We start from the raw sequence: 57,142 nt of genomic DNA on the forward strand, positions 1-57,142 counted from the left end.
GGTGCCTCTCATGAATTTACCTGCCGCGCACGCGGCGGTTTCCGGATGGCACGATACGCTTGGCCAATCGGCCGATCGACGAGGAGACGAGTGCGGTCTCAAGCACTCCGTAGAGCGCGAGTACCATCAATGCCTTGATCGCTTCGTTGGTCATTCGGTGCCCTGCGTCAAATGATCTAGATCGGATGCTTCTCTGGTCGGGTCAGTACGGTCAGCGTGTGGTCGGGATGAGGCTTGTAGACGGTCCGGGTCGCCGTCGCTTGGGCACTAACTTCCGGACGAGCCAGGCGCGCAGTCAGCGTGATCGCCATCATGGCGATGCTGCCGACGAGCACCAGGACGACCACCTTCAGATGGGTCGTCTTATCGACGGTGTAGATCGAGTGATTCACTGCAGGCTCCATCGTCAACGAGCCGAATTCGTGCTGCTGATGAACCTTTAACGCATCCGTCGGAAGGCCGAAATTCGGGCGGTTCACCTAAGGAAATATCCGTAAGGCCGCATGGAAGAGGGCGCCGGGGCTCGCGGCTGCCCGGCGTTGGCGTCGAGCGTGACACTCGGCATCGTGTCAGCCTTGCATTGGTCGTGCCCGGGCATCGCGCCGGTCGCCGCGGTCAGGAGACTGTTTGTGACCGCTCAGTAGGAGACCTCACTCGGGATCACGCAGGTTTTAAACGGGTGGGTTGGTTTCAAGGCGGTCTATCGCTTGCGAATGCCGCCGCGCGAGATTTACCTTTGTGATCCAGGACGCTAGCCGGCAACCCATGGGCGTGTATGATGCCTAGCGGCATCCGGTCTGGCGCCAGTTGGGCCGTGCTTGCTGTTTGGCAACGAGCCGGCCTCGACAGCGATGATCACGCAGACCCGCGACCTGAAAGGCGAACGTCATCGACTGACGGTGCTTTTCTCCGACCTCGTCGGGTCCACCGCGCTGGGCCGGGATATCGAATCGGAACACCTCTCCGAACTGTTGGGCCAGCTCAGGGACATCTGGCATCGCGCCGTGGCCAAGCATGGCGGCCGGGTTATCAGGACCCAGGGAGATGGTGTCCTCGCCGTGTTCGGCTATCCCAGGTCGGGTGAGGACGACGGTCGTCGTGCAGCCGAAGCCGCCATCGATATTCACCGGTGGGTCGGGCTGTTGCGCCACGATAGCGTGCCGCCGGCCCTGATGCCGCTTCGCATGCATTCGGGCATCCACGCCGGCACCTTGCTCTTGATGGAGGGGGATATCGAGTCCGGCCGATATGACCTGGTCGGCGATGTCGTGAACACGGCGGCGCATCTGTCGCGTCGGGCTGCGCCGGGCGAGATCCTCGCCAGTCTTGATTCCCTCGGGCCGCATGCGAATTTTTTCGAGCTCGGCGGCCCGATTCAGGTGCCTGATGCGGGGCCGGAGATGCCCCAGGCGCGCGCGGTGCTGCGACGAAGCATGGTGACCCGGCGGTTTGACGCAACGTCCCGGCGCGGCTTGACGCCCTTCGTTGGGCGCGACGAAGTATTCGATTTTCTGACCGGCTTTCTCAGCGAACCACACCCGGCCTCGCGACGTTGTGCGGTCGTCGTCGGCGGTCCTGGGCTTGGCAAGACGCGGCTGCTGGAGGAGGTGCTGCGAGACTGCGATACCGACCAGTTCAAGCTGCTGCGGGGCAGTTGCGAGAGCTATGTCGGTGCCGAGGTGCTGCAACCGTTTCTGCAGATGCTGCGCGCCTCATTGGGGATACGACCGGAAGCATCGATCGCCGATGCAGACGAGACCGCCCGGGACGCCCTGCAGCCATGGCTCGCCCAACTCGGTCCACGCGCGGAGACGATCATCGCACTGGCCTCGACCGGGGCTGATGCGCGCGGCGGACAGATGACCGTCGATGGCGTGGTCGGTGACCTGCTCGGGTTCTTTACCGTCTTGTCCGCGCAGGGACCATTGGTGCTGGTGATCGACGATTGGCAATGGTCCGACGACGCGAGCCGGCAGTTGCTGGAGAAACTCCTGCAATTGCCCAATGGACCGCGCTTCATCCTCGCCACCCGGCCGCGCGACGACGGCACCGAGTGGATTTCCGGCGCGCCGCACCTGCTGCTGAGGCCGTTTGCGGGAGGAGAAACCGACATCGCCGTACGACGCTGGGTGCCGCAAGCCGACCCCTTCCTCGTGGCCCGGGTTCACGCCTATGCCGGCGGGGTGCCACTGTTCATCGAAGAGCTGTGCCATTCCATCGCTGCCAACGACAATGATTCGTTCGAAATGCGCAGCAAGCAAGGCGGATGGATCGCCACCCTGGTCGCTTCGCGCCTGGCGCGCCTGCCGCCCGATCAGGTGAAGGTGGTCCGCGCCGCCGCGGTGATCGGAAACACGGTACCGAAAAGTCGGCTCATTGCGGCTTGCGGCAGCGAGCCCGACCCGGCGACGTTGCGGGGATTGGCCGATGCGGATTTTCTCTTCGCCGATCCGGCCGGGGACGCCCTTCGCTTCAAGCACGGCATCACGCGGGACGCTGTCTACGACACCATCACCCTGCACGAGCGTCAGGCCTTGCACCAGCGCATTGAAGCCAGTTTGCTGGCACGGTCCGAGCAGGCCGACCGCGAAGACACGCTGGAAGCCCTGGCCTACCATTCGCGCGGCGCAGGCCATTGGGAAAACGCGGCCCATTATGCCGAACGCGCCGGCGACAAGGCCATGGCGGCCTTCGCCTTGGACCTTGCCGGGTCCCAGTACAAGGCTGCTATGGATGCGCTGGATCGCGTGCCGGATCGCTCGCGCGAGCAATCCCTGCGCTGGTGCTTGCTGGCGAATAAACTCGGCATGGCCAACATCTTCGATCCGCTGTCGTTGACCGACGATACCAGCGTGTTCGAACAGGCGGTCGCCATCGCGTCATCGCTCGGTGACACCGGCGCGACGGCCAGCGCCTATCAGTGGCTTGGCTACATGTGTTACGGCTTTGGCCGCTTTCGCGAGGGTGTGACACACACACGAACGGGACTGGAATGGGCACGCAGGCTCGGCGACCCCCGCCTGATCGCCCGGACCGAAGCCGTGCTGGGCCAGATTCTCGCTGCAAGTTGTCAGTACGACCAAGCCACCGCCTTGATCGACGCTGCCATCTCGACGACGCGCAGCCGCCGCCATGGCGCCATCGCCGTCGGCTCGGCCTATTCGCTGTCGTGCAAGGGCAGCATCCTGGCCGATCGGGGCGATTTCGAGGGTGCCCACGAGTGCTTCAACGAAGCGATGAGCCTGGTCGAAGGGTCGACCCATCCGGTCGTCAGCTCGGTGCGCAATTGGGTCTCGGTCGCGTTGGTCTGGCAAGGCCGCTGGCAGGAGGCGGAGCAACTGGCCGTGGAGGGCGCCCGCGCCGCCGAGACCATGCGCAGCCTTTTGATGCTGACGGCGTGCCGCGCTGCGTCCGGCTTTGCCCGCTGGTCCATGACCGGCGATGCCGATGGCTTGCAGCAGCTGCGAAACGCCGCGCAATGGATGGAGCGACGCAACTTCCACTTCTACACCTCGGTTCAATATAGCTGGCTGGTTGAGGCGGCGGCGGCCGAAGGCGACGTCGAGACAGCACGGCGGTACGCAGCCCATGTGCTGGGCCGCGCGCGCGAGGGCGAGCGGCTGGGCGAGGCGATGGCCTGCCGCGCGCTTGCGAAGCTCGCGGCGCGACGCGGGGATTTTGGACGTAGCCGGCGCTGGTTGCTGCGCGCCGAAACCTCCGCAGGCTGGCGCGGCTCGCTGCGCGATGCCGCTCTGAATCTGGCTGCGCACGCCGAGCTTCTCGCCCTGCAAGGGCAGGGCGAGGCGGCGCGGAAGACTGCAACCGAGGCTGCCGAAAAGCTCCGCGCGCTTGGCATGCGCTGGCACGCGGACCAGACGATCCGCGCCTTGGCTGGCGCGCCTTAAGCGTCCTGCATCTCGGGTTCAGCCCTGCTGCTGGGGCGGCACCCTTCCAGTCATGCTCACAGACAGTGGAATGGGGCCGGGGCGCAACGGCAGCGTCGTTTCCACCAGCGCGCTGAAGAAACCGAGCATCACCGCCAGTGCCGGATCTGCTCCGGGACAGGAATGCGTTGGGTGACCTGCGACCCTGCGGTTGCCGCCGAAGGCGTGATAGATGTCCTGACGGCCTTCGACGAGGTTCTGCTGGGTGGCGGAGACCGCGCCGGCGACGACGATGTCCCCGGGCCTGACCTCGACCTGGTGCCCGTCCTTTCCTCGCATGTGCGTGACGATCGCGGTGCGCCAGATCAATTCGGGCACGGCGCGCAGCTGCATGGCCGGGATGAAGTCGTCTCTCAGCCGGTTGAGAGCATCGGTATAGTCGGCCGCCACGGTGCCGGCGTAGCGCGCACGCAAGGCCCACAAATTTCCTTCGCGCAGCCATTCATTCAATATCCTGCGCATGTTGCCGTCGGTGGTCGGAATGAAGCCCATCATGGCGCCCGCGATCGTGCGCGCCACGAACGGGACGTCGCCCGCAGCGCGCGGGGAATCGAGGACGGCTCGGGTCACGGGAGCCGTGATCGTCGACTTGAACTTGTCGAGAAAATCGATCATGGCGCTGCGTACGGCGGTGCCATGCGCGGCACCGACCGCTTCAACTTCCTTGTTCGGATGGGGCTGGAAGATGTAGCGCGATGGCGACAGGAAATGGCCGGGATAGAAGGGGGGATCGCCCGCCTTCCAGTCCCAGCGGTAGCCGCCGCGACGGAAGTAGCCGCCATTCTCGCTCAAGCCGAACCACTCCTCGCAGAAGGCGCCCAGCAGCGGATTCACGAGTTCGTGCCCCTCGACGGTCAGGTCCCAGCTCGATGCGCCGTCGGCAGCGGCATAGCCAATCGTCTGCTTGACCATGAAGCCAAGCACCTGCTGCGTGACCTTGCGCGCCATCTCGAATGCGCTCCGCTGGTCGAGGGCCATGATCGCGGCGTTGCAGATCTCGGATTCCTGCTCATAGGCATGATCTTCCTGTCCGGCGTCGCGGCCGAGATACAGAATGCCGAATGACCGCTGCATGCGGGGCAGGTAGCCGGTGATCGTCAGCTTGGTGCCTGAATCGGCAAAGACTTGCTGCACCTCCTCGCGGTCGGCCACGAGGACCCCGAACGGCGTGCGGAGGACGCCGCCGTGGCGCTCGCGGATTGCAGCCCAGATCGATGCGTTGACAAAATGCGAGGCCGAGTCCGGATCTTCCAGCGCCGTTTTCCACGCCGCCATCGCCGCGGCTTCGCCGAGCTGGCTCTCGATCTCACGCAGCCGTGCGATCGCTTTTTCGCCGTCGTCCACGCTCCACGTCACCAGCGGCTTGCGGCCTTGGGCCGCCGCCCATTCCTGCAGGCTGGCGAGCGCCTTCTTCGATGGCGCGAACAGATAGGTTCCCCATTCCAGGCGGACGAACGGGCGAGGCTCGTCGTGGAGTCGATCGGACCCGTCGAGCGGCATATGAACCGTCTTGCCGCCATGCTCGAAACGGAAATGTCGGAGCCGGCCCGGCTCGGCGAGGCCTAGGAACGGATCGCTCTCCCCGGAAAAGGCGCCCGAGCTGTTGCCTCCGACGAGCCAACTCTGCACCACCTCGAACTGCTCGCCGAGGCTGGCGTTGTAGGCCATGAAGACGAGCCCGCGTTCCTGCTGTAGCGCATCCTTGGCGGCTTGCGGGTCATCGCGCTTGATGGGCGGTCCGTAGGACATGCCGCGCCTGACGATGCGGGGCGGCCGGGCGCCGGCATCCGCCGGTGTGATCGTCACCCGCGGATTGGCACGGCGTATATGGGCGTGATAGGGGCACGATTGGGCCTGCGTGTCGCCATCATAATTGAAGTCATTGCCCTGCGGCTCGGTTGGCGGATTCGGGATGAGGGGCTGGCCAGCCTTTTGATGGCCGGTAGGCCAGCGTCCCATCATCTTGGCGAGAAGCATCTCGCGCGTCAGGGGCGGGGCGGAGCCACCGGCAACGGCCTCTGTTGCCTGGCGCGCGTCGCGAAGGACCTGTTCGAGCTGTTCCACGTCCTGCCGCAGCTTGCGTACCGCCAGGAAGCTGCCGTCGCGAAGGAACGCATGAATGCGATTGGTTTCGTCGCCGAACGGGGCCTTCTCGTCGGCCAGGTTCGGGTAGCCACACAGGATTTCGCCGAGATGCACCTGGTTGGAATAACGCGAGCCGGCATCGCTTTGCCGCAGCACAGGGTTCGAAGTGCCGTCGGTGAAACCGAAATGGTCCTGCACGTTGCCCGCCGCATCGCGCTGGCGCTGCATCCACTGGATCGAGAGCGGCTTGACGCCGGGATCCACGTCGACCAGACGCTTCATCTCGGCCATCAGCGCTGCTCTGGTCTCCGCCATCGGCGTCGCCGTGGACAAGTGGCGCAGCTGGAGCACCGCATGGACGGCGCTCATGTTGATGCGCGGCGCCGGGTCATCCTCGCGCAGGTCCGGCGCCTCAATGCCGAGCGCCCAGTTGCTTGCCGGCAGGCGCCATCGCTGGGGATGATTCCAGCGCACGTCGCCGAGCAAACCGGCGCGTCGTTCCATGCCCTGCACGAATTCCTCGGGCAATGAGCGGACCTCATCATCGGACAGTCCGGCGTGACGCAGTCCCTCGACCGTGAAGGCGATATTGGCGACGATCTGCCCCGGGGTCGGAGCATCCGCTTCGGAGGTCACCTGAAGCACGTTCAGAAACGCCGCCAATGCGGCCGGGGTCGCGAGCTGCAACAGCAGCAGGCAACCGTGATCGGAATCGGGGTAGGCGGTCAGGATCCCGCCCTGCACGTTGCCCCGATCCTGCAACGGCGGCTCGGCCGGCAGCGCGAGGGGAAGGTTGCGCCGCGGCGCCGCGACGTTGGGCGGGGTCATCAGCCAGCGCACGGCCTCTTCATAACGCAGGAGGGCGCGCTTGATGCCGTCGCCGTAGGTGGCGCTGTCGTTCAGCATCAGCACCAGTTCCGGCAGCAGCTCATGCGCAGCGCGGTGCAGGGTCTGCCCATCGTGCGTGCCGGGCGGATAGAAATCGGCCAGATGGTACAGCGCGGCCAGCGCGCGTATGCCGTGATAGAAAGCGGGCCGACCGGCAGCCGCAATCGTGAGCGGCTTGCTGAAGCCGGCATTGGTGGGATCGGCGCCGATCGCTCCGTCGACCTCGAATATGGAGCGCCGCGCAATATCTTCGGGGGAGGGAATTCTGATCCGGGTGACGATCTGGTCTGCATCAGTGCCCGATACGCGCCGATAGACGCGCTCCTCCATCCGCAGAAACCGCGTGTCGTCCACGGTCAGGTCGGGCGTGGCGTAGAGGAAGTAGGCCTCCGACTGCCTGCTCTTCAGCCAAATGCCCCAGTCCTCATAGGTGTTCTCATAACCGAGCACATAGCCCTCGGTGTTGCAGAAGATAAGGTCGAGCAGCCGCGCGGCCTTCTGCCAGATGACGCGGACATAGGCTTCCCAGGAGCCGTCGAATGTCGCGGTCAGGAGCACATAGTCGACGGCGTCCACTGCGTCGTCCTCCGGCTCGAGCACTGCGACTCCCACCGAGTGGATGCGCCCGACACGATCCACTGAATCGGACAGGACGCGGGCGAGTTCGTATTCAAACGCGCTTGCCCGGCCGCCATTCAGCGCGCGCAGGACATATTTGGCGCGTGTCTTGTACGTCGTCGCGTCAAGGGACGGCACGAACCCCTTCTTGATCGGAGCCAGCACCCTGAAGTCCGAAGTGCCGCTCATGCTGCCCGTCTTGATCGTCAAATCGCGCCGCATGTCCTGTGCCTCCCCTGGTGGCTGGCGGCCGAACTGTCGTCGCGGCCCCGCCAAAATACACCTAATGCATACTTATTATGTCTGCACATCTAAAGGTTGCATGAAATCGGCAGGCTCGGCCATAAGAATCTTGCCCCCTGCCTTCGGTCGCGAAGGCCGCAGCTCCTCAACCCAAAGTCGCTACTCCAACTTTGCTGTTCCGGCGCCAACGATTCTATGAACTGGCCCACACTTTCGAACTTTTCATTCGAGGTGCGGAGAGCCCCCGGTCGCACGAGCCCGTCGAAGGGGCTTCCACTCGGGAGGGCGCCTAACCGGGCCTTAGCTTCCAACAGCTTCCGGAGAGCTTTGCTGGCGCTCGGTCGCGCGCGCCGACACCGGCTCGTGCTGCCAGGGCCAGCGGCCCTCGATCGTCGAGCGTCAGAGTCCAGCTCAGGAAGGTGCGGATCACAACGAGGCCGGCGAGCAGGCCGAGGCTCAAGAAGGTCGGCTCGATAGCGATCGATCCTCGGATCGTCCTGCGTACCATTGATCGAGATCAACGAGCCGCGACCGGTCAGAGGTTTTTGATGGAGCGTGTGAAGGCGGCCCGTCACGCGGGAACTGCGCCGGATTGCATTGACCCACATCAAGACCATCGACGTCCGCCGGCTTAGCATTGTGCACGCGGAGGATGTTGGCGATGAAAGCCTGTCCCTGCCCAATGCGAAGAATTTGCCGGAGCAATGAAACTACCAGATGGAATTTGCGCCACCGTCCTAGTCCTTACTTCGCCGAAGCCTGGTGGTTGATCATCGAGGCAATCTGGATCCCGAGACCGACGCCGGCTCGCCAAAAAGCGTCGTGACCGGCCAAGTCTCGCCAAGGGAGTGATCATGGAAGATCAAGCAGAAACGACAGAGCGGCCACGATCCGCCCTGCCGGAGGTCTCGAGCACGCAACAGGATCGTTATCACGAACTGTTCAAGCACTGCGCGGAGCTCGAACCTGTTCACGCCGCGGTTGCTGATCCCTGCGATCGCGCCTCGCTTGAGGCGGCCATCCGCGCGTCGGAAACCCGGCTGATCAATCCGATTCTGGTCGGTCCCGAAAAGAGCATTCGTTCGGTCGCCGAGGCGGCCTCATTGGATCTAACGGCATGCGAAATCGTCGATTGCCCGCCCGGGGCTGCGGCAGCAGCCGCAGCGGTGGCGCTTGCAAGAGAAGGCAAGGCGGAAGTCATCATCAAGGGGAGCTTGCGGGCAAACGAATTGTTGCATGAAGCTGTCATGGCCGGGACAGGTCTTCGGACCGAGCGGCGCATGAGTCATGCCTTCGTCATGGACATACCAAGTTACGCGAGTCCACTCATCATCACCGATGCCGGCATCAACATATTTCCGAGTTTGGCCGAGAAACGCGACATCTGCCAAAACGCGATAGATCTGGCGAACGTCCTTCGTTTCGATGAACCGAGGCTTGCGATACTCTCGGCGGTCGAACACGTCACCAAGAAGATCCCGTCGACCGTGGAAGCGGCTGCGCTGTGCAAGATGGCGGATCGGGGACAGATTTCCGGCGCCCTGGTCGACGGCCCGCTTGCGTTTGACACCGCGGTGAGCGCCGAGGCTGCCCAGCAGGAGCATATCTCATCGCCAGTGGCCGGCAGAGCGAACATTCTGCTCGTGCCCGATATCGAATCCGGAAACATGTTGGTCAAACAGCTGATGTTCATGTCGGGAGCCGTTGGCGCGGCAATAGTGCTGGGAGCCCGCGTTCCGATCGTCTTGACAAGCAGTTCGGACAAGCTGCGGACGCGCCTCGCTTCAGCAACCGTTGCCTTGCTGCTGGCCCATGCCAAACGTCGGTCGATGCGTGTCCTGCCAGCGGCGGGATAGCTCTTGACCGGCATTGCGGGGCCTGGCGCCGGGGAGTGATCAGACGGTCTGTCGGCTCCTCAGCCGCTAAAAATCACGCGGCGGAAGCGGTACAGGGCAACACTAAAAAGGACACAGCCGATCGCGGCTATGGCAACGATCTCCGGCCAGACAGCGTAAGCATCTGCGCCCCGGTAAAGCACGTCCTGCGCAAAAATCACGAAATGTGGTGTCGGGCTGATGACCAGCATCAGGTATTTCAGCCAGACTGGCATGCTCTCCAGAGGCGTCGTGCTGCCGGAAAGCAGCATCATGACCAGCAGCACCGGGATCGAGAGCAGGCCGAACTGGGCCATCGTCGAGGCGATGGTGCCGAGCGCAATCCCGAGTGCGGCGACGGTGAATACGTAGACGCACGCGCCGCCCAGGAATAGCAGACGCGATCCGGCGACCGGCACTTGCAGCCACCACTCGACGACAAGTGCGAGTGATATGGTCGTCGAAAGCACGATGACGACGCCGTTCGCGAGGATCTTGGACAGCATGATCTCGGTCGGAACGACGGGCATGACGAGCAGATGTTCGACCGTGCCTTGCTCGCGTTCGCGGATCAGGGCGGCCCCGGTCAGCATCACCGTGATCATGGTCAGGTTGCTGACTATACCCATCACAGACGTGAACCAGCTCGACGTCAAGTTCGGATTGAACTTGACCTGGGTGACCAGCTTGAGCGGGGGCATGGCCAGCCCCTCGCGCCCGGAAATGAAATCCAGCACGTAGTTCGTGATCACGTTCTGGATATAGGTCATGCCGTTGAAGGCTTGGGCGGCGGCCGTGGCATCGACGTTGATCTGCACCGTGGGTTGCCGACCCTCCAGAATATCCTGCTGAAATCGAGGAGGAATCTCGATCGCGAAGATGACGCGTTGCGAGTTCATGGCAGGGTCGATTTCGGAAGGCTGCAGCTGCAGCACCCGCTTGAAGGTGGGGGGTGTCAGGCCATCGCCGATGCGGCGTGAAAGATCGGAGCGATCCTCATCGACGATTCCAACCGCAAGGTTGGTCGCCTCGGTCGAGGCGCCGGTTGCGGCAGCGTGGATGGCAATGGTGAAGGACCAGACAACGAGCGCCAACATGATCGGGTCGGAGCGGAAGCTGCGCAGCTCCTTGATCGTCAAGCGGAAGATGTTGGTCAAGTGCAGCCGGAGCTTGGCAAGCCGTTCTCCGTGGAGGCGCTCGGTCGGCGTCCCCGACTGCAGCGTCGACCGTTCTCGCGAGTCTGCTCGGCCGCGCACCATCGACATCTCAGGTCTCCTGCTTCCGGAGGAAGAAATGAGCGGCTGCGAAGAATCCGGCCGCGAACACCGCAAGGATGAGCGCGTTGAACCCGAGATCGGAATAGGTCAGCCCTTTTGTGAAGGTGCCGACGCTGATCGGCTGGAACCAGGCCGCGGGAAAAGCCAGGCCGATGGCCCTGCCGGCGCCGGTGAGCGACGACACCGGCACCAGCAGGCCCGAAAAATTCGTCACCGGGATGATGGACAGGACCGTGGTTGCAAACACGGCAGCGACCTGGGTTTTCGTGAAGGTCGAGACCAGTTGCCCGAAACCGCAAGTCGATAAGACGTAGAGCAGGGCTCCTAACGTGAGTGCTCCCAAAGACCCCTTGACCGGTACGCCAAAAACAACGAGGGCCATCAGGACCAGGATGACGAACGTCAGCATTCCGACCACGACATAGGGGAACTGCTTGCCGAGGAGAAATTCAAACTTGCTGATGGGCGTCGATCGAAAATTGGCGATCGATCCGGTCTCCACCTCGCGCACCACGCCGATGGTTGCCATGATGGCGGGAATGAGAACGAGCATGATCACGATGACGCTCGGAACCATGGAAAAAGCACTCTTGAAGGCCTGGTTGTAGCGGAAGCGGTTCTCGATTTTCACGCTGCCCAGGCGGATGTTGCTTGGCGGATTGGGACCGAAGCGTTCCGTCACGAGGTCCTGCGCGTAGCGCATCAGCAGGCCGGTCACGTAGCCTTTGGTCGTCTCGCCCCGGAATGGCATGGCGCCGTCGATCCAGAATGCCGCCTCCGGTGGATGAAGGTCGGCGAGATCGCGGCCGAACCCGGCCGGAATTTCGACCGCGACCGCCAGTTCACCGCTCCGCATGCGTCGCTCCAACTCCGCCGTCGAGCCGATCGGGGGACGCTCGGAAAAGTAATGCGACCCGGAGAAGCTTTCGAGCAGTCTGCGGCTTTCAGGAGTCTGGTCCTGATCGAAAGCTGCATATTTCAGGTTCTCGACGTCGAACGTGATGCCATACCCCATCGCCAGCATGAGAATGACGGGGCCGACGAACGCGAATGCCAGCCGGATGGGATCGCGCAACAGCTCCATGGTTTCGCGCCGCGCATAGGCCCACATCCGTCCAGGATCGAAGCGTCTCGTCGAGCGGGTCCCGCCGACCGGGGGCGATGCCAATGGCATGGGAGCCGCGGCAGCTTCCGCGGGTGCTCGCACCGGCGACGGTTTGGATGTCTTGTCCTTGGCGGCTCCGCCAGCCTCCTCCAGATAGGAAATGAACGCGTCTTCCAGAGAAGCGCTGTTTCGGCTCGCGACCAGTTCCTTTGGTGCCCCGACCGCGAGCACCCGTCCCTGATGCATCAGCGAGATCCGGTCGCAGCGCTCCGCTTCGTTCATGAAGTGCGTCGAGAGGAAAATGGTGACGCCGTCCTTGCGCGACAGATCGATCAGGGTGCGCCAGAAAGCGTCCCTGGCGACCGGATCGACGCCCGACGTGGGCTCGTCGAGAATCAGCATGAGCGGCCGATGCAGCACGGCAACGGCAAGCTGCAGCCGCTGCTTGACTCCAAGAGGCAGGCTTTCCGGCTTGGCGCCATCCACATCCTTCAGATCATATTTGTCCAGCAGCTCGCCGATCCTGGCTTCGATCTCGTCCGCTGGCAGATGATAGAGGTGGGCGTGCAGTTCGAGATTCTGCCGCACGGTCAACTCACCGTAAAGCGAGAAGGCCTGCGACATGTAACCGACGTTCTGCCGCGCTTCCATGTCATCGGCCGCCATCGGTTTCCCGAACAGCTTGGCCGAACCCTCGGTCACGGGCAGAAGCCCCGTCATCATTTTCATCGTGGTGGTTTTTCCGCAGCCGTTGGAGCCGAGGAATCCGAAAATCTCGCCGCGCCCGATGCTGACGCTCACATGATCCACGGCGACGAAATCGCCGAACCGGCGCGTAAGCCCTTGGGTCTCGATCGCCGCCGTGTTGTCGTCGCTCTCGGTGCGCGGCGGTACGATGACCTCCTGATGTTGGCCACGCTTTTCCGGCGGGAGCAGGGCAATGAAGGCTTCGTCGAGGCTGCTCTTGCTTGCCTTGGCGAGGATCTCCTTCGGGGCACCCTGGGCGATCACCTTGCCGTCATCCATGGCAGCGAGCCAGTCGAATCGACTGGCTTCGTCCATGTAGGCCGTTGCGACGATCACGCTCATTTGCGGACGACGGGCGCGGATTGAATCGATCAGCTCCCAGAATTGAACCCAGCGCGAAGGACTCAGATCCAACCAATCGACAGGTTACCCGGGGTCCATATCCGTAATTCGCATAAGGTATATTATGGAATATATTTATCTCGAATTAGATCAAATGTTTAGGCCGAATTGCTGCCACGCCGCCTTCGCTCCAGCGTCGATTTCAGCCTCGGTTCTCCACACTTGACGGCTACTGTGCATGGGGTTGTTTTCGCGTTTTGGATCGCGGCTGCCCCACATCGAAAGCCGATATTGCCGTGACCCTGTCCGGCTGCAATAAGCGAGCTCCACGAGATCGCAGATGACTGCCGACCAGACGTCCGTATAGGTTTGCGTCTCACAACAAGAACAAACTTCCGAGGAAGCAGACCCATGGTCCTTTCAACGCGTTTTTCCCGCCGCACGCTTCTCAAGGCCACCGCCGCGACCGCCGTTTTTGGCGGGGTCAGCGCGCCCTATGTGGCCCGTGCCCAGGCCGCCGCGTTCTCCTACAAATACGCCAACAACCTGCCTGACTCGCACCCGCTGAACGTCCGCGCCAAGGAGATGGCCGCGGCGATCAAGAGCGAGACCGGCGGCAAGTTCGACCTCCAGATCTTTCCGAACAACCAGCTCGGCTCCGACACCGACATGCTGAGCCAGATCCGCTCCGGCGGCGTCGAGTTCTTCACGCTGTCGGGCCTGATCCTGTCGACCCTGGTGCCGGCCGCGTCCATCAATGGCATCGGCTTCGCATTCCCGGACTACGACACGGTCTGGAAGGCCATGGATGGCGAGCTCGGCGCCTTTGTCCGCGGCGAGATCAAGAAGGCCGGCCTCGAGGTCATGGACAAGATCTGGGACAACGGCTTCCGCCAGACCACGTCGTCGACCAAGCCGATCGCCGGACCCGATGACTTCAAGGGCTTCAAGATCCGCGTGCCGGTGTCGCCGCTGTGGACCTCGATGTTCAAGGCGTTCGACGCCGCGCCCGCCTCGATCAATTTCGCCGAGGTCTATTCCGCGCTCCAGACCAAGATCGTCGAGGGCCAGGAGAACCCGCTGGCGATCATCTCGACCGCCAAGCTCTACGAGGTGCAGAAATACTGCTCGCTGACCAACCACATGTGGGACGGATTCTGGTTCCTGGCCAACCGCAGGGCCTGGGCCGCGCTGCCTGACGACATCAAGACCATCGTCGCCAAGAATATCAACGCGGCCGCCCTCAAGGAGCGCGAAGACACCGCCAAGCTGAACGCCAATCTCCAGCAGGAGCTGGCGGGCAAGGGCCTGGCCTTCAACCAGCCCACGGTCGCGCCATTCCGCGACAAGCTGCGCTCCGCCGGCTTCTATGCCGAATGGAAGGGCAAATATGGCGAGCAGGCCTGGGAGCTGCTGGAAAAGGCCGTCGGCAAGCTGTCGTAACGCGTTGGGGCCGTCATGGCTCAGGTCGAGGCTCAGGTGACCGAAATGGTGGGCGAGGTGGCTGGTCAGCCCCCTCGCCGATCTCAGTTGCTGGCTTCGCTGGAGCGCATCCTCGGCCTCGCCGTCGAGATCCCCGCGGCGATCCTGGTCGTCGCCGAGATCGTGATCCTGTTCGCCGGCGTGGTCGCGCGCTACGGCTTGCACCGGCCGCTGATCTGGTCGGACGAGCTTGCCTCGATCCTGTTCCTGTGGCTGGCCATGCTTGGCGCGGCAGTGGCGTTCCGCCGCTCCGAGCATATGCGCATGACCGCGATCGTCGCCAGCGCCACGCCTGCGATGCGGGCCTGGCTCGATCTGGTGGCGGTCTCTGCCGCGCTGGCGTTCCTGGCGATGATCGTCTGGCCGGCCTACGACTACGCCTACGAAGAGAGCTTCATTACGACGCCAGCGCTGCAGATTTCGAACATGTGGCGCGCCGTCGCGCTGCCGGTCGGGCTCTGCCTGATGGCGGCATTCGCGCTGCTGCGTCTTTTGCGGGCGGCCGACTACCTGAAGGTGCTGACGGCCGCAATGTCGGTCGCGCTCGTGGTCGGGCTGTTCTGGCTGGCACAGCCCTACCTGCGGCCGCTCGGCAATCTCAACCTCGTGATCTTCTTCGTCGGCGTCGCCGGCTTCTGCGTCTTCGCCGGCGTTCCCATTGCGTTCGGCTTTGGCCTAGCCATCTTCGGCTATCTGGCGCTAACCACGCACACGCCGGTCATGGTGCTGGTCGGACGGATGGACGAGGGCATGAGCCACCTCATCCTGCTGTCCGTGCCGCTGTTCGTGTTCCTGGGGCTCCTGATCGAGATGACGGGCATGGCCCGGGCCATGGTGGCGTTCCTGGCGAGCCTGCTCGGCCATGTCCGCGGTGGCCTGCACTACGTGCTGGTCGGCGCCATGTACCTGGTGTCCGGCATATCAGGCGCCAAGGCCGCCGACATGGCTGCGGTCGCGCCCGTGCTGTTCCCGGAGATGAAGCAGCGTGGCGCCAAGCCCGGCGATCTCGTCGCACTGCTCGCGGCGACCGGCGCCCAGACTGAAACCATTCCGCCGAGCCTGGTGCTGATCACGATCGGCTCGGTCACCGGCGTCTCGATCGCCGCCCTCTTCACCGGCGGCCTGCTGCCAGGCGTCGTGCTCGCGGTCACGCTCTGCATGCTGGTGTGGTGGCGCTACCGCCGTGAGGACATGAGCCATGTCCGCCGCGCAACCGCGTCCGAGATCGGCAAGACCTTCGTCATCGCCCTGCCCGCGCTCGCGCTGCCCTTCGTGATCCGCTACGCCGTCGTCGAAGGCATTGCGACAGCCACCGAGGTCTCGACCATCGGCATCGTCTATGGCGCCCTTGTCGGTCTCGTCATCTACCGCCGCTTCGACTGGCAGCGGCTGTTTCCGATGCTGGTCGAGACGGCGGCGCTGTCGGGCGCGATCCTGCTGATCATCGGCACGGCCACCGGCATGGCCTGGGGCCTGACGCAATCAGGCTTCTCGCGCTCGCTGGCATCCGCCATGACCGGATTGCCAGGGGGAGCTGCGAGCTTCATCGCCGTATCGATCCTGGCCTTCACCATTCTCGGCAGCGTGCTGGAGGGCATCCCGGCGATCGTGCTGTTCGGGCCGCTGCTGTTTCCGATCGCCCGCGCCGTTGGCGTGCACGAGGTGCACTACGCCATGATCATCATTCTTGCGATGGGTATCGGGCTATTCGCGCCGCCGTTCGGCGTCGGTTATTATGCTGCCTGTGCCATCGGACGCGTTGAGCCTGCCGAGGGCATCAGGCCGATCTGGGGTTATCTGCTGGCGCTGCTGGTGGGATTGATCGTCGTCGCGGTGTTCCCCTGGATCTCGATCGGATTCCTGTAACGCATGGCATCGAGGAGGGTGTCGATGAGTGAGCGGCAGAACCAGTACGATATCGGCCTCGACAAGACCCCCGCCAATTATGTGCCGCTGTCGCCGCTGAGCTTCCTCGCGCGCAGCGCCGGCGTCTATCCCGATCACATCAGCACGGTCTATGAGGGCCGCAGCTTCACTTGGAGGCAGACGCATGAGCGCTGCAAGCGCTTTGCCTCCTATCTTGCCAGCAAAGGCATCGGCGTCGGCGACACCGTCGCTGCGATGCTGCCGAACACTCCGGCAATGAACGAGGCGCATTTCGCAATTCCCATGACCGGCGCTGTGCTCAACGCTCTCAACATCCGCCTCGATCCGCCCTCCATCGCCTTCCAGCTCGACCATGGGGCCGCCAAGATCATCCTGGTCGATCCTGAATTTTCAGGCGTCATCACCGATGCGCTGGCGCAGATGACCGGGCCAAAGCCGTTCGTGATCGACGTCGACGATGCCGCGTTCAAGGGTGGCAAGCGCATCGGCGAGATCGAATATGAAGCCGCCGTCGCGCAAGGCGACCCGAACTTCACGGCAATCCTGCCAAGCGACGAATGGGACGCGATCGCGCTGAGCTACACCTCGGGCACCACCGGCAATCCCAAGGGCGTCGTCACCCATCATCGCGGCGCGTATCTCAACGCCGTCAGCAACATCCTCGCCGGCAATCTCGGCCAGCATCCGGTCTATCTCTGGACCCTGCCGATGTTCCACTGCAACGGCTGGTGCTTCCCCTGGACGATCGCGGCCTCGGCCGGCATCAATGTCTGCTTGCGCAAGGTCGAGCCGACCAAGATTTTCGAGCTGATCAGGCAGCACGGCGTCACCCACATGTGCGGCGCGCCGATCGTGTACAACACGCTGATCAATGCGCCCGATGCGCCACGGGGCAACGCGGCACGCCGCGTCGTCGGCCTCATCGCCGGCGCAGCGCCGCCGGTCGCGGTGTTGGAAGGCGCCGAAAACATCGGCATCAAGCTCACCCATGTGTATGGCCTGACCGAGGTCTACGGCCCCGCCTCGGTCTGCGCCGAGCAGCCGGGCTGGGACGAGCTTGCGCCTGCCGAGCGCGCCCGCATGAAGCGCCGCCAGGGCGTTCCCTACCCGCTCGAGGAAAGCGTCACCGTGATCGATCCGCAGACCATGCAGGAGGTCCCGCGCGACGGCGAGACCATCGGCGAGGTCATGTTCCGCGGCAATATCGTGATGAAGGGCTACCTCAAGAACGAGAAGGCGACCAAGGAAGCCTTCGAGGGCGGCTGGTTTCACACCGGCGACCTCGGCGTGCTCGACGAGCACGGCTATGTCATCATCAAGGATCGCTCCAAGGACATCATCATCTCCGGCGGCGAGAACATCTCTTCCGTCGAGGTCGAGGATATCCTCTACAAGCATCCGGCCGTGCTGTTCGCCGCGGTGGTGGCAAAGCCCGATCCGAAATGGGGCGAAGTGCCCTGCGCCTTCGTCGAGCTGAAGGACGGCGCAAGCGCAAGCGAGGCCGACATCATCGCCTTCTGCCGCACGCATATGAGTGGCTTCAAGACGCCGAAGGCCGTCGTGTTCGGACCGATCCCGAAGACGTCGACCGGCAAGATCCAGAAATTCCTGCTGCGCAACGAAGTTGGGTCGGCGAAGGCGATCTCGACCTAATTGGCGTCGGGTTCGCAGGCTGTCGAGCGTATAGTGCGCGGCCATACCCGCAAAGCTGCGGTGCGCTACGCCTGGTAGGTCAATGTGTCTCCAGCTGCAGGCCGTCATAGGCCGGCACCACGCCTGCGGGCAGAGTCTGCCGGATCACCTCATAATCGACGTCCGCCGTCATGTTGGTGATCACGGCGCGCTTCGGCTTGAAGCGCTCGATCCACGACAAAGCGTCGTTGATGCTGAAATGGCTGACGTGGCTGGTGTAGCGCAGGCCGTCGACGATCCAGAGGTCGAGATTTTCCAGCGCGCCCCAGCTCTCGCGTGGGATGTCATTGAGGTCCGGCGTGTAAGCGGCATCGCCGATACGATAGCCGAGCGCAGGAATGTTCCCGTGCTGGACCAGGAAGGCCGTCATCGTCACGGCGCCGCCCTTCCCAAGAATAGTCTGGCTCTCGCCCGCCTCGATCGAATGCCGTGTCAGGATCGGCGGGTAGTCGCTGCCCTCCGGCGAAATGAAGCAATAGGAGAACCGCGCCATGATGTCCTTGGCGGTCGACTGGTTGAAATAGGTCGGGATGCGGCGGCGCATGTGCATGACGACCGAGCGCAGATCGTCCATGCCATGGGTCTGGTCGGCGTGCTCGTGGGTCAGGAACACCGCGTCGATGTGGTCGACGTTGGTCGAGAGCAGTTGCTCGCGCAGGTCCGGCGAGGTGTCGATCACGATCCGCGTCGTGCCATGCTCGGACTTCCGCTCGACCAGCAGTGAGCAGCGGCGGCGGCGATTCTTCGGATTGGTCGGATCGCATGCGCCCCAGCCGAGGGCGGGACGCGGAACACCGGCGGAGGAGCCGCAGCCCAGGATCGTCAGCGTCAGCGTCATGCGGCTCAGAACCTCAAGCTTTCACCTTGGAGAACAGGCGGAAGAAATTGTCGGTGGTCTGGCGAGAAATCTCGTCCAACGACACCCCGCGCGTTTCGGCCAGAACCTTGGCGACCTCGACCACATAGGCCGGCTCGTTGCGCTTGCCCCGGAACTTGCCCGGCGCAAGGTAGGGCGAGTCTGTTTCAACCAGAATACGGTCAGCAGGCAGTTCGGCCGCAAGCGCGCGCAGCGTATCCGACTTCTTGAAGGTCAAGATGCCCGTGAAGCCGATATAGAGCCCGAGCGACACCGCCTTCAGTGCCAGCTCACGCCCGCCGGTGAAACAATGCAGCACGGCGCGAAACGATCCCTTGGCCGCCTCCTCTTCCAGGATGCGGGCGCAGTCCTCGTCCGCCTCGCGGGTATGGATCACCAGCGGCAGGCGCGTGGCGCGCGCGGCGGCGATATGGGCACGAAAGCCCCTCGCCTGCGCCTCGGGCGAGCCGTCGTCGTAGAAATAGTCGAGCCCGGCTTCGCCGAGCGCGACCACCTTGGGATGCCGTGTCAGCTCAATCAGCTCGTCCGGCGAGATGCCGTCTTCCTCATCCGCGTTGTGCGGATGGGTGCCGACCGAGCAATAGACGTCGTCATAACGCTCGGCGATGGCGAGAAGCTGATCGAGCTTTCGCACCCGTGTCGAGATCGTGACCATGCGGCCGATCCCAGCCGCGCGGGCACGCGACACGATGCCGTCGATATCCTCCGCAAAGTCCGGGAAATCCAGGTGGCAGTGACTGTCGACCAGCATCATGCGCCTCAGGCCGCCGGCTCGATGTAGCGCGGGAACGCCGGCGTCGGCGCTGGCAGCGTGGTGCCGGGCGCGATCCGCTTCTCGCCGCCGAGCATCGCGAAATTGCGCTCAGCCGCCGGGATACCGAGGCTGTCGAGCAGCAACCCTGATGCGGTCGGCATCGCCGGCTGGGCCAGGATCGCGATCTGACGCACGACTTCCGCGGTGACGTAGAGCACCGTCTTCTGCCGGACAGGATCGGTCTTGGCGAGTGCCCACGGTGCCTCACCCGCGAAATAGCGGTTGGCTTCCGCGACCACAGCCCACACGGCGTTGAGCCAGTGATGGATCTGCTGTGTCGCCATGGCTTCGCGCGATGCGGCAATCATGCCATCGGCCATCGCCAGGATCGCCTTATCGTTGTCGCTGAACGCGCCGGGCTCCGGCAGCACGCCGCCGAGCTGTTTGGCGATCATCGACAGCGAGCGCTGCGCGAGGTTGCCGAGATCGTTGGCGAGGTCGGCATTGATGCGCGCGACGATGGCCTCGTGGTTGTAATTGCCATCCTGGCCATAGGAGACCTCGCGCAGGAAGAAATAGCGCATCTGGTCGACGCCGTACTGGTCGGCGAGATTGAACGGGTCGACGACGTTGCCGACCGACTTCGACATCTTCTCACCCCTGTTGAACAGGAAGCCATGGGCATAGACCCGCTTCGGCAGCGCAAGGCCGGCCGACATCAGGAAAGCCGGCCAGTACACGGCGTGGAAGCGGATGATGTCCTTGCCGATGATATGCACGTCGGCCGGCCAGTAGCGCCAGTTCTTATCGCTTTCGTCAGGGAAGCCTACGCCAGTGATGTAGTTGGTCAGCGCGTCGACCCAGACATACATCACATGCTCTTCGTTGCCGGGCACCTTCACGCCCCAGTCGAAGGTGGTGCGCGAGATCGAGAGATCGCGCAGGCCACCCTTGACGAAACTCACCACCTCGTTGCGGCGCGCATCCGGGCCGATGAATTCGGGATGGTCCGCGTAAAGCTTCAGCAGCTTGTCCTGATAGGCCGACAGGCGGAAGAAATAGCTCTTCTCCTCGACCCATTCGACCGGCGTGCCTTGCGGCCCGAGGCGTACGCCATCGTCGTTCAGGCGTGTCTCGTCCTCGGCGTAATAGGCCTCATCACGCACCGAGTACCAGCCCGAATAGATGTCGGCGTAGATGTCGCCATTCGCTTCCATGCGACGCCAGATCTCCTGGCTCGAGCGATGATGCTGCTCTTCGGTGGTGCGAATGAAGCGGTCGAACGAGACGTTCAGACGCTGGTCCATCTCCTTGAAGCGGTTGGCATTGCGGGTCGCGAGTGCGGACGGGGACAGGCCCTCGTTCTGCGCGGTCTGAACCATCTTCTGGCCATGCTCGTCCGTGCCGGTCAGGAAGAACACGTCCTTGCCGTCGAGCCGGGCGAAGCGCGCCAGCACGTCGGCCGAGATCGCCTCATAGGCGTGACCGATATGCGGGCTGCCGTTGGGATAGGCGATGGCGGTCGAGATGTAGAAGACATTGTCGCGGGCGGGCGCAGCAGCGACCACATCCGCTTTCGCTGCGGTCACCGGCTTCGGCGCCTTGGGTTTCGACACTTTGGGCTTCACCGCCTTCGGCGGCTTAGCGACGGGTGCCGGCGCGGCGATCACGGCGGGCTCAGCCACCTCCGCCTTCTTGACCGCGTTCTTCGCAGGAGCCTTTGCTGGCTTCTTCACCGCTTTCTTGGCGATGACCGGCGCCTTGGCAGCTTTCTTGCTGGCCTTCTTTGCCGTCTTTGCAGCGCTCTTCTTCACGCCCTTCTTGGCGACGGCCTTCTTGGTCTTCTTGACCTTCTTGGCAGCCTTACGCGCCAGCGCCTTCACGGCCTTTTTGGCGGCCTTCTTTGCAGCCTTCTTGCTGCTCTTGCCCTTGGCGGCTTTCTTAGCGCGTGTTGCCACGACAAATTCCTTTACCGGCTTCTCGAATTTTGGAAACGAACTGCGTTAGGTTGTTATTCTGAGCATGCTCCTCTCGGAAAACCGCTACACACTTTTCCGGATCATGCTCTAGCGCGTTGCGTCCGCCAGCCAGCCGAACACCGAGAAAACCAAGGGCTTTCGCTCCAGATTGTAGGTTTCGGTGTCGCGCGCGGCGCGGACGATCTTTTCCCATACCTCGCTCAAGCGCGCAAGGCGCGGCAGGTTCTGGTTGGCATTGGCTTCGTCTGCATGCAGGCGCTCCGCGATCCAGCGATCGATGCCGTCGACGAAGGCGGCAAGGGCCACGCGGTCGCTGGTGCCGAGGGATTCACCAAGCGTGTGCAATTCACGCGGATCGACCTCCGGCAACCGTGCCAAGAGCGCGGCGGTGCGCTGCTGGAGCTTCAGCGCATCGCCGCCGAGCAGCGTCAGCGCGCGCGAGACACTGCCCTCGGAGGCCTCCGCTGCCTCGCGCAGTGCCAAATCAGTCGGCGGGATGTCGGCGGCCGCAGCTGCTGCGGCAATGACCTCGTCGGTCGTCAGTGATCGCAGACGCAGCTTGCGGCAACGCGACTGGATGGTGGCGAGCACGCGCGCCGGAGCGTGGCTCACCAAAAGGAACAGCGATCGCTGCGGCGGCTCCTCAAGGATCTTGAGCAGCGCGTTTGCCGCATTGGGATTGAGCTCGTCGACGGTGTCGACGACGCAGACGCGCCAACCTTCTGCTGCAGCCGTCGAGCCGAAGAATGCGATCGTCTCGCGAGTCTCGTCGACCGTGATGACCGTGCGCATCACACCACGGTCATTGGCGGTGCGCTCCAGCGTCAGCAGGCCGCCATGCGAGCCGGCTGCGACCTGTCGCGCCACGGCATCATCAGGATCAATGAAGAGATCTTCGGCGGTCTGCACGGCCGTCGCCAGGGGTTGGCCATGGGCGAGCACGAAGCGCGCCATACGATAGGCCAGCGTTGCCTTGCCGATTCCTTGCGGCCCGCCAATCAGCCAGGCATGCGGGATACGCCCGCTGCGATAGGCGGTCAGCAGCGCCGCCTCGGCCTCGCGATGGCCGAACAGAAGGCTGGTCTCGCGGGGATGCGGGATAACACTCTCGCGCTCGGCCTGACGCGGGCTCATGCCGAGATCACCGAAGCCGGCGTCGGCAGGAGGCGTTCGCGCAGCGCGGCCCAGACGCGACCAGCGACCGTATCAGGGTCGGAATTGGCATCGATCAGCACGCAGCGCGCGGGATCGTCGACGGAGATCTTGCGATAGGCCTCGCGCAGGCCCTGGTGGAAAGCGAGCTTCTCGCCTTCGAACCTGTCAGGCGTGCTGCTGCCGCGCCGCGCCGCCGCGCGCGCCAGGCCAATCTCGACCGGCAGATCGAGGATGAAGGTGAGATCAGGCTTGAGATCGCCGATTGTGACCCGCTGCATGGCGTTGATCAGTCCGGCGGGTACGCTGCCGAGGCTGCCCTGATAGGCTCGTGTCGAGTCGGCGAAGCGGTCGCACAGCACCCAGACGCCTTGTTTGAGCGCAGGCTCGATCACGGTGTGGACATGGTCGTCGCGCGCGGCCGCGAATAGCAGCGTCTCGGCTTCGGGCCCGAGCAGCTTGCCCATCCCCGACAGCACCAGATGGCGCATGATCTCGGCGCCGGGCGAGCCGCCGGGCTCGCGCGTGACCAGGATCCGCAGTCTGGCCGCACTGAGACGCCCGGCCAGCTTCTTGATCTGGGTCGACTTGCCCGTCCCCTCACCGCCTTCAAAGGTGATGAAGCGTCCGCGCCCGGACGGCCGCTGTCCCGTGCTCTCACTCATGGTCAGAGCTTCTCGGCGCCTGCGCGGAACATGCCGATCACGAGCTCGCTGGCGCCGTCGATCGCGCGCCGCATGGTCGAGCCGGTGCCGATCGATTCCGCCGCGTAGACCGGCGTTTCCACCGCGATATTGCCGCTGCGCCAGACCTTGACCACGCCGACCTGCTGGCCTTCCCGAACCGGCGCGCGCACGGGACCGCTATAGACGACGCGCGCGATCAGCTTGTCGCCGCCGCTCTTGTGCACCATCACCTTCACCGGCACTTTCGCAACCAGCTTCACAGAGCGACTCTCGCCCCCGAAGACCTTTGCGTAGCCGACCGGTTCGTCGGCCGCGATCAGGGTGCGGGTCTCGAAGTTGCGGAAGCCCCATTCCAGCATCTTCTTGGCTTCGGTGGCGCGATCCTCGGGGTCTTCGAGCCCGTTGACCACGACGATCAACCGCGTGCCGTTCTGCACCGCCGAGCCGACCATGCCATAGCCGCCTTCCTTGGTGTAACCGGTTTTCAGGCCGTCGGCGCCTTCCATCGAATTGAGCAAGGGATTGCGGTTCGGTTGGCGGATTTTGTTCCAGGTGAACTCCTTCTCGCCGAACAGTTTGTAGAACTCCGGGAAGTCCAGGATGATGTGACGCGCGAGCATGCCGAGTTCGCGCACCGTCATCTTGTTGCCGGGGTCGGGCAGACCGTTGGAATTGGCGAAGGTCGACTTGGTCATGCCGAGCTCGCGGGCGCGCTTGGTCATGAAGTCGGAGGCAAAGATCTTCTCGTTGCCCGCGATGCCTTCGGCGAGAGCGATGCAGGCATCGTTGCCACTCTGGATGATCGCGCCGTGCAGGAGGTCGTCGACCGAGACCTTGCTGTTGATGGCTGCGAACATGGTTGAGCCGCCCGAGGGAGCCCCGCCCCTGCGCCAGGCATTCTCGCTGATCCGGTATTCGTCGGTCAGCTTGATTTCGCCCTTCTTGATCGCGTTGAACACGACCTCCGCGGTCACGAGCTTCATCATGCTGGAGGGCGCGCGCAGCTCGTCGGCGTTCTTCTCGAACAGCACGCTACCGCTGGAGGCCTCGATCAGGATCGCCGTGGGGGCATCGCCGTCAAAGCCGGCATCTTCGGTTTTCTTGGCGCCCTGGACGCTCTGGTTGGCGGCATAGAGCACCCCGCCCCAGCCGAGGCTCACGGCAAGCGCCGCCGCGACCAGCCCGCGTGCCAGCGCTCCGGCGGTGAACCGGGGATGGCGGAGCGGGATCAGATGAAATGCCATGGCGAAGCCCTGAGAGCGGCGTTCTAACAAACGGAACCGGTGCGAACAACACGAGGATCGGGTGCTTGCTCCGAGATTGCACGATTCTCGTCGCATCCCTATCGTGGCACCTCATGTTTCCCGACCAAACCCCTGAAACAAGGCGGAAAAGCGATGTCCACGACTCGTGTGATCAAGGCCAATGGGATCGACCTCTTCATCCGCGAAGCCGCCGGCCAGGGACCGCTGGTTGTGCTGTGCCATGGCTGGCCGGAACTGTCCTATTCGTGGCGACATCAGATCCCGGCACTGGCGGCCGCCGGCTTTCACGTCGTGGCCCCCGACATGCGCGGCTTTGGCCAGAGCGCGGCGCCGCTGGACGTATCCGCCTATTCGATCTTTGATCTGGTGGGCGATGTCGTCGGCCTGGTCCAGGCGCTCGGCAAGGCCAGGGCGATGGTGGTCGGCCACGACTGGGGCGCGCCGGTCGCCTGGCATGCGGCCCTGTTCCGTCCGGATATCTTCACGGCCGTCGCAGGCCTGAGCGTGCCGCCGCCGTTCCGCGGACGCGGCAGGCCGCTCGAGCTGCTACGCCAGGGAGGCATCACCAACTTCTACTGGCAGTATTTCCAGTCGCCCGGTGTCGCCGAGGGCGAGTTCGAGCAGGACGTCGCCCGCACCATGCGGATCGTGCTCGGCGGCCGCGGTCTTGCCGACCCCAATGCCGCGATGTTCGTGCAGGAGGGCAAGGGCTTTCTCGGCCATGCGACCGCCGACGAGCCGCTACCGGCGTGGCTGAGCGAGGACGATCTTGCTCATTTCACCGAAAATTTCCGCAAGTCCGGCTTCCGCGGCGGGCTGAACTGGTATCGCAACATCGACCGCAATTGGGAGCTGACCGCGCCCTGGCAGGACGCGCAGATCCGCCAACCCTCGCTCTTCATCGCCGGCGCGCAGGATGCCGTCATCACCGGACTGATCGGTGCCAAGCGCGTCAACGAGCTGGAGCGCGTGCTACCCAATCTCACGCGAAAGATCATCATCGACGGCGCGGGCCATTGGGTGCAGCAGGAGCGGCCCGACGAGGTCAACGCCGCGCTGGTCAGATTCCTGCGCGAAGCGTCGTCACCCTCGGCGGCGCGCGATTAGTACAGGCCGCGGCCGGTCAGGATGCTGCGGGCCTCGGCTGCGCCGTCATCTGAGGCGGAAGGACCGCTGTCGGAGGCATAGCGGCCGTCCTGATCATAGGACACCTGGCGGACATTCTGGAGCGCCCGGCCCCGGCTGCGGCTCGAGGCCGACATCTCCGAGGTTGCGTTGATCGAGGCGACGTCCGCTGCGCTATTGCCAAGGCTATAGGGCCGCCCTTCCGGCATCGGGACTTCGCCCCTGATAGCACCGCGGTTCGACGAAGGCAGCTCGGGCACGAATGGCCGCGCCGAGGCGACCCGGACCATCGAGGGCGACGGCGCCGGCACGCCGGTGCGCAAGGTCGCCATCAGCTGGCGGTCATCCGAGCCTTCCAGCGGCGCCCGGCCGACATATTCGACGCGGACCCTGGCGACGCCATTGCCTTTGAATTCAAGCAGTTCGGCGGCTTTGTTCGAGACGTCGATGAGACGGTTGCCGTGATAGGGACCGCGGTCATTGACGCGCACGACCAGCGACTTGCCGTTGGAGAGATTGGTCACCCGCGCATAGGACGGCATCGGCAGGGTCGGATGGGCTGCCGTCAGCGAGCCCATGTCGAAGACTTCGCCGTTGGCGGTCAGACGGCCGTGGAAATCGTCGCCGTACCAGGACGCCGTGCCCTCGGCCCGGTAGTTGACGTCCTCCTCCGGCACGTACGTCCGGCCGGCGACGACGTAGGGCTTACCGACGCGATAGGTGCCGCCGCCTTTGGGCACGGGCTCGCCCCAGGCTACGACTCGCGGGCTCGACGACACGCCGTATTTGGGATCGACCCGGCTGGCGAACTTGTTGGACGAGGCGCAGTTGGCAAGCGCCAGGCAGGTGGCGACCGCCGCAACACATCGCGCGGCCCGCATCACCGAATCTGACCGTCGGATCCCCATTCGCCCCAAATACCATTTCGCCGGAGACGAACCCAACCCGCTTTCCTGCGGGGGTGCCCTGCGGACGTCAAACTCCGAGCGGCCCACCACCGTCCGGAGACGGTAACGATAACGCAACCCGAACACGGCGGAAATGGGGAGCGCACAACCTACGCACCGGGATGGTAAACAGGACGTTCGCAATTCTCCGTTCATCTACGGGGCGCGAGGACCGTGGCACCGGCTCGTCTGTGCCAGTCCCGCACAAGCTGTTGCGCCAAAAGCTCACTCCACCCCCGATATCGCTGGCTTCACCGGAATTCTTTTGACTGTGCAAGGCTGCCCGCGTTTTCTCGCGTGCAGGGGCGGGATTGGAATTTAACGATGATCGAGACGGTTTCGGCACTGATGGGTCTGGTAAGCGCAGGGATCTTCCTGGCCCATGCGTTTGAAGGCTACCGCACGAGGGCCTGAAGGCACTCGCGCGCGCGACATTGCACCACTTCTTCACAGCGGCACGTTCGGACAATTTTAATCAATTCGATCGAGCATCGAGGACGAGAGCAGCAGGTGTCCCATGCGCAAACATGACCTCGTATCCGATGGCTTTCTGGCATTGACCGCAGGCGGTCTGGTCCTGCTCTGCTCGAGCCTCGTGGCGCTGGCCTTCGGCTAATCCTGCAACCACCCTGCGGCATTTTCGGATTGCTGGGCCATGGCAGCGCAGCAGGCGCTGTGACCCGCTCCCATTTAGTTGATTGAATTTTCGTGTTCGGCGCCTCGACCAATTTCAAGAGGCCACCGCCAGCTAAGGTGACGAACATGCTCGCCGAGAAATTCATCCTGGTTCTGGAATCGCTGATCCGCGGCGGTCGGACCTATCCCGACGGAAGCCCCCGGGTCATCAGCACCTCTGCGCACGTCCCGGTGACGCTGCCAAAGCAGAAATAGCTGCGCTCCGCCACGCGCTCGCCCCGCTAGCGCAAGCCCAACGGAGAGCTGCGATAGAGGCTGTCGCGGGCTTCATTCGCGCAGACGAAGCTGCCGTCGAACCCCTGGCCATACAGCCTCTGTCCCTTGCGGTAGTAGACGCCCTTCTTGAAATCCAGCCACACCACCTTGTCGCCGGGGCAATGGCGCCGGGCCTGGTCCTCATAGCGAAACGGCGTCAACGGCGTCGCCGAGACGCCCGTAGCGCCCACGCCGAAGATGATCGCACTCGAAAGCGCGACATGACCTACGACCTTGCCAAAGCGGCTGCGCAGCACTGCCCACCTCCCCGTTTTCCACCTCTACGATAGCATGAGACGACGCGAGCTCCAGGAGCCGACCCGGGGGACCGTCTTTCTCCGGCCATCGGGGCGAGGTACATGGGAGCAGCGTCACCTCGATCATCGGACATTGCATGTCGGTAGAGCCCGAAACCACCACCGGTCCCCGCCCGCCCTCGCCGCGCCTCGGCCTGTTGCCGATGATCATCTTCGGGTCGCGCTGGCTGCAGCTGCCGCTCTATCTCGGGCTGATCGTGGCGCAATGCGTCTACATCGTACTGTTCCTGAAGGAGCTCTGGCACCTTTCCTCGCACGCGCTCGATCTCACCGAGCAGGAGATCATGATGAGCGTGCTGGCGCTAATCGACGTCGTGATGATCTCAAACCTGCTGGTGATGGTGATCGTCGGCGGCTACGAGACCTTCGTCTCCCGGCTCGACCTCCAGGGCCATCCCGACGAGCCGGAGTGGCTCGGCCACGTCAACGCCAGCGTGCTCAAGATCAAGCTCGCGATGGCGATTATCGGCATCTCCTCGATCGCGTTGCTGCGCACCTTCATCGAGGCCGGCAATCTCGGATCAAACCGCGCCAGCCTCACCGAGAACGGCGTGATGTGGCAGGTGCTGATTCACATCACTTTCGTCGCGTCGGCGATCGGCATCGCCTTCGTGGACAGGTTCAGCGATACGACCACGCGCAAACACCAGGAGTGAGGTGCTGGTCGACGTCAAGCCTGGCGCGAGGCGACTTCGAGCTGCCCGAGCGCCTGGTGCAGGCACTCCTGCATCTTCTGCGCAATCTGCTCGCGTGAAATGCCCTTCTCGGCGAGGTCGCTCGAGACCTTGTTGATGGTCTCGTCCATGGTCTGATTCGCCAGACCGTCGGTCACCAGCTTCGTCGCGTAAGCGGCGGCGGCATCGCCGCTGAGTCCGAGCTCGCCTGCGGCCCACAGCCCGAGCAGCTTGTTCGACCGGGCCGCAGCCTTGAACATGAGCTCCTCGTCATGGGCGAATTTGGCCTCAAAGCCCTGCTCGCGCTTGTCGAACGTGGTCATGGTCAGCTCCATTTGCGCTGTCACTGGGTGGGATCTGGATCGGGGAGCGAACGTCTCCGTGGTTCTGGTCATCTGAGGATCAATTGAATCTTCCGGCCGAAGGCGTTCGCCGTCAAGCGTCGCTTGCACCGGCAGGCAGCGTCAGGCCCGACCGGCCCGGCTGGCTAGACGATTTGCCGCATGGCCTCGGGGAGATCGAGAGCCGACGCGTGAACAGAGAGCTTCGGGAATTTCGACGGCTTGAGCGCCTGCGCCTTGCGTCCTTCGAGCCGGCGCTGAACCGGCGGCGCACAGCGGCCGCGGACTGTCAGGCCTTTGCTGCAGCCGCCTCGCGCGCCAGCCGCTCGGCCTTCAGCCGCTCGCGGTTGGCGTGAAACGCCTTCTGCGCCTCCTCATGGTCGCGCATGGCCTTCTCGGCCTCGATCCGGCGAGCCGCATCGCGGGCCTGGCGCTGTTCCGGTGTCAGGGGTTTGCGTCGGAAGGAAAGGTCTTCAGTCATGGCGAGGCAACGCGGCGCTGCGGAATAGGTTCCCATCGGACGCTGACCCGGTGCCGTTCCGAGCGAGCTCGTTTGCCAAAATGTCGAAAACAACCCCATGCACAGTAGCTCGCGCGGCTCTGCGGCGGGGCCTTTGGTCGGATCCACCGGGGTCCCTTCCGGGCCGAAGTCGGCGCAGCTGCCTGCTTGGTGGAACGCTGGAATCTATGCCGGCAACAGGCCCGCGGCGCGATAGCTCTCGATCACGCTGTCGAACAGGGCGATGTCCGCGCGGCTGCGCGCCATCAGCTGCGCGCCGGCGACGGCCGCGAAGATGGCGCGGGCGCGCGCCTGGCCCTGCTTCGGGCTGACAACCTTTGCGGCGGACAGGACCTTGGCCAGCCACGCCACGTTGACGTCGGCGAAAGCCTGCACCTCGGTCTTCACCGCATCCGGCAGGTCGTCATATTCGGCGGCCATGAAGCTGCACATGCAGATGCGGTTGTCCCGCGTCAGCGCGGTGCGAAACACTTGCGGATAACGGCTCAGGCTTTGCCTGGGATCACCGCTTTCGGCCAGCATCGCCTCGAGCTCTGCCGCGGTGTCCTCCCAATAACGCCGCGCCACTGCAGCACCGAGCTCAGCCTTGCTGGGAAAGTGGTGATAGATGCTGGCGGCCTTGATGCCGACCTCCGCGGCAAGGTCGCGAAAGTTCAGGCCGCCATAGCCATGGGCCTGCGCGGTGCGCCTGGCCGCCGCCAGGATCGCCTCTTTGGCATTCGCACTCATGGGTCCCTTCATCACCGATCCGTCAGCCTGCCAACTGACAGATAGGCATTGACCAGGTAAAGCACAAAGCTTAACGTCTACCTACCAAGTGACAGGTAGGTAACGAGGACACGCCGATGAAGATCTACGACTTTCCGACCGGCCCCTATCCCGCCCGCGTCCGCATCGCGCTGGCCGAGAAAAAGCTGCAGTCCCGCGTCGAATTCGTGCTCGTCAATCTGCGCAAGGGTGAGCACAAGCGGCCCGACTTCATCGCCAGCAAGAACTATTCGGGCACCCTGCCCGTGCTCGAGCTCGACGACGGCACGCTGATCGCCGAGTGCACGGCCATCACCGAATATCTGGACGCGCTCGACGGCGCGCCCACCCTCACCGGCACGACGCCGCGCGAAAAGGGCGTGATCCACATGATGAGCAAGCGCGCGGAGCTGGAGCTGCTCGACGCCATCAGCGTCTACTTCCATCACGCCACGCCCGGGCTCGGACCTCAGGTCGAGATCTACCAGAACAGGGAATGGGGCCTGCGCCAGCGCGACAGGGCGATCAAGGGGATGCACTATTTCGATTCGGTGTTGCGGCAGCAGCCCTTCGTTGCCGGCGAGGCCTTCTCGATGGCCGACATCACCGTGATCGGCGGGTTGATCTTCGCGAAGCTCGTCCAGCTGCCGGTGCCCGGCGAATGCGAGGCACTGTCCGCCTGGTACACAAGGATGCAGGCGCGGCCGAGCGTCCGGGATCAGCTGGCGCTGGTGCCGCCGCCGCGGGACGCCGCGGCTTAGACCTGGCACGCTGGCTCTGCGCGTGAGGACGCTATTTTGAGTTCAAGGTGGTGACCGGCCGCCAAACGGTCGGCTTATTCTCCAGGAGCTCGCTGCAACGCGCGAGCATTGCCTTCGCCGGAATATCTTGCGGCTGATCCAACAGCACCGTCTCGAAATCAACGATGGCGCCCTCGAGATCGCCGCTTCGATATTTGGCAAGACCGTGCTCGTAGCGCGCGATCCACGTTGGGGCCTGGCGCTCTGCGTCAGCCCTCCCTGCGAGGCCGATCAATTCATGGACAACGATCCCCTCTTCGCGGCCATAGACTGCGATGCTGTCGATCTCGCGTGTGATGATGGCACCACGGGCAAGGCGCTCGGTTGCCTCGCCGATCAAAATTTGCGTGCCATAGCTCTTGTTGGCGCTTTCCAGGCGGCTTGCCACGTTCACGGCGTCGCCAATCACGGTGTAGTTCAGCCGCAGCTCGGAGCCGATATTGCCGACCAGCATGCGGCCGGAATTGATGCCGATGCGGATCTGCAGGGGATGGCCGAGATCGTCGGTGAGGCCGGACTCCGCGATGGCGCGGCGGATGCCGAGCGCGGCGCGGCAGCAGCGCTCCGCATGATCGGCTTNCTTGTGGCTGCGGCGCGCCCCAGAACGCCATCACGGCATCACCGATGAACTTGTCGATCGTCCCGCCATTGGCGACGACGACTTCCGAGGCAAGGTCGAGATAGCGCGACAGCAAGGGCACGACGCGGTCGCCCATACGCTCCGAAAGGCCGGTAAAGCCGGCCACGTCCACGAACATCACGCTCAATTCCTGGATCGCGCCACCGGGCTTTGCCTCGACGCCCTGGCGCAACAGCGCCCGGACGAGATCGGCCGGGATGAATTTACGGAACGCCGAAAGGCCGGCGGCCATCTCCGCGATCGCGCCCGACAAGCTTGCAATCTCCTTCAGTCGCGAGGGATGACGGCGCACCAACTCCAGCGCAAAGGTTTCGACATGGCGGATCTCGCCGACGACGCGGGAGAGCGGGGCTGCGATCACCGTGCGGGCGAGCAAGGCGGACGCGAGAGCCGCAAGCACTGCGCCGACAGCGAGGCCGAGGATCAGGCGCCGTAACGTCGTCTCGACCGGACCGAGAAACTCGGCCTCCGGAATGATGGTTGCGAGCCGCCAGCCGGGAAACGGCAGCGGCGTGAGTGCGAATTCATAGGCGGCACCGTCTGAGGTGAGCCGGCTACGCCAGCTTTCCTTGCCGCCGCCGGCCTGGGCCAGCGCCTTCTGCGCCAGCGGCAGCAACTTCTGGTCACCGTGTGCGGGATGCAATTCATCGGCGTCCTTGTCGGGCGCGGCGACCAGTTCGCCGCTGCCATCGAAGATGAAAGCTGTTCCGGTGCGCCCGACCTCGAGCTGGGCAAGGAAGCGCGCCAGGCGGGTGTATTCGATCATGATGGCCAGCACGCCCTGGCGCTCCTGATAGACGTCGATCGGACCTGCAAAGGCGATCGACGGACGCTCCCCGATCGGATGGTCCGTGACCTTGAACCATGCGGGCTCTTCGGCCTTCAGTCCGGTCTTGAACCAGGTGCGATCGGCAACATGGAAATCGGTCGGCTCGAAACGGCGGTTGGCAAATTCGATATCGCCGGGCACGACATCGTATTCGTCGATGCGGCGCTGGCCGGCATGATCGGTGAGCGAGATCTCCATCATCTCCATGCGGCCGTCGCCGAGCTTGTGGGCGGCAAAGAACGCGCCGTCGGGCCAGCCAAACGCGACCCAGGAGATCGTCGCCTGCGATTGCAGTTGAGACAGAAACACGAATTCGCGCTTGTCGGCCTCACGGGTATCGAGGACGTTTTGCAGAAAAAGTGTGCGGATCGCGGTGTGCGCCGCGCGCGCTTCGTCGACGATCGCGCCGACTTCCTTGCGAACGGCGGCGACGATTTGCTCATTGATGGTCGAGGCAAGTTGCCGGCTGGTCGCCTCCGCCGTGCGCCACCACAGGAGGCTGGACAAGGCCGCAGTCAAGAGGATCGCGGTCAAAACCAGCGCCGACACGGCGAGACGGATGCTGACCGACAACCGCCGCAGCGCCTGGCCTGATGTCACGCGTCCGTGGCTGGCGTCCATGACTTGATCCGGCGGGTTGACGAGGCGAACTGCTAACCTTCTTCGCAGGCCCGCAGCCGTTCGTTACGTCTCGCAGATGCCAGCAGTCCCGGCCAATGCGCGCCGGCTAAGGTCTCCATAGAGACTAGGCATTGGAACTATCTCCCCACCTGCCGCTAATTCGCCGCCCAAGCGCACGACATCGTGCGCGTCACCAACTGTCTCACCAACTCGTGAGCAGCCTTTCCGGTAACGCCGGCTGCGGCGAGGACGAACGAGACCCTGGGCCCAATGCCCTACTCCAGAGGAGAGATCTCATGTCTGCCAAGACCACCATCAGTTCGCTCGTACTCGCCGGCGCCGTCTCCACCGCACTCGCAACCCTCGCCTCCGCCGCTCCCCTGACCAAGGCCGAGGCCGACGCTGCGATCGCAGCCAAGAAGGAAAAGTGCTTCGGCGTGGCGCTGAAGGGCCAGAACGATTGCGCCGCCGGACCGGGCACGACCTGCCAGGGTACTTCGACCGCCGATTTCCAGGGCAACGCCTGGAAATTCGTGCAGGGCGGCACCTGCGCCAGCATCGAGCTGCCTGGCGGCAAGAAAGGCTCGCTCAAGCCGGTCTGAGGCGAGGCGGCACTAATGCAAACAGCGCGGAGGAGCGACATGGACGCAACGATCAGCCCCCGGACGTCTGCGGCCGTCCCCCTCCGCTTTTCGCCTCCCCTCGGCGGCGTCGCCGGAACGAGCTTCAAGCCCGAGCATCTCACCGCAATTCTCGACGAGGGTCCGCAACGCGGCTTCTTCGAAGTCCACGCCGAGAATTACATGGGCGCGGGTGGACCGCCGCACCGGATGCTGGAGCGGCTGCGGCGCGATCATCCGCTTTCGCTGCACGGCGTCTGCATGTCGATCGGCGGACCTACGCCGCTCGACCGCGCCCATCTGGCACGTTTTCGCGGCCTCGTCGCGCGCTATCAGCCCGCCCTCGTCTCCGAGCATCTGGCATGGTCGACACACGAGACCAGCTTCTTCAACGATCTCCTGCCGTTGCCCTACAACAAGGCGACGCTCACTCACGTCTGTGCCCATATCGACGAGGTGCAGGAGGCAATTCGGCGACCTATCCTGCTGGAAAACCCGTCGACATACGTGGCATTTCGTAACTCCACGATGTGCGAAACCGACTTCATCCGCTCCGTCGCCGAGCGTACCGGCTGCGGCCTGCTGCTCGACGTCAACAATGTCTTCGTGTCCGCGGCCAACCACTGCTTCTCGGCACTGCAATATCTCGCCGACTTCCCCTTGGCGCGCGTCGGCGAAATTCACCTTGCCGGCCACGCCGAGCAGCGCGACGAAGGCGAGCTGTTGCTGATCGACAGCCATGACGGTCCGGTCGCGGACGCAGTCTGGAAGCTGTTCGAGGTCGTGATCGGGCGCTGCGGGCCCGTTCCGACGCTGATCGAATGGGACAGCAACATTCCCGATTGGCCGGTCCTGAAGGCCGAGGCCGCGGCGGCACAGACGATCCTGGATCGTCATGTCAGGAGGCTTCGTCATGCAGCCTGAACCGCACGCCTCCTACGCGGCCGCGTTCGCGCCTGCCTTGCTCGATCCTGTCCGCGAGGTCCCCAGCATCGTGACCGGGCCGTGCGGCAAGCCGGCGGTCACGTGCTACAACGTCTATCGCAACAACGTCACGGTCAGCCTGATCGACGCGCTCGCCTCGATCTACCCGGCCGTGCAGCGCCTGACGGGTGCAGAGTTTTTCCGCGCCATGGCGCGTTTCCATGTCCGAGAAACCCCGCCGAACTCCCCGTTGCTGTTCGACTACGGCCGCGATTTTCCCGCCTTCATCGAACGCTATGAACACGCTCAATCGCTGCCTTGGCTCGCCGATGTCGCCCGGATCGAGCGGGCGTGGCTCGACGCCTATCACGCCGCCGACAGCGCACTGCTTTTGCCATCCGCATTGGCCACCATCGCGCCCGATCGTCTTGCCGGCCTCGTCTTCACGTTGCATCCGGCGACGCGCGTGGTGCGCTCGTCTTACGCGGCGGTGACCATCTTTGCCGCCAACCGTGGCACCGAGTCTGCCGACGACAGCATCGACGCATCCTTACCAGAAGATGCCCTGATCACGCGGCCGGACGTCGACGTCGTGGTGCAACTGCTCCCGCCCGGCGGTGCGGTCTTCCTGACTTGCCTGATGTCGGGATGCATGCTGGCAGAAGCCGCCGCTGCGGCGCTGGAGGAGGCACCCGACTTCGATCTCGCCACCAACATCGCCGGCCTGTTCGAGGCGGGCGCCTTCGCCTCGCTGACGTCTGGAGACGCAAGATGATCTCGGAACAACGTATCGCGCCTGCAACTGCCCTGCCCTCCATCGGCGTGCTCGTCGACAGGGCCAATGGTCTTGTCCAGGCGATCGCGACACCATCCATGGTGCAGCTCGCACTGCGCCTGGCATTGGCGGTCCCGTTCTGGCGTTCGGGCATCCTCAAATGGACCGGCTTCTTCAAATTGAGCGACGTTGCGGTGACGCTCTTCACCGATGAATTCATGCTGCATCTGCCCGGCGGCCCCTATCATTACCCGAGCCCCGCGACGATGGCCTTCCTGTCCGGCTGCGGCGAGATCATGTTTCCGGTCCTGCTCGTGCTCGGCCTCGGCACCCGCTTTGCCGCGCTCGGGCTCCTGTTCATGACCATCATTGTCGAGCTCACCGTGCCCGACGGCTGGCCGGTCCACATCACCTGGGCGGCAATGGCGCTCGGCATCATGGCCTATGGACCGGGACGCATCTCGCTCGATCATTTGCTTTGCCGGTTCGTGATGCGTCACGACAGATAGCGCGGAGACGCCCCTCAACCTACGCATCCATACCAAACGAGAGGACGTCCGTGGTCACATCACCACGGACGTCCTCTCGTCAGGGTAAGCGCCAATTATCCGATGGCCTTGCTCATTCGGCTGCCATCGGCATCATCTCCTGCTGGTCATGCAGGATCACGCCCGCCAGAGGGTCGAACTCGCCTTCCCAAGGCCTGCTTGCCAGCGCCGCCTGGGTATGTGCGTAGCCAGCCTCCCAGCGCCTCATGATGCCGGACGGGCTGAAGTCGATATCCTTGGTGTGCGTCTCGTGATCGAGTTGCGGGGCGAGCAGACGCACCACGTGCATCCGGGTCGGACAGCCATAGCTCATCAGTTCGCGGGCAACAGGATTGCCGCGTTCGTGCTCGGGGAGCCTCGCGGCCAACTGGTTGATGACATGACGCAAACGATGCGCCTGCTGCTGGCGCGTGATCTGGCTGGCGATACGGCTGGAGTACTGGACGTCCTTGTGGCGGTTCAGCACCTCGGCCATTGTGCTAGGCTCGGCGCCCACGGGATTCCAGAGGTGCACGGCGAAGATCAGCGAGTTCTTGCGCGGGTTGTCGTCGAACACCGCTTCCGTCGGCGTGTTGGAGAGGATGCCACCGTCCCAGTAGAGCTCGCCATCGATACGCACGGCCGGAAACGCCGGCGGCAGCGCACCTGACGCCATCACGTGCTTCACCGTCAGCTCACCATCGCGGCTGTCGAAATAGCGCATCTGGCTCGAGCGTACATGGGCCGCGCCCACGGTGAGCCGCGGCGTGCAGCGATTGACCAGGCTGAAGTCGACGAGCTCGTTCAGCGTCTTCTCGAGCGGCGCGGTCGAATAGAAGCCTGCGTGGTCAGCACCCAGCGGATAGGAATCGCCGGCATGCGCCAGCGGATTGGGCCGGAAGAAGCCCGGAATGCCGCTGGTGATGGTCGACCAATAGGAGAGCTTTTCGTTGAAGCCGGGGAATGCGGTGCGGAAGCTCCAGGCCGGGCTCTGCTCCATCCGCTTCCAAAATACCTTCAGCCGCTCAAGCCGATGCCGCGGCTCATTGCCAGCGATCAGGCTGGCATTGATCGCACCGATCGAGGTGCCGATGATCCAGTCCGGCTCGATGCCGGCCTCATGCAGGGCCTGGTAGACGCCGGCCTGGTAGGAGCCGAGCGCGCCGCCGCCCTGCAGCACCAGCACGACCTGGCCCGGCAGGTCCTTTGAATTGCCTTGCATGCCGTTCATGTCTCGCTCCTGAGGGGCTTCCAATCGCTGGATATTCGTCAGCCGTCGCGGTTTGTTACGCCTGTTCATGTCAATGCGCGGTCCAGCCGCCATCGACCGGCAGTGCAATGCCGGTGATCGAGCCCGCGGCCTCGGTCGAGAGAAACACCGTGAGAGCGCCGAGCTCTTCCACCGTGGTGAAGCGCTTGTTCGGCTGCTGGGCGAGCAGGACGTCGCGGATCACCTGGTCGCGGGAGATACCATGCGCCTTGGCCTGCCCATCGATCTGCGCCTCGACCAGCGGGGTATAGACATAGCCGGGACAGATCGCGTTGCAGGTGATGGCTTCCTCGGCGGTCTCCAGCGCCGTCACCTTGGTCAGCCCGACGATGCCATGCTTGGCGGCAACATAAGCCGCCTTGAAGGGGGACGCGATCAGGCCATGCGTCGAGGAGACGTTGATGATGCGACCGAACCCGTTCCGGCGCATCGCCGGCAGTGCGAGCCGCGTGGTGTGGAAGGCGGACGACAAGTTGATTGCGAGGATCTGGTCCCACTTTTCGACCGGAAACGCCTCCAACGGCGCAACGTGCTGGATGCCGGCATTGTTGACAAGGATGTCGAGCCGACCGGACTGTGCAACGGTCGCCGCGATCATTTCGGCGATCGAATTCGGCCGGGTCATGTCGGCCGGCGAAAAGCTCGCCTTGACGCTGAACTCGGCCGCGATCTGCTCGCGGACCTTGCCGATCTCCGCGGCGCCGCCGAGCCCGTTCAGGACAACATCGGCCCCTTCAGCCGCGAGCGCCCTGATGATGCCGAGCCCGATGCCGCTGGTCGAACCCGTCACCAGGGCGACCTTACCGGCGAGTGTTCGTGCGGTCTGAGACGCTTGCGGCTTGAGGGGAATATTCATGGCTGATCCTCCAATGACGACGGGGCGGCCTCCTGACCGGACCCTTGACTGATGCGAATTGTGAGCGATGGCCGCAAGAAGCGGAAATGCCGGATGGCTTCCGAAACGATACGCGTCCGCTATCGGACGCGGGATGTCATTCTACGTCCCGATCGGCTAAGTTCCGTCCCGATCCTGCTGGGAGCCGATCCATGGAAATGCACCAGGTCCGCTATTTCCTCGCGGTAGCGCAACTGCTGAACTTCACGCGCGCCGCCGAGGAATGCAACGTGACGCAGCCCTCGCTGACGCGGGCCATCAAGCAGCTCGAGGCCGAGCTTGGTGGTGACCTGTTTCGCCGCGAGCGGCCGGCCGCACAGCTGACTGAGCTCGGCCAACGGATGCATCCGCTGTTGAAGCAGTGCTACGAGGCCGCCGCCGGCGCACGCTCGCTCGCTTCCTCTTTCAAGAGCGGCGAAGTCGGTGCGCTGCGCGTTGCGCTGACCCATGCCATCGATCTTTCCCTGCTGATTCCACACCTCAACCAGATCAGGCGGCAGTTCAACCGGCTCGAATTCCGCTTCTTGCGTGGCTCGAGCCGCGAGGTCGCGGATTATCTCAAGAAAGGTGAAGCCGAGCTCGGCATTGCCGCCGAGATCGACGGGACCTGGGAGCGGCTCGACGTCTGGCCGCTATTCACCGAGAATTTCGACCTCGTGATCGCAAAAGACCACCGGCTTGCGAGCCAGAGCACGATCGAATTCGACGATCTGCGCGCCGAGCAAATGTTGAGCCGAAACTATTGCGAGCATGCCAGCCGGATCTCGTCGAGCTTGCGCGAGCACGGCATCGACGTCGATCACGGCCATGAGATCTCCTGCGAGCGCGACCTTCTCGAGCTCGTCGAGGCCGACATCGGCATCGCAATGGTGCCGCGCACATCACCGCTGCCCGAAAATCTCAAGCGTGCCGCGGTGAGCGGCCTCGACGCACGCCGCACCGTTAACCTCTACGGCGTCGCCGGCCGTCAGCGGACGGCTGTGGCCAACGCGGTGATGCGGATGCTGCGCGGCGCGGATTGGCGGGCGATTGCGGGCTGAGCTTGCCCTCCTGTCGCTAAGGGACTTTGCGACGGCAAACCTTAATTCTCCCGGCTCGCGCTCTCCAGCGCGGCGAGCAAATCGTCGATCTCCATGCGCTTGCGAAAATCGGGATCGACGAAGCGCGCCTTGACGAGGCCGTCTCGACCGACCACGAAGACAGCCGGGATCGGTAGCATCCAGCCGTCATTGCCGTGGAATCTGGCCATGTCCTGGTAGGACAATAACCGCTGGATTTCGGTGCCGAGCCAGATCGCCAGATTGAGCGACAGCGCATAGCCGTTGTCGAGGTCGGTGAGCACTGGAAACGGCACGCCCGACTCCGCAATGAACTTTTCGGTATATTCCTGCGTCTCCGGCATGATCGCGACGATCTGCGCGCCCATCGCACGGATCCGATCCTGCGCCTGGATCACGGCGCGGACGTTCAACCGGCAGTAGGGACACCAGTGCCCGCGAAAGAACATCACGGCCACAGGCCCGCGCGCAAGCAATGATGGCAGCCCAACGAGTTGCCCCCGATCGTCGGGCAACATGAAGGGCGGCATCACCTCGCCCGGACGCGGCGCGTTCTCGCCGCCCCCGTTCTGGCTCAATCGGTCCACCAGGCGATCGACCGCCTCCCCGTAAGCGGGGAATATCTCGCGGCCGGCCTCCGCATAGGCACGAAGCTGCTCGTTCAGCGTGCCCTCCATGTCGCGGCAGCGTTGAAAGGCAAGTTTGAGCCGTTCGGCATCGGCGGGGGTCAACGACGTCATCTTCCGCTCCGGCACGTGGTGCGAGGGACATTATTTTGCGTTCTGGCCACCCTGCAAGGGGGCATTGCCATCCGACGCCAGATCGTCGGCCGGTAGAAATGCCATTCCACGATTGGTTCGATAGCCGCTGCCTATCGCGCCGCGATAGCGCGGGGCTATCGCGTCGAGAGCGAGACGGCATTTCATTCAGCGCGCGTCTTCGGCGAGCCTGACGCCATTGCCAATGACCATCGCGGTTGCGGCCAACAACGGAGACGATCCATGATCACGCATTCGAGACTGTCGCTTACCCTCTTGCCCGCCGTCGCTTTGGCCGGCGCGGTCATGTTCGCGATCCAACCCGCCTCTGCCGGCGAATGCCCGGCCGACAAGATGAAGCCGAATGCCCGGCAGATGGTCGATTACAAGCCCGTCGGCGTCACCGACGTCACGCTCGGCTCGATCGACCTCGAGAAGCAGCCGGCCAACATCAGGGATCGCGAGCTGCGCTTTCGCAAGCTGACGATCGAACCCGGCGGCATCGTGCCCTGGCACAGCCATGACGACCGTCCGGCATTGATTTTCGTGCAGCAGGGCGAGATCGTCGAATACGCCTCCAACTGCGTCGATCCGATCGTGCACAAGGCCGGCGATATCAGGCCTGAAGTCTTCGGGACCTCGCACTGGTGGAAGAACCTCGGCAAGCAGACCGTCATTCTCTATGTCGGCGACGTCCGCAAGGATCAGCACGACCACAATATGTAGCGAGTGCATCAAGCCCCTGCCCTCGTTACTGGATGTGGCGCCCGGAATTCCCCATGCTGCCCCGCGTGCCGGGCGTCACATCGTCCTTCTCGTCAGGAGATGCAGTGTCATGACTGATTTGTCCGCCCGCATCAGACCGACCACCATGACGATGCATGGACCCTCGCCGGGCGTCGCCTTCCGCTCGCTCGTCATCGGCTTGACCGCATTCCTGACGGTCGTCGATCTCTTTGCGACGCAGGCGATCCTGCCGTCCCTCACACGCCATTACGGGGTGACGCCGGCGGCGATGGGCTTTGCGGTCAACGCCTCCACCTTTGGCATGGCCATCTCAAGCCTCGTCGTCGGCTTCTTCAGCCCTCATATCGACCGGCGGCTTGGCATTCTTCTCAGTCTCACGCTGCTGGCCATCCCGACCAGTCTGCTTGCGGTGGCGCCCAACCTCGCTGTCTTCACGGGTCTCCGTATCGCGCAAGGCCTGTGCATGGCATCGGCGTTCGCGCTGACGCTCGCTCATCTCGGCGAACAATGCAGCGCGATGGATGCCGGCGGGGCCTTTGCTGCCTACATCACGGGAAATGTCGCAAGCAATCTGATCGGGCGACTGATCTCGGCCGCGGTCGCCGACAGCCTTGGGCTGTCCTGGAATTTCTACTTCTTTGCCGCACTCAATCTGGCCGGCGCTGCTCTGGTCTACTTCACCATCAATCGCGTCCAGCCAATGCATGTGATGTCCACGGCCGCCTCGCCGCTTGCCGCCATGTTCGCGCACTGGCGCAATGAACGGCTGCGCGCGGCCTTCGGCATCGGCTTTTGCATCCTGTTCGCCTTCATCGGCACCTTCACCTTCGTGAATTTCGTCCTGGTGCGGCCGCCACTCTCGCTCGGCATGATGGACCTTGGCCTCGTCTATCTCGTCTTCCTGCCCTCGATCGTCACCACTCTTTTGGCCGGCAAGGTCGCCACGCGCATCGGGACACGGCCGGCGATCTGGGGCGCGCTCGCCCTCGCGGCGCTTGGCGTGCTTTTGATGCTGCGCCCGCATCTTGCCGAGGTGCTCACCGGCATGGTCCTGGTCGGCGTCGGGACGTTCTTCGCTCAAGCCGTAGCGACCAGCTTCGTCGGGCAGGTCGCGACCGAAGACCGCGGCGTTGCCAGCGGCACCTACCTGGCCTGCTATTTCCTTGGAGGTTTGACCGGTACCGCGGCGCTCGGACAGATCTTTGACCTGATGGGATGGACCGCGTGCGCGATCGGCGTCGCGGTTGCCCTCGGTTCAGCGGCGCTTTTGACGCTCAAGTTGAGGATCGCCTGAGGCCAACCTCATGGCACGCGCGATGCGGCTCACCTCAGCGAGATCGTGATCTCGCTGATATTGGCCGCAAGCTCGAGCCCGGCCTTTGGGCCCTGCAGCACGATGGTGACGCCCTTCTCGTTGCGGAGCTGAACGCCATTGACGCCGCCGAGCAGCGCAAAGCCGCCGCCGACCGAGCTGTAGGTGCCGGCGAAGTCGCTGACGTCGCTTATATCAGAGGCCCAGCCATCGAAGCGACCGACCGTGGCGCCGGCCGTGATGCCGAGGCTCAGGCCGGTGATTTTGAATGGATAGGTCTTGCCGCGATAGGTCAGCACACCGCGGCCGACGCCGCCACCGACCAGCAGGCCGGCCTTGACGATCTTGACCCTGACATGGCCGGCCGCCTGGGCAAAGGACGGCGTCGCCGGCGCTGCCAGCCCGATCGCGAGCAGGAGGACCGCGATCAGACGGAACGCGCGACGGCGGACGGCGCTGCGCCATTCAGGGTTTTGCGGCATCGACCTTCTTCCAGGTCTGATCGGGATCGAACAGCGTGGTGCGCGCGGCGATGAACTCGGTGCGGTTGCCGAGATCCTTCTGGTAGACGGTGCCGGCATGATTGACCAGGAAGGTCATCACGCCGGAATTGCCATATTCGGCGGGCCAGGCGATCAGGGCGAAGCCGCCGATCATCTTGCCCTTGACGACATAGTTGAGCGCACCACCCGGCGCATCGCGTCCCTGCCCCTTGAGGATGCGGAAGTAGTAGCCGTGATAGGGCGCGGGTCCGACGTCGCTTGCCTCATAGCCTTCCTTCGAGGCCGCTGCCGCGAAAGGTCCGAGCGGGCTCGGATCGCTGTCGTCACGCCAGAACAGCCCGTCCTTCTTGCCGGGCGACGAGACGAAGCGCTGGGCGTAGACGCCGACGCCCTCGCCGCGGTCCTTGTCCGCGTATTCATTCTGCGCATCGACATAGGCGAGCGCAGTCTGGATCGCGTCGAGCTCGTTGCGGCCGATGCGCCGGCGAAGCACCTCGATGCGGCCCTCGTCCGTATCGAATTCCCAGCCGTTCCTGGTGTTGACCAGGGGAATCGGGAACGGGAAATCATCCGGTCCCAGCAACAAGGTCGCGGTCTTGTTGCCCTCCGTCTTGATGCCATGCTTGGCGTCATACATCGACGAGAAGCGTGCCCGGATGTCCTTGTCGGCGACCTCGTCGCCTGACGAGACGATGTCCTCGGCTGCCCGGCCCAGCACTTTCAGGATGTCTTTCGGGCCCACCTTGACTGCGTCGGCAAGTGCTGCGGCAGCGTCCTCCGGGGACTTGTAGGATTCCTGCGCTGATGACGGCGAGGCGAACAGTGCGAGCACGACCACGCCCGGCATGATCGCACGATGGAACCATGTCGCGCCGTTCATGGCATCACCTCCGCAGGGATTTTCGCGCCGCCGGCGAGCCAGTCGCGGTAGGTGCGGAATGTCAGCCCGAGCTTTTCGTAGTAGACCCTCAGATAACCATCGCTGCCGCGGGTCACCGCGTCGGGCATCACCTGCTCGACCTCCTGCGCCATCACGCCGACATAGGCCTTGGCGCTGCCGATATAGCTGAAGCGATAATAGCCGAGCCCGTTCGAGAGATGGCCGAGCAGGACGATGTCGTGCTTGAGCGCGAGATCGGAACGCCGGCCACCGCCGCCGCCTCCACGACCTCCTCCGCCTCCGAAGCCGCCGCCTCCACCGCGCGCGGCCATTCCTCCGCCACCGCGCCCGGCCATGCTCGGCCCGCCACCGCCGCCGCGCGGCATGCTCGCCATGCTCGCGCGTCCCCGTGCCGATGCCGCGGCTGCCGACCGGCCGGACGAGACGTTCATGGCGCCGCCGCGATTGCCACCAACGCCGCCGCCGGCTCGGTTGGCTGCCTTGGCGCGGTCGCCACCGCCTTTGTTGCCGCCCTTGTTGCCACCCTTGGCACGATCACCGGCGCCGGCACGATCACCACCGCCAGGCCGATCGCGCGTCCCTGCGCTGGCACGATCGCCTGCACCCGGACGATCTCCGCGATTGCCGGCACCGCCGCGATCACCGGCGCCGCCACGATCGCCGGCGCGATCACCAGCCCGATCGCCTGCCCGATCACCGACACGGTCGCCTGCACGGTCGCCCGCGCCGCCCTGACCGGGACGCAGCACCTGGTTGCCGTCGCGGCCGCGAAAATCCATGCGGTCCGACGCGCCGGCCCTGATATTGTTGTTGCCGAAGCGCTGCTGGACGTTGACGTTGTTGTAACGCACGCCGCCGCGATGCGCCGGATTGTGCTGCCAGCCGTTGCCGATGTTGGTGGTGCGATGATTGACGTAGACGTTGCGGTTACCCCAATTGCAGCCGCCGCCCCAGTAATTGCCCCAGCGCCCGATCGCCCAGGCGGTGCCGAAAGCGATGCCGGCTGCGACCACGCCCGCACCGATATAGGAGGGGTAGCCCCAATAGTACGGCGGATATTCCGCATAGGGCCAGGTGCCGTAGACCGTCGCCGGATCGTAATACGGCACATACATCGTCGCAGGGTCCGCCTGCTGGATGACGACGACCTGCTTGCCTTCCTGCGACTGGACGCTGACCTTCTGTTGCTTGGTGGTGACCAGCTTCTTGTTGTCGTAGGCCTTGTTGCGCAGACGCTGGATTGCATCCATCACGTCGGGCTGCTGGGCGAGAAAGGCGTCGCCGAGCTTCTGGGTCCATTCCAGCTTGTCGCTCATCATGGCAAGAACATCGGCGGTGCTGGCGAGCGCCTTGACGCTGTCGTCCCAGCTCTGCTTGTCGACCTGCGTCTTCAGCGCGTCGCCCTTGAGGTTCTTGTTATCCTTCAGCCAGCGATCGGCCTGCACCACTTCGAGCGGATAGGTCGATGCCGCCAGCACGTTGGCCAGCAGTTCGTCGGGATAGAGCGCGATCGGCGCGACCAGCGCCTCGAGCTGCTCTGGTTTCAACAGCTCGGCGGCAGCGGCCGGTGGCGTTGCGGGCTGCGTCTGCGCAGCCGGTGCAGCCGGCGTAGTAGCTTGAGCCATTGCCGCGGCAGGAACCGCCATTACCAGCGCAAGCGCCATCAGGATCTTGCCGCAGCGAAACATCACGACCTCCACGAAGCTTTCCGCCCGCGACCATCGGGCCGGGGCATCGGCGTTTGTTGATCGAGATCAACGAAACGGAGCCTCCGCGCTGTTGCGACGCGACAGACAATTGGATCCGGATGCCGGTGATCAGCGGAGGAGTGGCAGGCGGATGGTGAACCGTGCCCCGCCCGCCGGCTGGTTCGTTGCGCCGATCGTGCCCTGGTGGGCCTCGACGATGGTTTTCGCGATCGCAAGCCCCATGCCCATGCCTTGAGGCTTGGTGGTGAAGAAGGGATCGAACACATTGGCGAGATCGGGGGCCGTCACCCCCGGCCCGGTATCGACGACATTGACCTCGGCCTCCCGAGCGGCGCGTGCGGTCCAGACGCGGACCTCACGCTTGCCGGTGTTCGCATCGGAGATCGCGTCCATCGCATTGATAATCAGGTTGAGAACGACCTGCTGAAGCTGGATGGGATCGCCCTTGACGTGCAGATCGATCAACACCGGCGTGTAGGTCAGCGTGATCCGGCGTCCATCGGCAACGGCCCTGGCCAGGCCAACCGCTTCCCGGACCGTGTCGTTGAGCTCGATATCCTTGATCTCGAACGGCGTCTTCTTCAGGACACTGCGCAGCCGGCGGATCACCTCGCTTGCCCGCTGATCGTCCCGCCTGATATCGGCGAGGATCAGCCGGATCTCGTCGATATCGGGGGAATTGCCCTGGAGCATGAGCTCGGCCGTCTCGGTGTTGGTCAGGATCGAGCCCAGCGGCTGATTGAGCTCATGCGCGATCGAGGTCGTCAATTCGCCGACGGCCGAATAGCGGTTGGCGTGGGCAAGCTCGGCAAGCCGCTGGCGCGATTCGATCTCTGCGCCCCGGCGGCGATGACGCTCATGCAACAATCCACTGATCAAGCCGCCCTGCACCAGGATGATGGCGGCGATCAGCAGCATCTGCCAGCGATAGCGCTCCCACACGGTCGGCTCGCGAAACAGAATTTCGCTGTCGGGAGGCAGACTGCTTTCACTGATGCCCCAGCGCTGCAATTCGCGCCAGTCGTATTTCGGCCGCCCGAATTGGATCGGCTCGTACCTGATGGCAGACGGCTTCTCGCCTCCGAGGACGCGTATCACGGCATCGACCGTCGTTCGGCTGATCTCCGCCGTGAGCTGCATCGGGCCGCCAACGGTGCTGCCGCCGAAGAAGGGGTCCTGATAAGAGAAAATCGGCGCGTTGGCGACCGCGCGCAGGCTGCGCAGGGCGAGGTCTCCCTCGTGGACGATGCCGGCGGCATCAACCGACATTTGTCCCCAGAACAGCACGGCATGGGGCGGAAGCCCGGCCGCGCGCTTGAGGATCGCCTCGAACGGCAGGTCAGAATACCAGACGAGCTCGAGACGATTTCCCAGCGGCTTCAAATCCTGCTTCAACTGGTCGGTCCAGAATTTCTCAAGCGGCGATGCTCCGATCACAATGGCCGCGGTTTTTGTGTCCGGCAGGACGTGCAGGATGCTTTCAAACACCGCCATGAAATCGAGACGGGCCGACACAACGGCGTCGTTGTCGGTGAGCTCAAGGCGGTCCACCAGCCGCTCCTCGACCACGGCCAGCACCATCGGCGTATCGGGAAACAGCTTCGCGCGATATCGCTGCGCGAACCGCGCCGCCGGAGCACCAATGCTCAACACGATGTCGGGCGGCGCGCCCTCGTAGAGCGAATGCAGATACTCGACGAAGGGCGCTTCCGGACCAGGATTGTTGAAACGCGCGCTGAGCAGCGTGTGTTCCTGGATGTCGAGCGGCCAGGGCGATCGCTGCTCGAGCCCGGCCTTGATGCTTCGCGCATACTCGCTCCAGGGGCGGAATTCGCGCCCGAAGGAATGCAGTATGAGCACACGCTTGAGTTCGCCGCGCGCGCTGGGCTCGGCGGCATCGGCGCGGCCGGAGAGAACGGCCAGCAACAGACTGAGCCAGAGCCAAACCGGCCCCAGCTTGACCGACATCCGGGATTTGCGCCCGCTCATCTCGCCTCCGCCGGCGGCCTTTTCCGGCCGCTTCTGACTCATAATTCTAGCGGGAGACGCACCGGCGTGACAGACCTAAGCGACCTGGTTCCGCCCCTCAATGACCGCTCAGGACCAGCGTCTTGATCGGCATCAGCAAGGCCTGGATGCGCAGCAGCAGCGCATGCACGAGGCCGACGCCATCGACGACGTGGAGCGCGATGGCCCGGCTGGTGCTGGTATGCGCCGCGGAAATTTCCTCGTGATTGCTGGTATAGGCATTGACAATGCAGCTGCTGCCCGGCGTTACGCCGTCGAGACCATTCTTGTAGAGCGGCTCGAGGAACGCGAGGATCGTGCCAGGTTTGGGACCGTTCTGGGCTTCAATCAATTGCTGGCCACCCGCGAACTGACCGGCCGCGATATAGTCCTGCACTGACGTGATGACCATGGGAATGATCACCCAGGGCTTGGAGATGCAGCTCGCTTCCGCAACCATGCCTTCCTTCAAGACGCCCGCCTCGATTTGGCCGAAGCCAGCCTGAAGCGCGGTCTTGCCCGCGCCCTCGGGAACGAGAATGCCGGCCGGTCGCATGATCTGCGCGACGAGGTCGCCGGGACGAAGAAAGAATTGCTCGACGCGACCGTCGACGCCTGCCCGGATCGTGGTCTTGTCCAGATCGACTTGGGCCTGATCAAGCGCGGCTGCGGCACTGGCCTTCTGCGCCGGCAGCAAAATTGAGACCTGCAGGCTTGCGGACTCTTTCGCGGCGGTCGCGGCGTCAACGCCGGATTGACGCTGATCGACCAGCACCTGCAGCTTTTCGATGTCGCGTTGCGGAACAATGCCGGGATTGCGGCGCTGCAGGTCGCTCTTGACGTCGAGTTCATCCTTTGCCTGCTGAAGATTGGCTTTCGCCTCGCCAATTTGCGCTTCTGCCTTGACTACGTCGGCCTGCGCCGTCTGCATCGCTGCGTCGACCTCGGCAACCTTCCGCCTGGCAGTTTCGAACGCAGCCCGCTGCTTGGAGCTGTCCAACGTGAACAGCACGTCGCCCTTCTTCACGGCCTGGCTGAAACTGACTTTCACGTCCTCTACGCGTCCCGATCCCTCAGGCAGGATCGGCACGGTTCGATAGTAAAGCGTCGCCGAGTCCGTCGCCGGGTGGAAATAGAAGATCATCGTGATCAGCGAGATCGTCAGCATCAGGCAGCCGGTGATGCCCCAGCGCAGCTCATACCAGACCGAGAAGAACGTGATCTCCTTGCCGAAGCGCTTGCCCTGGCCATAGCGGCGATAAAGATAATCAGGCACGATCGTGAGGAGCGAGCAGAACATGAGCTCAAACATGGCTGTGCTCCTTCTCCTTGGCGGGAACCGGCGTTTCGGCCGGCGGCGGTGCTTCAGCTGGTTCGTTCGCTTCTCCCGGTGCCGCGTCGGCAATTTTCTCGACCGAGTCAGCGATGCTGCGCAGCGGCGTTCCAAAGTCGGGAATATCGATCAACGCCAGCAGCAGGCCGGCGATCCAGAAGATGTGCATATGGGTGAACAGCGAGATCAGGCCCAGCACGGCAACGAACTCGAATTGCAGTTTCTGCGACTTGTGCGCCATCCGCTCGGGAAGGCTATGCAGCCTCCAATAAAGCGTGCCGACCCACAGCACGGTTCCGACCAGGAATATGCCCATTACCACCATCAGCGTGTCGGTCCCGCTCCCCGGCGCGAGATAGAACGGTAGATGGTGCGGAGCCATCGGATGGAGCTGATCGTTCAATTGCCTCTCCCGGTCAAACGCCTTGGACGGCACTGTGTTCGGCCAGCCTCCCAGATTGCTTGATTTGAATCAAGGGAACGCCTCACGCCGGACCTAGCGTTGGTCAACGCTGTTCGAACATCACAGGGAGCCGCAGCCATGCCCGGGCTTGACGATCTCATTCCCAGTGCGACGCAGATCCGCAAGGAGGCCGCGCTGAAGGAGGCCGAGAAGGCGGAAGAATATGTCCGTCTCGCTGCGGCCGCCGAAGCCGAAAAGCGCGCGCTGATCGAGCGATTAAGCAAGCCCTCCGGCAAGACCGAGGAGGAGAAGATCAAGCTCGCCGCGACCATCATCCAGCGTGCCGTGCGCAACGGCCTGACCGAAGTGATGGTCTATCGCTTTCCCAACTCGCTCTGCACCGACAAGGGGCGCGCCATCAACCAGATGGAAAAGGGTTGGGAGAATACGCTGACCGGGATCCCCAAGGAGATCTTCCAGCTCTGGAAGGACCATCTCCAGCCACGCGGCTATCGCATCGCCTACCAGGTCATCGAGTTCCCGGGCGGCATGCCGGGCGACATCGGCGTGACCATTTCATGGGACGACTGATAACGACGCTAGCGGCGAAAGGACAGGCATGGCCAAAAACGAGCCCGCCGAGAAGATGAAGCGCAAGGCCTATGAGAAGGAGCTCGAAAAGCTCCAGGTCGAGCTCTGCCACCTCCAGGAATGGGTCAAGGCCCAGAAGCTGAAGGTGATCATCATCTTCGAGGGCCGCGATGCCGCCGGCAAGGGAGGGACCATCAAGGCCTTGACCGAAAAGGTCAGCCCGCGCGTCTTCCGCGTCTGCGCCCTGCCCGCGCCCTCCGACCGGCAAAAATCCCAGCTCTTCCTGCAACGCTACATCGAGCAATATCCCGCCGGCGGCGAGATCGTGATCTTCGATCGCAGCTGGTACAACCGCGCCGGCGTCGAATATGTCATGGGCTTCTGCTCGCCGGCCGAGCACAAGCGCTTCCTGGAATTGTGTCCACTGGTCGAGAAGTTCGCCGTGGACGCCGGCATCATCCTGATCAAGCTGTGGCTCGAGGTCGGGATGGAGGAGCAGGAGCTCCGCTTCAAGGCGCGGATCGAGGATCCGCTGCGGCAGTGGAAGCTCAGCCCGATGGACACCGAGTCATTTGGCCGCTGGTATGATTACTCCCGCGCGCGCGACATGATGTTCGAGGCGACCGACACCAAGCATGCGCCCTGGCGGCTGATCCGCTCCGACGACAAGCGGCGCGCCCGGCTCAACGTCATCTCGCATATTCTGCAGACGATCCCCTACAAGAAGATCAAGCGCGAGAAGGTCAAGCTGACGCCGCGCTCCCACAAGGGTCGCTACAACGACCAGGCCAGCCTGCGCGGACGGAACTTCGTCGAAGAGCGATATTGACGCGCACGATCGCCACATGAAAACGGGCTGCATTGACGCAGCCCGTTTGTTGGTGCGAGCCTTGCTCCCGCTATTTCAGCTTGATCGTGACGCCGCCGACCGCGGCCGACACTTCGGCTCCGACCTTCGGTCCGCTGAGCTGAAGGATCACGCCATTGGCGTTCTGCAATTGCACCGCGCCGGCGCCGGCCGCAACGGCCCCACCTGCTCCGCCCGCGGCATAGGAGCCTTCGATCGACTGCGGCCCCTTCAGGTTGAGCGCGCGGCCGACCAGTTTGGTCGTGGAGGCACCGACTGTGAAGCCGACGCTCATCCCTGATACCGTGAAGGGATATTTGTGGCCCCTGTAGAGCAGCACGCCCTCCCCGCCGCCGACGCCGACGATGAAGCCGCCCTTGGTGAAGACCACGGCGACCTGGCCGGTATCGGCACGCGACGGCGTGCCGAAGCCGGCCACACCGACGAGCAGAGCGGCGAGAGCGAGGCGCGTTGCAGACTTTCTCATGAGTAGTTTCCCCTTTGCAGTCACACTGAGTTACTGAGCCAAGATCATTGCGAAGTAGCCGAACACCGTGAGCAGGATGCCCGAAACGGCATAGCCGACCGGGAATCCGATCCAGGGTACGGTGCTCTGGATTTCCACCGCCGCCTCGCGGCACGGGCCGGAGTGCGACCGCGCGCCGGCCACACCGCCCATCAGCACGGCCGGATTGATCTTGAAGATGTGGTACCCGATCGCCCAGACGATGAAGGGCGGGATCGTGCAGGCGATGAAGCCGACGATGAAGATTTTCAGCGCCACCGCGCCCGTCAGCTGAGACAGCAATCCGGCGCCTGCATTGATGCCGACAATGGCGACGAAGACCACGAGCCCGAGATCCTCGAGCACGTTGCGTGCCGCATTGGGCGTATTGCCGAAGAAGCGCAGCCGCGACACGATCGATGAGACGAGGACGCCTGACAGCAACAGGCCGCCGGCATTGCCGAGGCCGATCTTGGCACCGAAGGCCGGGAAATCGATCATGCCGATCAGGAATCCGATGATCATGCCCGCCGAGAGCGTCAGCAGGTCGGTCGAGGTGTTGGTACGCGCGATGCGTCCCCACATCTCACCGAGCTCGTTCACGGCCCCCTTCAGGCCGACCACCGAGACGATGTCCATCCGCTGCAACTGGGTTTTCAGACCAGCAGGGATTTGCACGCCCCCGCGCTCGACCTTGGTGACCTGCAACTGGCCGGCGATGGCCGTCTCGCGGAAGGATTCGAAAGTGCGCCCGACGACATCCTTGTTGAAGACCACGATTTCGGCCTGATCCATGGGGATGCCGAGCGTCTGGGCATCGGCCACTTCGGGGCCGATCAAACCCATCTTCTCGGTGAGATGCTCGGTCGAGCCGCCCAGAGCAATGATGTCGCCTTTTTGCAGCACGAGCTCGGGATCAGCGCCTTGCGGTTCGCCGTCGCGCCCGACATTGACGATCCGGTATTCCGGATTCATCATCCGGAACTTGGCAATGCTGAGTCCGACTGTTGCGGGATTCTCCAGCCGATAGGCGCGCAGGCCAAACTGGCGATAGCCGGTCAGGCCGCCGCCTTCGAGATCCTTGACCCCGAATTCCTTCTCATACTGCTTCGCGGCGGTCCTGGCGTCGACGCCCCACCAGCGCGGCAGATATTTGCAGATCAGGATGATGCCCACGGTGCCCCAAATGTAGGTGATGCCGTAGGAGAGCGCGATCATGCCCGAAGCCGCTTCGGGAGTCATGCCCGCGGGCAGCTTGACGACTCCCGCGGTCACGGCCTGTTCGGCCGATCCGATCGCGGCCGACATGGTCTGCGAGCCCGCCAGCATGCCTCCGGCAGCGCCCACCGGCAGGTCGAAGAGCTTTGCGCCGACCACGACGAGAGTAAGGCCGATGACGCTCGACACCACGGCGAGAACGGTGAATTTGAGGCCATCGCCGCCAAGGCTGTTGACGAAGGACGGGCCGACACGCAAGCCGACGCCATACATGAACAGGTAGTAGAACAGGCTCTTGGCGAAGTTGTTGAGCTCGAGCTTCACGCCGTAGGTGGACGCCCAAACCGAGAGGCCGGCACCCACCACAATGGCGCCGGCGACCATGCCGAGGCCATAACCCTTGACGTTGGCCCGACCGATCCAAACGGCGAGGCCGACGGTGAAAAACAGCAGCAGATACGGGTTCTGCTGAAGGAATGTGAAAAATCCCTGCATGGCAGTCCCTCCGATACTTATGAAGCCGCCTTGAGCTTCGGCTGCGCGCCGGGCTTGGGCCGGCCGATCTTCGCCAAGGCTTCGGTGCGCACGAGCTTGAGCCCTTCCTTGGCGTCGTAACCATGGATTTCCTTCACATCGAGCTTGCGCATGAAGTCGATGGTCTCCTGGGTGATGACCTGGCCGGGCACCATGATCGGGAAGCCCGGGGGATACGGGATCACGAAGTTCGCCGAGACCAGCTCGGGGCCGGCCTTCAGCCGACGGTCGATTTCGGGATCGTTGAGGCGGATATGCTCGCAGCCCGCGACGTCGTAGGCGGCATAGAAGCCGCTGCGAATGTCGCCCTCGTTGGTCTTGGTGCCGGAATCGCCGCGGAAGCTCGGATGAAAGTGGGAGAAGTTCGGCAAGTCAGGCACGTCCTTCATCAGGCTCTTGACGCGCGCCTCGAAGGTCTTGCGTGCGTTTTCGCCGCCCTGCACCAGCCCGCGGTCGACCTCGCTTGCGATCTCGGCGAGAACCCGAATGAGATGCGCAACGTCGCTGCGGGTGTTGTTGATGTTGGACTGGACCAGGACCGAGTTGCGCGAGGTCTTGTTGACCTGGATGTTGTACTCGTTGGCCAGAATGCCCTTGAACTGGGTACCGTCATAGCCGGCCATGCCGCACACCAGCGTCATGCGGGTCGGGTCGAGGCAGAACTCGTCCTCATCCAGGCTCTTGAGCGTATTCGCCCAGTTCACGCCGGGAGCGAGAAAATCCGTGAAGCCGCTCTGGCGGTATTGCGCCGGCACCATGGCGTCGGCGCCGAGGATGCGGAAGTATTTTGAGAGCAGCGGATTGTTGTTGACCGCCTGGCGGATCGCCAGCGCGATCTCGATCGCATTGGCGACGAGCCCATAGCCCTCCAGCTCCATCTGCCGCCGCGAGATGTCGAGGCTGGCGATGAGCTGCTGGTTCGGGCTGGTGGAGGCATGCGTGAACACGGCCTCCTTGAACTGCTGCTCGACCGTGTGGAATTCGACGTCCTTGACCGACAGCATCGAACCCTGTCGGATCGCCGACATCGACTTGTGGGTCGAGTTGGTCTGGTAGACCCGCAGGCGAATCTGGCGCGGATCGGGAACGAGCCTTGTGCTGAGCAGCACCTCATCGGTCGGGTTCTTGCCGAGCTGCGCCTTTTGCTTCTCATAGGCATCGACCGACTTCGGATCGCGCATCCACGCCTCGATCTCGTTGGCGGCGCCGAGGCCGGTGCGGCGGCGCAGGAACGGCGAGAAACGCGCGAAGCCGAACCAGGCCTCGTCCCACAGGAAGATCAGATCCGGCTTGATGGCGAGACATTCCTCCATCACCCGGCGGGTGTTGTAGATGTGGCCGTCGAAGGTGCAGTTGGTCAGGTCCAGCATCTTGACGCGATCGAGCCGGCCCTCGGCCCTGGCGTTGAGCAGCGCCTGCTTGATCGTCTTCAGCGGCACCGCGCCATACATCGAATATTCCGTCATCGGGAAGGCTTCGACATAGAGCGGCTGCGCACCGGCGAGCACCATGCCGTAATGGTGCGACTTGTGGCAGTTGCGATCGACGATCGCGATGTCGCCCGGCGCGAGCAGCGCCTGCACCGCCATTTTGTTCGAGGTCGAGGTGCCGTTGGTGACGAAGAATACGCGGTCGGCGCCAAGCGCCCTCGCCGCCTTTTCCTGGGCCTTCTTGATGTTGCCAGTCGGCTCCAGCATGCTGTCGAGACCGCCAGTGGTTGCGCTGCTCTCGGCCAGGAACAGGTTCGGACCGTAGAACTCGCCCATGTCGCGGATCCAGTCGGATTTGAAGATCGACTTGCCGCGGGCGATCGGCAGCGCGTGGAAGGTGCCTATGGGGCGCTGCGCGTATTTCTTGAGATTGTCGAAGAACGGCGTGTCGTAGCGATCCTGGATGCCTTCGAGAATCGACAGATGCAGCTCCAACAGCTCTTCCACCGAGTAGAAAATCCGGCGAACGACATTGGTTTCAGGATTGCCGGCAAGCTCTTCGACGTCCCGATTCGAGATCATGTAGATGTCGAGCTCTGGCCTGACGCGGTTGATGATCTGGGCGAGGCGCAAGGCGGACGCATCGGATTCATCCTCGAGGCCGGCCATGGCCGTTAGCGAACGGAGGACCGGCGCGTCGTGCCGCGAACGAAGGCCAAAGCCCTCGTTGATGACGACAGCCCCCAGATTCGGGTTGAGCATGGTCGCGCAGAACGCGTCTTCCAGACTTCCGACGATGACGGGTTCGTAGATGAAGCCATCCTCCGGACGGCGCAGCTTGCGCCATTCGGCCGCGAGAGCCGGCCATTGGCTGGACGATATGCCGGTGACGATCAAAGTCTCGAAATAGGGTCGGCGCGCCTTATGCCCGGCGAAGGTGGGCGAGATCAGTTCGGGCGCATCGCCATTGCCGTCATCCTTCGCATTCCAATCACCGGCATGCTGGCGGAACGATCGCGTGGCCAACGCCTGAGTGATCCGGGTTGCAAGCGACCGCGACGCGGCCGCATCGCCTGACGATGCTGCTTCGCGCAGGGCCGCCATCAATTGCAGGCCGGGATAGCCGTGGAATTCTTCCGTCACCGACAGACTGGCCAGCGCCTCGTCATAGGCAGCGCGATCGCCGCCGCGCGCCCAGACTTTGGCAGCCTCGACCAGATCACGCCAATCGTCCGCCCGCGCGCCGGGACCGGAGAAGAACTGGTCGATGCGCTTCTGCGCCGCCTTGGTGTCCTTGGACATATGTCTCTCCCGATCCTGACAGGCAAAAGGTGATGCGGGATCGTGCTTTGCGCGCCTGTCGCTCCATTGATCCAAGTCAACGGTCGCGCGCATTCTCGGCAGGCGCTATGCCGTTCGCATTGCAACAAGCTCGTCAAGCCGTTCGCTGAGCCGGACCGCCTGTGCTTTCGCCGAGCACGCTGTCGAGCGAGCGCAGCCACTGACTGCTGTCGGTCTTCTCACTGAGGCCCTCGGCGCGCAGGAGGTCACGAAGCTGCGCATGCGCGCCGACGATGCAGAGGCCCACCCGGCGTGCGGCAAGCTCGTCGTAGAGATCGTGCAGCATGCGCGCGCCCGCCAGATCGATCGTGGGCGACGCCGAAAGGTCGCAGGCAACCAGATGGATGCCCGGCGAACTTCGCAGCGCGGTCAGGACTGCATCCAGGATGGTTTCCGCGTTGATGTAGAGCAGCGACGCCTCGGGGCGAAACGCGATGATTCCAGCGAGCGGCTCGACATCCGCATGCCGCGCACTGTCCGAATAGCGGCCACTGCCCGGCAAGCGGCCGAGAAATGCGACGTTCGGCCGCGAGGCGCGCGCCAGCAGCAGGAAGATCGACGCGATCGAGGCCAGCAGGACACCCTGGAGGATGCCGAGGAACAGCACAGCGATCAGGGCGATCGACGCAGCATAGAAGTCGATCCGGCTCACCTGCCACATCCGCACCAGCGCACGGATATCGACCAGCTTGTACACCGCGGCAAAGACGATGGCCGCGAGCACCGCCTTGGGCAGGTTGGTCAGCAGCCCCGTGAAGAACAGAAGACAGAGCCCAAGCGTGACCGAGCAGATGAGGAGCGCCAGAGGTGTTCGCGCACCGGCGCTGTCATTGACCGCCGATTGCGACAAGCCGCCGGCGACAGGATAGCCATGGCCGAAGGCGGCCGCGAGGTTCGCGGCGCCCAGCCCCAAGAATTCCTGACGGACGTCGAGCGGATAGCCGTGCTTGACCGCAAAGCTCCGCGCCGCCGAAACGCCCTCGATGTAAGCCAAGAGCACGCAGCCGGCGGCGAGCGGAAACAATTCGTCGAACTCAAGCAGGCCGAACGTCGGCATGCCCAGCGCCGGGAGCCCTTCCGGGATCTTCCCGGTAACGGGCACACCGAGGCCCGGCAAGCCTGATAACGTCGCCACCACGATCGCAAGCGCCACCACGGTGATACCGACCGGCTTGCCAGGCCATAGCCGCTCGCCGAGCAGAAGCAGCAGGAGGGCGACAGCACCGATCGCGAGCACCAGGAGATCGAGATGACCGAGTTGACCGACCAGCTTGAAGGCACGGTCAAAGAAATTGTGTCCGCCGCCGGCGACGCCGAAAAGGCTCGGCAACTGACTCATGATGATGGTGAGCCCCGCCCCCGCCTTGAATCCGACAAGGATGCTGTCACTAACGAGCCGGACCAGCACGCTGAGCTTGAACAGCCAGGCGATGAAGCAGAGCATTGCAACGCCGAAAGCCGCGAGACTTGCGATCTGCGCATACTTCACGGCATCGCCACCGGCGAGCGTGCCGACGGTCGCGGC

At 63.8% G+C, this 57,142-nt stretch carries 47 protein-coding genes and 2 pseudogenes (1 of these 49 cut by a window edge); 18 read left to right on the forward strand and 31 right to left on the reverse strand.

Annotation, left to right across the window (positions count from 1 at the left end; translation table 11 throughout):
- Nucleotides 1-176 precede the first annotated feature (176 nt).
- Nucleotides 177-392 (reverse strand): hypothetical protein, encoded by a 216-nt coding sequence (locus AOQ71_RS30925; protein ID WP_157083701.1) that lies wholly within the window; start codon nt 390-392, stop codon nt 177-179.
- Between the two features lie 459 nt (nt 393-851).
- On the opposite strand from AOQ71_RS30925, the gene AOQ71_RS30930 reads away from it, so the two are divergent.
- The gene (locus AOQ71_RS30930) at nt 852-3,905 is read left to right on the forward strand and encodes an ATP-binding protein (protein ID WP_157083702.1); all 3,054 of its coding nucleotides are present in this window, start codon (nt 852-854) and stop codon (nt 3,903-3,905) included.
- 18 nt (nt 3,906-3,923) lie between these two features.
- Here the strand turns inward: AOQ71_RS30930 and AOQ71_RS30935 are convergent, their stop codons facing one another.
- Nucleotides 3,924-7,757: a Dyp-type peroxidase domain-containing protein gene (locus tag AOQ71_RS30935; protein WP_057755040.1), complete on the reverse strand. Its 3,834-nt coding sequence runs from the start codon at nt 7,755-7,757 to the stop codon at nt 3,924-3,926.
- Between the two features lie 310 nt (nt 7,758-8,067).
- Nucleotides 8,068-8,286 carry a DUF1622 domain-containing protein gene (locus tag AOQ71_RS30940; RefSeq protein WP_057755043.1) on the reverse strand — a complete coding sequence of 73 codons (219 nt, stop codon included), beginning with the start codon at nt 8,284-8,286 and terminating at the stop codon, nt 8,068-8,070.
- Nucleotides 8,287-8,632: 346 nt separating this feature from the next.
- Here AOQ71_RS30940 and AOQ71_RS30945 point away from each other — a divergent pair, with 346 nt between their 5' ends.
- Complete coding sequence (locus tag AOQ71_RS30945) at nt 8,633-9,634, forward strand: bifunctional enoyl-CoA hydratase/phosphate acetyltransferase (protein ID WP_063958314.1); 1,002 nt, start codon at nt 8,633-8,635, stop codon at nt 9,632-9,634.
- A gap of 59 nt (nt 9,635-9,693) precedes the next feature.
- On the opposite strand, the gene AOQ71_RS30950 is transcribed toward AOQ71_RS30945, so the two are convergent.
- Together AOQ71_RS30950 and rbbA are read right to left on the reverse strand one after the other, a co-directional pair.
- Nucleotides 9,694-10,917, reverse strand: coding sequence for an ABC transporter permease (locus AOQ71_RS30950; protein ID WP_245317273.1), 1,224 nt, complete (start codon nt 10,915-10,917; stop codon nt 9,694-9,696).
- A 1-nt stretch (nt 10,918) separates the two neighbouring features.
- Nucleotides 10,919-13,168: pseudogene (gene rbbA, locus AOQ71_RS30955) on the reverse strand (ribosome-associated ATPase/putative transporter RbbA); the annotation flags it as partial.
- A 366-nt stretch (nt 13,169-13,534) separates the two neighbouring features.
- Between rbbA and AOQ71_RS30960 the strand changes: the two are divergent.
- From AOQ71_RS30960 to AOQ71_RS30970, 3 genes are read left to right on the forward strand one after another with little or no spacing between them, the layout of a single operon-like run.
- Nucleotides 13,535-14,566, forward strand: coding sequence for a TRAP transporter substrate-binding protein (locus AOQ71_RS30960; protein ID WP_057755046.1), 1,032 nt, complete (start codon nt 13,535-13,537; stop codon nt 14,564-14,566).
- Nucleotides 14,567-14,581: 15 nt separating this feature from the next.
- Nucleotides 14,582-16,471: a TRAP transporter large permease gene (locus AOQ71_RS30965; protein WP_057755049.1), complete on the forward strand. Its 1,890-nt coding sequence runs from the start codon at nt 14,582-14,584 to the stop codon at nt 16,469-16,471.
- Nucleotides 16,472-16,495: 24 nt separating this feature from the next.
- Nucleotides 16,496-18,145: an acyl-CoA synthetase gene (locus tag AOQ71_RS30970; protein WP_057755052.1), complete on the forward strand. Its 1,650-nt coding sequence runs from the start codon at nt 16,496-16,498 to the stop codon at nt 18,143-18,145.
- A 79-nt stretch (nt 18,146-18,224) separates the two neighbouring features.
- On the opposite strand, the gene AOQ71_RS30975 is transcribed toward AOQ71_RS30970, so the two are convergent.
- The 6 genes from AOQ71_RS30975 to AOQ71_RS31000 form a co-directional block, all read right to left on the reverse strand.
- Nucleotides 18,225-19,022 (reverse strand): MBL fold metallo-hydrolase, encoded by a 798-nt coding sequence (locus AOQ71_RS30975; protein ID WP_057755055.1) that lies wholly within the window; start codon nt 19,020-19,022, stop codon nt 18,225-18,227.
- 13 nt (nt 19,023-19,035) lie between these two features.
- On the reverse strand, nt 19,036-19,812 hold the full coding sequence (locus AOQ71_RS30980; RefSeq protein WP_057756661.1) for a TatD family hydrolase: 777 nt from the start codon (nt 19,810-19,812) through the stop codon (nt 19,036-19,038).
- Nucleotides 19,813-19,820: 8 nt separating this feature from the next.
- Nucleotides 19,821-21,773, reverse strand: a complete 1,953-nt coding sequence (gene metG / locus AOQ71_RS30985) for a methionine--tRNA ligase (RefSeq protein WP_157083703.1) — start codon at nt 21,771-21,773, stop codon at nt 19,821-19,823.
- 108 nt (nt 21,774-21,881) lie between these two features.
- Entirely contained in the window at nt 21,882-22,928 is a 1,047-nt protein-coding gene (locus tag AOQ71_RS30990; RefSeq protein WP_057755058.1) for a DNA polymerase III subunit delta', read from the reverse strand.
- The gene (gene tmk / locus AOQ71_RS30995) at nt 22,925-23,611 is read right to left on the reverse strand and encodes a dTMP kinase (protein WP_057755061.1); all 687 of its coding nucleotides are present in this window, start codon (nt 23,609-23,611) and stop codon (nt 22,925-22,927) included. Before tmk ends, AOQ71_RS30990 begins: the two co-directional genes overlap by 4 nt.
- Nucleotides 23,612-23,613: 2 nt before the next feature.
- Entirely contained in the window at nt 23,614-24,876 is a 1,263-nt protein-coding gene (locus tag AOQ71_RS31000; RefSeq protein WP_057755064.1) for a D-alanyl-D-alanine carboxypeptidase family protein, read from the reverse strand.
- A gap of 153 nt (nt 24,877-25,029) precedes the next feature.
- Between AOQ71_RS31000 and AOQ71_RS31005 the strand changes: the two genes are divergently transcribed.
- Nucleotides 25,030-26,004 (forward strand): alpha/beta fold hydrolase, encoded by a 975-nt coding sequence (locus tag AOQ71_RS31005; protein WP_057755067.1) that lies wholly within the window; start codon nt 25,030-25,032, stop codon nt 26,002-26,004.
- Here AOQ71_RS31005 and AOQ71_RS31010 read toward each other — a convergent pair.
- On the reverse strand, nt 26,001-26,903 hold the full coding sequence (locus AOQ71_RS31010) for a septal ring lytic transglycosylase RlpA family protein (protein ID WP_057755071.1): 903 nt from the start codon (nt 26,901-26,903) through the stop codon (nt 26,001-26,003). The genes AOQ71_RS31005 and AOQ71_RS31010 overlap by 4 nt on opposite strands.
- Before the next feature lie 828 nt (nt 26,904-27,731).
- Between AOQ71_RS31010 and AOQ71_RS49830 the strand changes: the two genes are divergently transcribed.
- A complete protein-coding gene (locus tag AOQ71_RS49830) occupies nt 27,732-27,860 on the forward strand; it encodes a hypothetical protein (RefSeq protein ID WP_271597404.1) in 129 nt (42 codons plus the stop codon).
- A gap of 26 nt (nt 27,861-27,886) precedes the next feature.
- Here AOQ71_RS49830 and AOQ71_RS31020 read toward each other — a convergent pair whose 3' ends face one another.
- Nucleotides 27,887-28,177 carry a hypothetical protein gene (locus tag AOQ71_RS31020; protein WP_057755077.1) on the reverse strand — a complete coding sequence of 97 codons (291 nt, stop codon included), beginning with the start codon at nt 28,175-28,177 and terminating at the stop codon, nt 27,887-27,889.
- Nucleotides 28,178-28,314: 137 nt separating this feature from the next.
- Here AOQ71_RS31020 and AOQ71_RS31025 point away from each other — a divergent pair, with 137 nt between their 5' ends.
- Nucleotides 28,315-28,893 carry a TIGR00645 family protein gene (locus tag AOQ71_RS31025; protein ID WP_057755080.1) on the forward strand — a complete coding sequence of 193 codons (579 nt, stop codon included), beginning with the start codon at nt 28,315-28,317 and terminating at the stop codon, nt 28,891-28,893.
- A gap of 14 nt (nt 28,894-28,907) precedes the next feature.
- Here AOQ71_RS31025 and AOQ71_RS31030 read toward each other — a convergent pair whose 3' ends face one another.
- From AOQ71_RS31030 to AOQ71_RS31040, 3 genes are all read right to left on the reverse strand, one after another.
- A complete protein-coding gene (locus AOQ71_RS31030; protein ID WP_057756665.1) occupies nt 28,908-29,234 on the reverse strand; it encodes a DUF1476 domain-containing protein in 327 nt (108 codons plus the stop codon).
- Nucleotides 29,235-29,541: 307 nt separating this feature from the next.
- On the reverse strand, nt 29,542-29,733 hold the full coding sequence (locus tag AOQ71_RS31035) for a hypothetical protein (protein WP_057756667.1): 192 nt from the start codon (nt 29,731-29,733) through the stop codon (nt 29,542-29,544).
- Between the two features lie 204 nt (nt 29,734-29,937).
- A complete protein-coding gene (locus tag AOQ71_RS31040; RefSeq protein ID WP_057755084.1) occupies nt 29,938-30,501 on the reverse strand; it encodes a TetR/AcrR family transcriptional regulator in 564 nt (187 codons plus the stop codon).
- A 116-nt stretch (nt 30,502-30,617) separates the two neighbouring features.
- On the opposite strand from AOQ71_RS31040, the gene AOQ71_RS31045 reads away from it, so the two are divergent.
- Nucleotides 30,618-31,280: a glutathione S-transferase gene (locus AOQ71_RS31045; RefSeq protein WP_057755087.1), complete on the forward strand. Its 663-nt coding sequence runs from the start codon at nt 30,618-30,620 to the stop codon at nt 31,278-31,280.
- A 31-nt stretch (nt 31,281-31,311) separates the two neighbouring features.
- Here the strand turns inward: AOQ71_RS31045 and AOQ71_RS48875 are convergent, their stop codons facing one another.
- Both AOQ71_RS48875 and AOQ71_RS31050 read right to left on the reverse strand, forming a co-directional pair.
- Nucleotides 31,312-31,857, reverse strand: a complete 546-nt coding sequence (locus AOQ71_RS48875; protein WP_430648670.1) for an adenylate/guanylate cyclase domain-containing protein — start codon at nt 31,855-31,857, stop codon at nt 31,312-31,314.
- 42 nt (nt 31,858-31,899) lie between these two features.
- A pseudogene (locus tag AOQ71_RS31050) lies at nt 31,900-33,409 on the reverse strand (adenylate/guanylate cyclase domain-containing protein); the annotation flags it as partial.
- Between the two features lie 296 nt (nt 33,410-33,705).
- Here AOQ71_RS31050 and AOQ71_RS31055 point away from each other — a divergent pair.
- From AOQ71_RS31055 to AOQ71_RS31070, 4 genes are read left to right on the forward strand one after another with little or no spacing between them, the layout of a single operon-like run.
- Complete coding sequence (locus tag AOQ71_RS31055) at nt 33,706-34,011, forward strand: BufA1 family periplasmic bufferin-type metallophore (protein WP_057755090.1); 306 nt, start codon at nt 33,706-33,708, stop codon at nt 34,009-34,011.
- Nucleotides 34,012-34,050: 39 nt separating this feature from the next.
- Nucleotides 34,051-34,953, forward strand: coding sequence for an MNIO family bufferin maturase (gene bufB / locus AOQ71_RS31060; RefSeq protein WP_057755092.1), 903 nt, complete (start codon nt 34,051-34,053; stop codon nt 34,951-34,953).
- Entirely contained in the window at nt 34,943-35,728 is a 786-nt protein-coding gene (locus AOQ71_RS31065) for an HvfC/BufC N-terminal domain-containing protein (protein WP_057755094.1), read from the forward strand. Before bufB ends, AOQ71_RS31065 begins: the two co-directional genes overlap by 11 nt.
- A complete protein-coding gene (locus tag AOQ71_RS31070; RefSeq protein WP_057755096.1) occupies nt 35,725-36,237 on the forward strand; it encodes a DoxX family protein in 513 nt (170 codons plus the stop codon). The genes AOQ71_RS31065 and AOQ71_RS31070 overlap by 4 nt, the downstream gene beginning before the upstream one ends.
- Before the next feature lie 112 nt (nt 36,238-36,349).
- On the opposite strand, the gene AOQ71_RS31075 is transcribed toward AOQ71_RS31070, so the two are convergent.
- Nucleotides 36,350-37,486, reverse strand: a complete 1,137-nt coding sequence (locus AOQ71_RS31075) for a patatin-like phospholipase family protein (protein WP_057755099.1) — start codon at nt 37,484-37,486, stop codon at nt 36,350-36,352.
- Between the two features lie 70 nt (nt 37,487-37,556).
- The gene (locus AOQ71_RS31080) at nt 37,557-38,381 is read right to left on the reverse strand and encodes a 3-hydroxybutyrate dehydrogenase (protein WP_057755103.1); all 825 of its coding nucleotides are present in this window, start codon (nt 38,379-38,381) and stop codon (nt 37,557-37,559) included.
- Between the two features lie 191 nt (nt 38,382-38,572).
- Between AOQ71_RS31080 and AOQ71_RS31085 the strand changes: the two genes are divergently transcribed.
- Entirely contained in the window at nt 38,573-39,460 is an 888-nt protein-coding gene (locus AOQ71_RS31085) for a LysR family transcriptional regulator (protein WP_057755106.1), read from the forward strand.
- A 41-nt stretch (nt 39,461-39,501) separates the two neighbouring features.
- Here AOQ71_RS31085 and AOQ71_RS31090 read toward each other — a convergent pair whose 3' ends face one another.
- Nucleotides 39,502-40,218: a peroxiredoxin-like family protein gene (locus AOQ71_RS31090; protein WP_057756669.1), complete on the reverse strand. Its 717-nt coding sequence runs from the start codon at nt 40,216-40,218 to the stop codon at nt 39,502-39,504.
- A 261-nt stretch (nt 40,219-40,479) separates the two neighbouring features.
- Between AOQ71_RS31090 and AOQ71_RS31095 the strand changes: the two genes are divergently transcribed.
- The gene (locus AOQ71_RS31095; RefSeq protein WP_057755109.1) at nt 40,480-40,962 is read left to right on the forward strand and encodes a cupin domain-containing protein; all 483 of its coding nucleotides are present in this window, start codon (nt 40,480-40,482) and stop codon (nt 40,960-40,962) included.
- 109 nt (nt 40,963-41,071) lie between these two features.
- On the forward strand, nt 41,072-42,277 hold the full coding sequence (locus tag AOQ71_RS31100) for an MFS transporter (protein ID WP_057755111.1): 1,206 nt from the start codon (nt 41,072-41,074) through the stop codon (nt 42,275-42,277).
- A 29-nt stretch (nt 42,278-42,306) separates the two neighbouring features.
- Here the strand turns inward: AOQ71_RS31100 and AOQ71_RS31105 are convergent, their stop codons facing one another.
- The 6 genes from AOQ71_RS31105 to AOQ71_RS31130 all read right to left on the reverse strand — a co-directional run bounded on the left by AOQ71_RS31105 (nt 42,307) and on the right by AOQ71_RS31130 (nt 49,130).
- Entirely contained in the window at nt 42,307-42,777 is a 471-nt protein-coding gene (locus AOQ71_RS31105) for a hypothetical protein (protein ID WP_057755114.1), read from the reverse strand.
- Nucleotides 42,761-43,678, reverse strand: a complete 918-nt coding sequence (locus AOQ71_RS31110) for a DUF2950 domain-containing protein (protein ID WP_057755117.1) — start codon at nt 43,676-43,678, stop codon at nt 42,761-42,763. The genes AOQ71_RS31105 and AOQ71_RS31110 overlap by 17 nt, the downstream gene beginning before the upstream one ends.
- The gene (locus AOQ71_RS31115) at nt 43,675-45,387 is read right to left on the reverse strand and encodes a DUF3300 domain-containing protein (protein WP_057756671.1); all 1,713 of its coding nucleotides are present in this window, start codon (nt 45,385-45,387) and stop codon (nt 43,675-43,677) included. Before AOQ71_RS31115 ends, AOQ71_RS31110 begins: the two co-directional genes overlap by 4 nt.
- A 129-nt stretch (nt 45,388-45,516) precedes the next feature.
- On the reverse strand, nt 45,517-47,397 hold the full coding sequence (locus AOQ71_RS31120; protein ID WP_057756674.1) for a sensor histidine kinase: 1,881 nt from the start codon (nt 47,395-47,397) through the stop codon (nt 45,517-45,519).
- Nucleotides 47,398-47,494: 97 nt separating this feature from the next.
- Entirely contained in the window at nt 47,495-48,727 is a 1,233-nt protein-coding gene (locus AOQ71_RS31125) for an HlyD family secretion protein (RefSeq protein WP_057755120.1), read from the reverse strand.
- Complete coding sequence (locus AOQ71_RS31130; RefSeq protein ID WP_057756676.1) at nt 48,720-49,130, reverse strand: hypothetical protein; 411 nt, start codon at nt 49,128-49,130, stop codon at nt 48,720-48,722. The genes AOQ71_RS31125 and AOQ71_RS31130 overlap by 8 nt, the downstream gene beginning before the upstream one ends.
- Before the next feature lie 159 nt (nt 49,131-49,289).
- On the opposite strand from AOQ71_RS31130, the gene AOQ71_RS31135 reads away from it, so the two are divergent.
- Together AOQ71_RS31135 and ppk2 are read left to right on the forward strand one after the other, a co-directional pair.
- Nucleotides 49,290-49,742 carry a hypothetical protein gene (locus AOQ71_RS31135; RefSeq protein ID WP_057755123.1) on the forward strand — a complete coding sequence of 151 codons (453 nt, stop codon included), beginning with the start codon at nt 49,290-49,292 and terminating at the stop codon, nt 49,740-49,742.
- Nucleotides 49,743-49,770: 28 nt separating this feature from the next.
- The gene (gene ppk2 / locus AOQ71_RS31140; RefSeq protein ID WP_057755126.1) at nt 49,771-50,571 is read left to right on the forward strand and encodes a polyphosphate kinase 2; all 801 of its coding nucleotides are present in this window, start codon (nt 49,771-49,773) and stop codon (nt 50,569-50,571) included.
- Nucleotides 50,572-50,641: 70 nt separating this feature from the next.
- On the opposite strand, the gene AOQ71_RS31145 is transcribed toward ppk2, so the two are convergent.
- The 4 genes from AOQ71_RS31145 to AOQ71_RS31160 all read right to left on the reverse strand — a co-directional run.
- A complete protein-coding gene (locus tag AOQ71_RS31145; protein WP_057755128.1) occupies nt 50,642-51,076 on the reverse strand; it encodes a hypothetical protein in 435 nt (144 codons plus the stop codon).
- Nucleotides 51,077-51,106: 30 nt separating this feature from the next.
- A complete protein-coding gene (locus tag AOQ71_RS31150; protein ID WP_057755131.1) occupies nt 51,107-52,807 on the reverse strand; it encodes an aspartate:alanine exchanger family transporter in 1,701 nt (566 codons plus the stop codon).
- A gap of 17 nt (nt 52,808-52,824) precedes the next feature.
- A complete protein-coding gene (locus tag AOQ71_RS31155; protein WP_057755134.1) occupies nt 52,825-55,578 on the reverse strand; it encodes a decarboxylase in 2,754 nt (917 codons plus the stop codon).
- 133 nt (nt 55,579-55,711) lie between these two features.
- Nucleotides 55,712-57,142, reverse strand: the 3' portion of a protein-coding gene (locus AOQ71_RS31160; protein WP_057755138.1) for a SulP family inorganic anion transporter. Its footprint extends 273 nt past the window's final position; 1,431 of the gene's 1,704 nt are visible here — the last part of the coding sequence; the start codon falls outside the window, past its right edge; the stop codon is at nt 55,712-55,714.

The sequence above is a fragment of the Bradyrhizobium manausense genome (assembly GCF_001440035.1).
Taxonomy (GTDB): Bacteria; Pseudomonadota; Alphaproteobacteria; order Rhizobiales; family Xanthobacteraceae; genus Bradyrhizobium; species Bradyrhizobium manausense.

Coding starts and splice junctions, on each gene's coding strand:
- AOQ71_RS30930 (WP_157083702.1), top strand. CDS start 852: ATGATCACGCAGACCCGCGACCTGAAAGGCGAACGTCATCGACTGACG.
- AOQ71_RS30935 (WP_057755040.1), bottom strand. CDS start 7,757: ATGCGGCGCGATTTGACGATCAAGACGGGCAGCATGAGCGGCACTTCG.
- AOQ71_RS30940 (WP_057755043.1), bottom strand. CDS start 8,286: ATGGTACGCAGGACGATCCGAGGATCGATCGCTATCGAGCCGACCTTC.
- AOQ71_RS30945 (WP_063958314.1), top strand. CDS start 8,633: ATGGAAGATCAAGCAGAAACGACAGAGCGGCCACGATCCGCCCTGCCG.
- AOQ71_RS30950 (WP_245317273.1), bottom strand. CDS start 10,917: ATGTCGATGGTGCGCGGCCGAGCAGACTCGCGAGAACGGTCGACGCTG.
- AOQ71_RS30960 (WP_057755046.1), top strand. CDS start 13,535: ATGGTCCTTTCAACGCGTTTTTCCCGCCGCACGCTTCTCAAGGCCACC.
- AOQ71_RS30965 (WP_057755049.1), top strand. CDS start 14,582: ATGGCTCAGGTCGAGGCTCAGGTGACCGAAATGGTGGGCGAGGTGGCT.
- AOQ71_RS30970 (WP_057755052.1), top strand. CDS start 16,496: ATGAGTGAGCGGCAGAACCAGTACGATATCGGCCTCGACAAGACCCCC.
- AOQ71_RS30975 (WP_057755055.1), bottom strand. CDS start 19,022: ATGACGCTGACGCTGACGATCCTGGGCTGCGGCTCCTCCGCCGGTGTT.
- AOQ71_RS30980 (WP_057756661.1), bottom strand. CDS start 19,812: ATGCTGGTCGACAGTCACTGCCACCTGGATTTCCCGGACTTTGCGGAG.
- AOQ71_RS30990 (WP_057755058.1), bottom strand. CDS start 22,928: ATGAGCCCGCGTCAGGCCGAGCGCGAGAGTGTTATCCCGCATCCCCGC.
- tmk (WP_057755061.1), bottom strand. CDS start 23,611: ATGAGTGAGAGCACGGGACAGCGGCCGTCCGGGCGCGGACGCTTCATC.
- AOQ71_RS31000 (WP_057755064.1), bottom strand. CDS start 24,876: ATGGCATTTCATCTGATCCCGCTCCGCCATCCCCGGTTCACCGCCGGA.
- AOQ71_RS31005 (WP_057755067.1), top strand. CDS start 25,030: ATGTCCACGACTCGTGTGATCAAGGCCAATGGGATCGACCTCTTCATC.
- AOQ71_RS31010 (WP_057755071.1), bottom strand. CDS start 26,903: ATGCGGGCCGCGCGATGTGTTGCGGCGGTCGCCACCTGCCTGGCGCTT.
- AOQ71_RS49830 (WP_271597404.1), top strand. CDS start 27,732: ATGCTCGCCGAGAAATTCATCCTGGTTCTGGAATCGCTGATCCGCGGC.
- AOQ71_RS31025 (WP_057755080.1), top strand. CDS start 28,315: ATGTCGGTAGAGCCCGAAACCACCACCGGTCCCCGCCCGCCCTCGCCG.
- AOQ71_RS31030 (WP_057756665.1), bottom strand. CDS start 29,234: ATGACCACGTTCGACAAGCGCGAGCAGGGCTTTGAGGCCAAATTCGCC.
- AOQ71_RS31035 (WP_057756667.1), bottom strand. CDS start 29,733: ATGACTGAAGACCTTTCCTTCCGACGCAAACCCCTGACACCGGAACAG.
- AOQ71_RS31040 (WP_057755084.1), bottom strand. CDS start 30,501: ATGAGTGCGAATGCCAAAGAGGCGATCCTGGCGGCGGCCAGGCGCACC.
- AOQ71_RS31045 (WP_057755087.1), top strand. CDS start 30,618: ATGAAGATCTACGACTTTCCGACCGGCCCCTATCCCGCCCGCGTCCGC.
- AOQ71_RS31055 (WP_057755090.1), top strand. CDS start 33,706: ATGTCTGCCAAGACCACCATCAGTTCGCTCGTACTCGCCGGCGCCGTC.
- bufB (WP_057755092.1), top strand. CDS start 34,051: ATGGACGCAACGATCAGCCCCCGGACGTCTGCGGCCGTCCCCCTCCGC.
- AOQ71_RS31065 (WP_057755094.1), top strand. CDS start 34,943: ATGCAGCCTGAACCGCACGCCTCCTACGCGGCCGCGTTCGCGCCTGCC.
- AOQ71_RS31070 (WP_057755096.1), top strand. CDS start 35,725: ATGATCTCGGAACAACGTATCGCGCCTGCAACTGCCCTGCCCTCCATC.
- AOQ71_RS31075 (WP_057755099.1), bottom strand. CDS start 37,486: ATGAACGGCATGCAAGGCAATTCAAAGGACCTGCCGGGCCAGGTCGTG.
- AOQ71_RS31080 (WP_057755103.1), bottom strand. CDS start 38,381: ATGAATATTCCCCTCAAGCCGCAAGCGTCTCAGACCGCACGAACACTC.
- AOQ71_RS31085 (WP_057755106.1), top strand. CDS start 38,573: ATGGAAATGCACCAGGTCCGCTATTTCCTCGCGGTAGCGCAACTGCTG.
- AOQ71_RS31090 (WP_057756669.1), bottom strand. CDS start 40,218: ATGACGTCGTTGACCCCCGCCGATGCCGAACGGCTCAAACTTGCCTTT.
- AOQ71_RS31095 (WP_057755109.1), top strand. CDS start 40,480: ATGATCACGCATTCGAGACTGTCGCTTACCCTCTTGCCCGCCGTCGCT.
- AOQ71_RS31100 (WP_057755111.1), top strand. CDS start 41,072: ATGACTGATTTGTCCGCCCGCATCAGACCGACCACCATGACGATGCAT.
- AOQ71_RS31105 (WP_057755114.1), bottom strand. CDS start 42,777: ATGCCGCAAAACCCTGAATGGCGCAGCGCCGTCCGCCGTCGCGCGTTC.
- AOQ71_RS31110 (WP_057755117.1), bottom strand. CDS start 43,678: ATGAACGGCGCGACATGGTTCCATCGTGCGATCATGCCGGGCGTGGTC.
- AOQ71_RS31115 (WP_057756671.1), bottom strand. CDS start 45,387: ATGTTTCGCTGCGGCAAGATCCTGATGGCGCTTGCGCTGGTAATGGCG.
- AOQ71_RS31120 (WP_057756674.1), bottom strand. CDS start 47,397: ATGAGCGGGCGCAAATCCCGGATGTCGGTCAAGCTGGGGCCGGTTTGG.
- AOQ71_RS31125 (WP_057755120.1), bottom strand. CDS start 48,727: ATGTTTGAGCTCATGTTCTGCTCGCTCCTCACGATCGTGCCTGATTAT.
- AOQ71_RS31130 (WP_057756676.1), bottom strand. CDS start 49,130: ATGGCTCCGCACCATCTACCGTTCTATCTCGCGCCGGGGAGCGGGACC.
- AOQ71_RS31135 (WP_057755123.1), top strand. CDS start 49,290: ATGCCCGGGCTTGACGATCTCATTCCCAGTGCGACGCAGATCCGCAAG.
- ppk2 (WP_057755126.1), top strand. CDS start 49,771: ATGGCCAAAAACGAGCCCGCCGAGAAGATGAAGCGCAAGGCCTATGAG.
- AOQ71_RS31145 (WP_057755128.1), bottom strand. CDS start 51,076: ATGAGAAAGTCTGCAACGCGCCTCGCTCTCGCCGCTCTGCTCGTCGGT.
- AOQ71_RS31150 (WP_057755131.1), bottom strand. CDS start 52,807: ATGCAGGGATTTTTCACATTCCTTCAGCAGAACCCGTATCTGCTGCTG.
- AOQ71_RS31155 (WP_057755134.1), bottom strand. CDS start 55,578: ATGTCCAAGGACACCAAGGCGGCGCAGAAGCGCATCGACCAGTTCTTC.